This window comes from Gulosibacter macacae (assembly GCF_003865375.1).
Classification (GTDB): domain Bacteria; phylum Actinomycetota; class Actinomycetes; order Actinomycetales; family Microbacteriaceae; genus Gulosibacter; species Gulosibacter macacae.
In genome coordinates this window covers 1-57,671 of record NZ_RQVS01000011.1, presented here as the reverse complement: position 1 = coordinate 57,671, position 57,671 = coordinate 1, and the positions used below count along the sequence as shown (strand labels likewise).

Below are 57,671 nucleotides of genomic sequence, written 5' to 3'. Positions count from 1 at the left end.
GCCGATTGATCTCAGCGAGTACGAGGGCCAGGCGCATTCGCGCCGCGCGATCGAGGCCGCGACGAACAAGGTCATGGTCGAGATCACGAAGCTCCTCGAAGAGATTCGTGGCGAGCAGGCACCGGATGAGCTCTACGACCCGGTGAAGCACGGCCAAACCGAATTCGGCATGCCGATCGACCCGAAAGCCCAATCGCCTGAAGAGCCACGCGCATGAGCGAGTGGTATCCGACAACCGAACCGATCAGCCTGCCCGACCTTGCCCGCAGCGCCGGCGACGGCACCCGCGTCACCGTGATCGGCGCCGGTAACTGGGGCACCACCTTCGCGAAGATTGTCGCTGACGGCGGGCATCCGGTGACCCTCGGTGTGCGCCGCCAAGAACACGCGGATGAGATCAACGAGTCGCATCGCAACACCGCCTACCTGCCGGGCATCAACCTGCCCGAGAGCATTTCGGCGACCGCGAGCCTCGAAGAAGCCGTCACCGGCGCCGACCTCGTCTTCCTCTCGGTGCCCGCGCAATCGGCGCGCGAAAACATCGAAGAGTTCAAGCCGTTCCTCGGAGGCGATGCCTCGATCATCTCGCTCATGAAGGGCGTCGAACGCACCACCGGGATGCGGATGAGCGAGGTGATCTCGGAGGTCGCCGAGATTCCCTACGACCGGGTGGCGGTCGCTTCCGGTCCGAATATCGCCCTCGAGATCGCGCGCGAGCAGCCGACGGCGATTGTCGTCGCATCCTCATCGCAAGAACTCGCGGTGCGCGTGGCGCGACTCGCGCGCAATTCGTACCTGCGCACCTTCGTGAACCCAGACGTCATCGGCACGGAGTTCGGTGGCGTGCTCAAGAATCTCATCGCGCTCGCGATCGGTATCGCCGACGGCGTCGGCTTTGGCGAGAACACCAAGGCGTCGATCATGACGCGTGGCCTCGCCGAAATCACCGACTTCGCCGTCGCCATGGGCGCCGCCCGCGAAACGATGATGGGCCTCGCTGGCCTCGGCGACCTCATTGCGACCTGTATGTCGCCCCTCTCGCGTAACTTCACGGCGGGGCGCCTGCTTGGCCAGGGCTACAGCTATCAGGATGTGACCGGCCGCATGGCGCAGACCGCTGAGGGTCTGCGTTCGGTTGAGTCGATTCTCGTGATTGCTGGCGAACACCGCGTGCCGATGCCGATCGTGACGCAGATCGCCGCTGTGCTCGAGGGTCGGATGCATCCGGCTGAGCTTGCCCCACACCTTGCCACCGACAACGAGAGCGGAGACCGCGAATGACCCCGACCCCCGAACGCCGCACAGTGATGGTTGTGTTTGGAGGTCGCTCGAGCGAGCACCAAATCTCCTGCGCGACCGCGGCGGGCGTGCTCGGTGCCATCGACCGCTCGCGATTCGACGTTATTCCCGTTGGCATCACCCGCGAGGGTGCCTGGGTGCTCGAAGACGACAACCCCGAGAAGTTCCGGCTCAACCCCGAGAACCTGCCTGAGGTCGTCGACAATGGCACCCGCATCCTCATGCCCGACTCGACCGCGAACCGCATCGTGTCGGTCGTGCGCGAGGGCGTGCGCAGTGACCTCGGCTCGGTCGACGTGGTGCTGCCGCTCTTGCATGGCCCGTTTGGTGAAGACGGCACGGTGCAGGGGATGCTCGAACTCGTCGGGCTGCCCTTTGTCGGCTCGAAGGTGCTCGCCGCCTCGGTCGCGATGGACAAGCACTTCACGAAGCTCGTGCTGCAGGCCGCCGGGCTGCGGGTGGCGCCGGGCTTTACGGTGACTGACCTCGATTGGGCCGCGGATGCTGCCGGCGTCGCCACGCGCGTTGAGGATTCGCTGGGACTGCCGGTGTTTGTGAAGCCGGCGCGGGCTGGCTCGTCGGTGGGCGTGACCAAGGTGAAGTCGGTCGCCGACCTGGCGGCGGCGATGGACGTGGCGTTCGCCGAGGACGACCACGTGCTCATTGAACAGGGCATTGTTGGCCGCGAGATTGAGATCGCGGTGCTCGGTTCGCCGCGCGGTGAGCGGGCGCGGGCGTCGGTGGCTGGCGAGATCGTGATGACCGAGGCCGAGTTCTACGACTTCGCGGCGAAGTACCTCGACGATTCGGCCGTGCGGCTCGACTGCCCGGCAGATGTGTCGGATGCGCAACTCGCCGAGGCGCAGGAACTCGCGATTCGCGCGTTCGAAGCGCTGGGTGCTGAGGGTCTCGCACGGGTGGACTTCTTCCTCGATGACGAGGGCTTCCTCGTGAACGAGGTGAACACGATGCCGGGATTTACGCCGATCTCGATGTTCCCGCGCTGCTGGCAGGCCTCGGGCCTGGAGTATCCGGAACTCATCACCGAGCTGCTCGAGGTGGCGCTTTCGCGTGCCGGCGCGGCCGATGTGCGCTCCGCGTAGCGTAGGCTCGCCACAATCGACATCAGGATGGGGGTATCCCGCAATACTGCGGGATACGCCCATCCTGATGACATTTAGGGTCAGGCGCGAACGTTCGAAGTGAATACGTCGCGATCTGGATGACAGTTAGGGCGTCGCCGTTGTCGTCGGATCGAGGGCCGGCTCTTCCAGATCTTGCGGGCCAACGCATCCACCGGTCACCGGCAGATACCCAATGGCCTCTTCGAGCGCGATGAGCGCTGAGGTGCCCGACACCTTCGTCGCATCGATAACTACCTCCGCCGCGGGTGTGCGCCCATAGGTCGTGTAGACGTAGCGCGGCGCCTCGGTTGAATTCTCGACCCAGTCGACGCCATTGATGCTGATGCAGCGATCTGTCGTCGGGGGTGGCGTCGGCACACCGCAACGCAGCAGCACTGCCGCGGGGTTGCCCCAGGCGCCGGTCGCCTGCGCATTCGTGTCGCGTCGCTCAAGCCCATCCACCACATCGGGGAGCCGCACCGACACTTCCGCGCAGATGGGGTTTCCGGCATCGGCCGCGGGCTGCATCGGCACCGACGGCCCAGAACAACCGGAAAGCGCGATCCCGAGGAGCGCGACGAGCGGGAAGGTGAGGAGCGAGCGTTTCATGTCGCATCCAGCCTAGCCCTCGCCCCAGGCGCGATAGCGTGAAGACCATGACTCTGGCGCACCGACCCCTCACCGTCGAACAGGCAGGCGAACGCGCGGTGCTCGCCGAGGTGCTTGCCCGCATCCCGAATGGCGATGTGTTGCTCGGCCCGGGCGATGATAGCGCCGTGCTCGCGGCCCCCGATGGCCGCTACGTCGTCTCGACCGACACCATGATCGATGGACCCGACTTCCGGCTCGCCTGGTCAGCACCCGAGCAGCTCGGCCGCAAGGCCGTGGCGTCGAACCTGGCCGACGTCGTGGCGATGGGAGCACGTCCGACCGGGCTGGTCGTCGCGCTTGCGCTGCCGCGAGACACCACGGTTGATTTCGTAGCGCGGCTCGCCGAAGGCTTTGCGCAGGGGCTACGTGAACTCTGGCCCGGCTGCGGCATCGTCGGCGGCGACCTCGCAACCTCGAGCACGCTCACGATCGCAGTCACGGCGTTCGGCTCGCTCGATGGCAGGGACGCGGTGACTCGCGCCGGCGCACAGCCTGGAGACACGCTCGCGGTCGCTGGTGAGCTCGGACGGGCGGCGGGCGGCCTGCGGCTGCTCTTCCAGGATGCGGTTGATGCGTCGGGCGCGGCGGATGCGGCGGCGCTCGCTGAGCTTCTGGCGCAGGGCGCCGAGGTTGCCGAGTTGATTTCAGCGCAACTTGCTCCGGTGCCACCGCTCGGGGCAGGTGTTGCGGCCGGAGAGGCGGGCGCGAATTCGATGATGGACCTCTCGGACGGCCTCTTGCTTGATGCGCACCGGCTCGCACGCGCCTCGAAGGTGTCGCTTGAGATCGACTCGGATGCGCTGGCGTCAGACATCGCGGCGCTCGAGCCGATCTTCGGTGCTGACCTGGCACTACGCCTCGCGCTCGGTGGGGGAGAGGACCACTCGCTCCTCGCGAGCTTTCCGGCCGGGGCCGAGCTGCCAGAGCCATTTCGGGCGATTGGGCGAGTCACCAAGCGGCAGGATGCGCGGGTGCTGGTTGACGGTGCGGCGGCCGATCCGGCCGGGTGGGACCCGTTCGCGGCGTAGGGCGGCCCGCGATTTTCCTCTCAGCGGGTCATCCCGCTGGGAGAGCGGGATGACCCGCCAGGATGCAAATCGCGGGACCGAAACCCGGCGGCAAGCTTCCCGCGGGTGGGCTTTCGTGCTTCGAGAGCCTCAGCACGCGAAGTGGCCGAGCCTCAGCACGCGTGTTCACGAGCGCTGAGGTCCTCGAAGCGCCGCTACGGAACAGGTTCCAAGAAGTGCAGCGCGGTGTCGCCATAGTCACGGCGACGCCAAAGCACCAACCCCTCCGGCAGGGGCACCTCGCCCGACCGAGCCGCGCGCTCAACTACGACCAACGCATCCGGTGACAAGCGCGGTGCCAGCAAGGCCAAGTCGATCCCCAGATCAGCATTCGACAGCTCATACGGCGGATCCGCAAACACGAGGTCGAACTCATCCAGCGTTCCCTCGAGAAAGCGCCGCACGGCGCTCGTGACCACCTCGATGCGGGCGGTGGGCACCCGCGCGAGCACGGCATCCGAGTTCTTGCGTGCGAGCGCAGCGGCCGACGCCGCCTGCTCGACGAGCACCGCGCGCTCGGCCCCACGCGACACCGATTCGAGCGCCAACGATCCCGAGCCGGCATAGAGGTCGAGCACGCGCGCACCGTCAAACTCGAACGACGACTCGAGCGACGAGAAGAGCGCCTCACGCACCTTGTCACTCGTGGGGCGAGTACCGCGCCCCGGAACGTCGAGTCTGAGCGCGGCTGCAGCTCCCGCGATGATTCGGGTCATGCGTCGATCGTAGGATGAAGCCCATGACCACGCACACCGATCCCGCCGCTGCGCTCTTCGACCTCGTCACGAAATATCGCGAAGCCGTCGAGAGCGTCGTCGTCGGTAAGTCTGAACAGGTGCGGCTTGCCGTGACCGTACTCCTCGCGGGTGGCCACCTGCTCGTTGAGGATGTGCCGGGCGTCGGCAAGACGATGCTCGCGAAGACCCTCGCCCGCGCGATGGACTCGAAGGTGAACCGCATCCAATTCACCCCCGATATGTTGCCGAGTGATGTCACGGGTGTGGCGATCTTCGACCAGCGCTCCAACGAGTTCGAGTTTCAGCCCGGTCCGGTGTTCGCGAACATCGTCATTGGCGATGAGATCAACCGCGCCTCGCCGAAGACCCAGTCAGCGCTCCTCGAATGTATGGAAGAGCGCCAGGTGTCGGTTGACGGCACGACGCACCGCCTGCCTGATCCGTTCACCGTGTTTGCCACCCAGAACCCCTCTGAGATGGAGGGCACCTATCCGCTGCCCGAGGCGCAGCGTGACCGCTTTATGGCGCGTATGTCGATGGGGTATCCGGCTCGCGACGCCGAGCTGTCGATGCTTGACCACCGCGATAGCGTCGACCCGCTCACTGCCCTGAAGCCCGTGGTGAGCGCAGCCCAAGTGCGCGCGATGATCGCCCAGGTGCAGGAAGTGTTTGTGGCACCGAGCGTGAAGCAGTACATCGTTGACCTCGCGCGCGCGACCCGCGAGCACGAGGCGGTGCGCGTCGGCGTGAGCCCGCGCGCCTCGCTGCACCTGCTGCGCGCCGCGAAGTCGGCGGCGGCGATCGCCGGCCGCGGCTATGTCGTGCCGGATGACGTGCGTCGCCTGCTCGTGCCGGTGTTCGCGCACCGTCTCGTGATTGGATCGCGGGCCGGCCGTCAATCGAGTTCGACCGCCGAGGCGGCTCGCGTTCTCGGGCAGATCGCCGAACAGGTGCCCGCACCCACCGGCGCGTGAGCCTCAGCGTGAGCAAGCGAGCGAATACCGCACCGAACACTGCGGGTAGCACCGCGGCGATCGCTCCCGATGACGCCGCGGCACGATTGCGCCCCACCCCACGCGGTTGGGCGCTATTCGCGTTTGGTCTAGTGCTCATCGCTGCGGGTGAGTTCTTCGGGCTCGCAACCCTGCGCTATGTCGGGCTCGCCTTCGCAATACTGCCGCCGATTGTGTACCTCTTGCGACTGCTGTTCCCACCGAAGCTCGAACTCGAGCGCACCGTCTATCCAACGACCGTCGCAGCGGGCGACCGCCTGCGGGTTGTCGCCGAGTTGCGCAATCGCTCGGTCATCGGCGTCGAGGCGAGCGCCTACGCCGATGTCGTCACCGGGGCTGCCGCGCGCTCGGTCGGGGGCGTGCTCCCCGCCATCGCCTCGCGCCTGCATCCGCGTGAGGGTCGTCGCCGTCGCCGCATCGCTTACGGGCTCTCGGGCCTGCGCCGTGGGATCCAACACGTCGGCCCGCTCAACCTCGAGCACCTCGACGGCTTCGGCCTTACCCGCGCGGTACAACAAATTGGCGAGGCCGTCGAGATCGAAGTGTGGCCGCATCTGCACGATGTCGATCGCCTCGACGTTCCTGCCCTGCGCACCGGCGCCGAAGTCGATGTCGCCCAGGGCCGCTCGGGCGAGGCCGACGATGTGATCACCCGCGAGTACCGCCGTGGGGATGCGATGCGCCGTGTGCACTGGCGAGCTTCAGCACGCGCGGGCGAGTTGCGCGTGCGCCAAGAAGAACACCATTCCGAAGTCGTTGCGATGGTGGTGGTCGATAGCCGCGCCTTCCCGGATGCACAGGGCACCGCGCCGCTCGTTGATGACGGTTTCGAGCTGGCCGTGTCGGCTGCCGCCTCGGTACTCAAGCGACTGCACGAACTCGGCTATGACACTGAGGCGTTTGCGACGCATCCGACCCCAGATGCCGATGGCGCGCTGCTCGATGGCGTGCGCACGCCTGCCGACCAGGGGCTTGGCGCGATCATGCGTCGCTACATGCTCGTGCTCACCGGCGATGCCGAGGATGCGGGCGAGATCGGCGCGATTGTTGACCGGGCGATGCGCGTGGGTTCGGGCCCGCTTGTCTACGTTGGCCGCACGGACCAGCCCGCGGAAGCCATTGCCATTGACCTTGCGGTCGCTGGCTCGCCGCCGATTGCGGTGCTCGTCACCCCGGGCGGGCTCGACGCGGCCGCGACGAAGGAGGCCGAACGCTTCGCCGCCGCTGGCTGGCAGGTCGTCACCATGAATGCCGACGCCCGCGATCCGTGGGCGACCGCGGCTCGGGTGGGAGGTGCCGCATGACCGCCGCCATGATGCTGCGCCCCAACCGCAGCCCGCTTCTGCGCGATCGCGCCGCTGCCGCCGCCGCGCGCGGTTCCTGGCCGCTCATGATTGGCCTCGCCGCCTACGTTGCCGCCGCGGCCCTCCTCATGGCGCCGGTGGTCACCGCAACATCCTGGGTGCCCATCGCGGCAATCTCGTCGACGACGGTGCTCGCCGCCGCCCAGCTTGCCCGCCAACTCACCGGCTCGACCGCGGCAGCCGCGATTGCGAGCTACCTCACCGCATTCATCGCGGCCGTGCTCGTTGCGGCGCCCGAGAGCATCCTCGATATCTTCCCGGTCATCGGCCGCCGCATCGGCGAGTTCGCCGCCCAGGTGCCGAGCGATTTGCCGCCGTTGCGCGAAAGCCCCGGCGTCACGCTCGTCGCGGTGATCGTGGCACTGCTCATCGCCGTGATCACCGACCTTCTCGCCTTCGGCCTCCGGGCACCCGGCGCGGCGCTTCTGCCCGCCGTGGTCTTCCCTGCGATCACCATCGGTGTGGGGCAGCCGCCGGCACCGTGGCTTGAGTGGGTGCTCGTGGTTGGGCTCGCGATGCTCGTGCTCTTTATCGGCGCCCGCTGGCGACGTCGCAATGAGGATGAGGCACGCGCGGCGGTCGGGTACACGGCCGATGGTCGTGGGGCTGGTGGACTCACTGGCGCCGCGCTCGCGGGCATCGCCTCGATTGCGCTCGCGGGTCTCGTCGCCACCCTCCTCCCGGCACCGTCGGGCGCGCTCTGGCAGCAATTCGCACCGGTGTCGACGCTCTCAACGAGCCGCGTCAACCCGATCATCGACCTTGGTGATGACCTGCGTCGCAACGCCCCCACCGAGGTGCTCAAATACGCGACCTCCCAAGTTGAGGGGCAATTGCCCTACCTCTCGCTCATCTCACTGAGCGAACTCACCGCCGATTCGGAGTGGTCGCCAGCGCCGTTCAACGGCGATGGGCCGCTACCGGACAGTCCCGAACTGGGTCCGCCAACAAATCTCGGGCCGAGTGGCCAGGGCTACGAGTTTCGTGGCGGTCAAACCCAGCACGTCAACATCATCCTCAGCCCCGGTGTGACGGCCTATCTGCCGCATATCACCACTCTCGACTACTACGAAGGCGTTAACGGGGAGTACCGCCGGGACAATCGCACCGGCGATATCCGCCAACTCGAGGCTGAGCCGTTCGCGCAGAACTATCACGTCGAAACATCGCCAAACGAGCCGTCGACCGAGGAACTTGCCACGCTCACGCCGCCCGTCGGTGGCATGGATGAATTCCTTGCCCTGCCCGATGACCCGGCGCTCGACGCAATTCGCGCAGCAATGAACCAGATCATCGACCCGAACGCCTCGCCTTACCAGCAGGCGCTGCAATTGCAGCAGTGGTTCACCGGCGGCGCCTTCGACTACTCCGAGCAGGCTCCGGTTTCCGGCGGCTACGACGGCACGAGCCTCGGGGTCATCGTGAAGTTCCTCGAGATGCGCTCGGGCTATTGCGTGCATTTCGCGAGCGCCATGGCGGTCATGGGGCGCCTGCTCGACATTCCCACGCGCATCCAGGTGGGCTTCACGCCCGGCACATTCACGAGCGTGAACGACGCAGGTCAGCCCGTCTACTCGGTCTCAAGCGATGATCTGCACGCCTGGGCCGAGTTCTGGGTCGAGGGCTACGGTTGGGTGGCGTTCGAGACGACTCCGGCCGATGGCCTCGGTGAGATGACGGTGCCGCCGCTTGGCACCGAGGGCGATGGCCCGAACGCCACCGAAAGCGTGCCACCGACTGAGACCGATGCCGCCGGTGGCGAGACGCCCACGCCGACCGACGGCGGCGGCCAGGAATCGCCGACGCCGACCGAAGAAACCGACGATGCCAACAAGACTGACGGCTCAGCTCTCGGCGAGGGAACAAGCGGTCTCTCGAGCGGTGTGCTCATCGCTGTTGGTATCGCCATACTCGCGCTCGCAATCATTGGCCTCACGCTTGCCGCCCCCGGCTTTTTGCGCCGACGGCTCCGCAAGATTCGCCAAGAGCGTGTCGAGCAGGCCGACCTCGGCGCCGGTGCGTTCGCGGGCCCCGATCGCGAACTGCATCCGGCCGCCGCAGCCTGGCGCGAAGTCGAAGCGACGGCGGTCGACCACGGCCTCGCACTCACCCGCAGCACGGTCGGCGCGACGGTCGCCTCGTTCGCGTCAAAGCTCAAACTCGACGATGAGGATGCTGCGCTCACGGCCCTCGAACGACTCGCGTCCCAGCGTGATCACGCCGCCTTCGGCGATCCGGATGCGGCGCTGCCGGAGCGTCCGGATTGGGCCGATGTCGAGACGGTCACCGCGGCGATCGTCGCCAACGCCACCGCGCAGCAGCAGCGCCGAGCGCGCAATCGCCCGCCCTCGGTGCTCGCCCGCAAGCGTCGCCGCAGGAGACGGGGATGAACCAGCCCGCGCTTGATCGGCCACTGAGTAAGGTTGCGAAACCCGCCGAGGCCGCCGCCCTTGAGAAGGCGTTCGGCATACGTACGGTCGGCGACCTTATCGCCCATCTGCCGCGTCGGCACGTGCACCGGGGTGAACTCACCGCGATCGCTGGGCTCGAAGTCGGCGAGCATGTGACGCTCGTCGCCGAGGTGGTGTCCTCGGGATCGCGGTTCATGCAGCAGCGCCGCGGCAATATCGCCGAGGTGGTCATCACCGACGGCCGCGGGCAACTCAAGCTCACCTGGTTCAACCAAAAGTGGCGGGCCGATGAACTCAAGCCCGGTACACGGGGCCTGTTCAGCGGACAGGTGTCGATCTTCAACGGCAAGCTGCAGCTCACGCATCCCGATTACAAGGTGTTTGACGACCCGATCGAAGCCGAACTCACCGCGCTTGATTGGACGAAGCGACCGATTCCGATCTATCCCGCGACGGCGAAGGTCGCGAGCTGGCGGCTCGCCGAACTCGTTGAATCGGTGCTCGATGACGTGCCGCCTCTGCCTGACCCGGTGCCGGAGTACGTGCGGCGCTCGCGGAACGAACTCGATTTCGACACGGCCATTCGGCAATTGCACCGTCCCGACGGTCAGGCCGATCTCGAGCCCGCCCGCGAGGCACTGAAGTTCACCGAGGCTCTCGAATTGCAGACGGTGCTCGCGCAGCAGCGCGCACGCGCCCAGGAGCGTCCTGCGACGCCACTCCTTCGCCGAAACGGCGGCATGGTCGATGCGTTCGACGCGCAGCTCCCCTTCGCGCTCACCGCAGATCAGCGCTCGGTCGGCGACACGATTGCCGCCGACCTGGGCGCGCACTCACCGATGCACCGGATGTTGCAGGGCGAGGTCGGTTCGGGCAAGACGATCGTTGCCGTGCGGGCGATGCTGCAGGCAGCCGACTCCGGCGCGCAATCGGCGCTCCTCGCGCCGACCGAAGTGCTCGCGGCCCAGCACCTGCGCTCGATCACCGCATCCCTCGGCGAACAACTCGCGCAGGCACTGAAACCGACGCTCCTCACCGGTTCGCTGACGAAATCGCAGCGCCAGCAAGCGATGCTCGCGATCGTCACCGGCGAATCGAAGCTCGTCGTCGGCACGCACGCGCTCCTCGGCGACAAGGTCGAGTTCGACAACCTGGGCCTCGTCATCGTCGACGAGCAGCACCGCTTTGGCGTCGAGCAGCGCGAGCAATTGCGGCGCAAGGGCCGCACCACTCCGCACATGCTCGTGCTCACCGCGACGCCGATTCCGCGCACTGTCGCGATGACGGTGTTCGGCGATCTGGATGTGTCGAGCATCCGGCAACTGCCCTCGGGCCGCGCTGGGATCGAGTCGTTCGTGGTGCCGGTTGATGAGCATCCGATGTGGCTAGATCGCGTGTGGCGGCGCACCTCAGAAGAGCTCGCGAAGGGACGCCAGGCGTTCGTCGTCTGCCCGGCGATTGCGCCTGGTGAGGAAGAGGGCACGCAGCCCGCACCCGACGAGGCACCGGCGCGACCGCTGGCGAATGTGGTCGAGGTCGTCGAGCAGTTGCGCGTGCATCCTGATTTCGTTGGTCGTCGTATTGAGCCGCTGCACGGTGCAATGAGCGCCGATGACAAGGATGCGACGATGCTTGCGTTTGCGGCGGGGGAGATCGATGTCGTCGTGTCGACGACGGTGATCGAGGTCGGTGTCGATGTGCCAAACGCTTCAACCATGGTCGTGCTCGACGCCGACCGCTTTGGCATCTCGCAGTTGCATCAGCTGCGAGGTCGCGTGGGTCGCGGGCAGCACGCGGGGCTGGCGCTACTTGTCACGGCGGCACCGGCAGCGTCGCTCGCCCGCGAGCGGGTGGATGCGGTGGCGGCGACGACCGACGGGTTTGAGTTGGCAGAGCGCGACCTTGAGTTCCGGCGCGAGGGCGATGTGCTCGGCACAGCGCAATCGGGCGGCCGCTCCTCGTTGAAGCTCCTGCGTGTGACTGAAGACCTCGAAATCATCGAGGCCGCGCGCGATATTGCCGTCGAGATCGTCGCTCGCGACCCCGAGCTTCGGGATGCACCGGCGCTGCGGGATGCGGTGGCGCGGCTCGGTCGCGCCGAACGCGACCACCTCGCGATGGGATAGCACCACGCGAGCGCGGCGCGACAGCCCGCCGCATCCAGGCATCGCGCAGTCGCGTACCCTGGTAGGTATGACTTCGCGCGCCCTGACGACTCCCGCACGGGGTCGAGTGCGCGCAAAGGCCGTGCCCGAGCGGCCATCCGGCCGCACCATTCTTGGGCGCGTGTGGGGTATTGCCCTCGTCACCACGGTGCCGGCCGGTGTGCTCCACGGTGTGGCCCACGGGCACACTCCGCCGCTCATCGCCTATGCCGTTGCCTTTGCGATCGCGGCCGCAATCTCCGCGCCAATCGTGGCCTCGGGCGCGGGCACCGACCGTTCGCGCCGCCGCCGTACGGCCGCGGCCATCATCGCGAGCCAGGCGTTCTTCCACGTGTTCTTCGCCATCGCGACCACGCCACTCGGTGCCGCGCTCGGCGGTGGCCACGCGCACCATGGCGACCCCGCCGCCGCTCGCGCGGCGCTCACAAGTTTCGCACCGAGCGAGGCGGCGTCATTCGACGGCACCATGTTTGCCGCCCACGCCCTCGCTGCGGTCGTCACGATTGCCGCGGTTCGCTACGGCGAAGCGCTCCTCACCGGCATCGTTACCGCTGGCCGCCGCGGCGTCTCGCGCCTCGCAGGTCTGCGCACCGCCCTTGCCGGGATGCAGCTGCCGGCGGCCCCGAAGCTCCCCGTCGTTGCGCGGGTGGTCCGTCCACTTCAGGCGCATTGCGCCGGACTCCTGCAGGGGCGTGCGCCCCCAGCTTTCGCCTAACGGCAACAGGGCCGCATTACCGTAAGCGCAGTGAACCGCACTGCGACCTATTGATTTGTTACTTCTGCACTACCTGCACTAGGAGTTCGCGTGATTCGCTCCGCCAACCTCATCCGCATCCTCATCGCGGCCGTACTCGCGGCAATTGCCATCGCGGCACTGCCGGGCATGCCGAGCGCCCAGGCGCACGACCAGCTCATTGACTCGACGCCGGTCGAAGGCGCGAGCCTCGAGACGGCACCGACCGAGGCCGTGCTGCGGTTCTCGGGCAATGTGCTCGATCTCGGCACCGAGCTCGCGCTCGTGCGGGATGCGGATCAGCAGGTGCTCGACTGCCCGGACCCGTTCGCGGTGTCGCCGGCCACCGTCACGCAGCCGCTCCCCGCGCTCGAGCCCGGCGCCTACACGCTGAACTGGCGGGTGGTGTCAGAGGACGGGCATCCGATTACCGGGTCGATCCACTTCGGTGTCGGCCAGGCTGCCGGTGACGGCCAGGCAGCCGGTGACGGACAGGGTGCTGCTGGTGAATCGGCCAACGACGCTGGCACATCGACCGAGGGGCAGGTGCCCTGGACGACGATCCTCTTCGGCATCGGCGGCCTCGCGGTCGGTGTCGCGGCGGTGGCGCTCTTCATCGTGCGCATGCGCCGCGGGCCGGGCGCGCGCTGGGACCAGCAGTAACTCAATCACTAGGTGTGCGCGGCCTGAATTCATGCAACTTCAGGCAAGAAAGCAATCGCACATGAACAGCACATTCAACTTCACCTCAACCAAGCTCATTCGTCGCGCCTCGGCGCTGATCGGCGCGAGCTTGCTCGCCGTCGCCCTCGCGGGCTGCGCGAGCGGCGCGCCGGCTGACACCCCCGGTACCGCGAGTGCCGGTGCCACCGGTGCCAGCGAGCAGGTGCAACAGCTCACGATCACCGACCCCTGGGTGAAAGCCACCGAGGGTGAGATGACCGGTGCTTTCGGCACCATCACGAATACTGGCGATGCCGAAATCACCATCGTCGATGCATCCGCATCGGTCGGCTCAATGTTTGAGCTCCACGAGACGATCGTGCAGTCGGACGGCTCAAGCGTCATGCAAGAAAAGGACGGCGGCTACGTACTGCCGGCCGGTGGCGAGCTCAAACTTGAGCCGGGTCACGACCACATCATGCTCATGGGCCTGGATGCACCAATCATGCCCGGCGACGAAGTGACCGTGACGCTCACCCTCGGCGACGGCTCGACCTTCGAGTACGTTGCGGTCGCGAAGGAGTACACCGGCGGTATGGAAACCTACGCGCCGGACGGATCGCTCCACGGCGGCTCGGGTCACGGCGACCCGCACTCGGGCCACGGCGGTGCTGAGCCGACCGAGAGCGCGCACGAGTAGGCAAACGCGTTGACGAACAACACTGAGTCCCGAGTGGGCTCTGACACTGCAACACCCGAGGTCACCACCGCTCACCCGGTGGTGGCCTCGGGCCAGCGCGGTCCGCGACGTCGCGATGTGCTCGTGGGCGCCGCGGGCATTGGCCTTGGCGCTGCCGCCGCAATCGGTGTGGGTTCGGCGGTACGTGCGGCGGCCGGTGAACCGACCTTCGGCACGAGCCGGGTGGTCGACACTTCGCCCCACCAGCCCGGCATCGGTACCGCTGGCGCCCACGGCGTCTTCATCGCCGTTGACCTCGCCGAATCGGTCGACCGCGACCGACTCATTCGGCTTCTGCGCTTGCTCACTGACGATGCCCTGCGGCTCATGGCGGGGCAGGCGCCGATTGGCGATCAAGAGCCAGAGATGGCCGAGGTACCGGCGAACCTCGCGATCACCTTCGGCTTCGGGCCACGGGTCGTGGAACTTGCCGACCCGGCCGCGATGCCAGAGTGGCTTGGCCCGCTGCCGAGCTTTTCGATCGACCAGCTCGAGGACCGCTGGAGCGACGGCGACCTGCTCATGCTCGTCGCCGGCGATGATCCCCTCAGCGTCGCGCACGCCCAACGCATGCTCCTCAAAGATGTGCGCGCGTTCTCGACGATCCGCTGGCAACAGACCGGCTTCCGCAACGCTCGTGGCGCGCTCAAAGAGGGCACCACCCAACGCAACCTCTTCGGGCAAATTGATGGCACCGCCAACCCGCAACCCGGCACCGCAGAGTTCGATCGCGTCGTGTGGACTGGGGCAGCGCATCCGAGTACCGGCCGTGGCGGCGCCGTACCCGAGTGGCTCGTGGGTGGCACCTCGCTCGTGCTGCGACGCATCCACATGAATCTCGAGACCTGGGATGAAGTCGATCGGCCCGGGCGCGAAGCCTCGGTTGGCCGCCGACTCGACACCGGCGCCCCGCTCACCGGCTCGGCCGAGCACGACGAGCCCGATTTCGAGGCGCGCACACCGCAGGGATTCACGGTGATCAATCCGGTGAGCCATATGCGGCGCTCGCGGCCCGACGACCCCACCCAGCGCATCTTCCGCCAGACCTACAACTACGACCATCCGGTTGCGGGTGTCGGTGGGATGGGAGCCGAGGTGTCAGACTCGGGCCTGCTCTTTGCCTCGTATCAGGCGAATCCGGCGACGCAATTCGTGCCGATTCAGCAGCGGCTCGCCGACGGCGACTTGCTCAACACCTGGACGGTGCCGGTTGGGTCAGCGGTCTTCGCGATTCCACCTGCCGCACCGCCCGGAGGCTTCATTGGTGAGCAACTCTTCCAATAAGTGGGGCAAGATGTGCCAGGTTTTCAACAACTCGATAACTTCTTGCATCCGCGTGCACCTACGATGAACAGCATGAGCAGAGTCGCTGTCGTCCCCGGGTCGTTCGATCCGATCACCCTCGGACACCTCGATGTGATCACGCGAACCGCGGCAGTGTTCGGCGAGGTGCACGTCGTGGTCGTGCACAACCCGTCGAAGAACGCGATGATTCCGATCTCGCGCCGCGTTTCGCTCATCGAGCAGGCTATTGCCGACGCAGTGAGCAATCGCGCGAATATCGTCGTGCGCTCGTGGAGCATGGGCTTGCTCGTCGACTACTGCACCGATGTGGGCGCGAACGTTATCGTCAAGGGCATCCGTGGCTCGGCCGATGTCGACTATGAGACGCCGATGGCGATCGTGAACCGTCACCTCGGCAAGATCGAGACGATGTTCATGATGCCGAACCCCGAGCATGCCCACGTATCGAGTTCGCTCGTGCGCCAGGTCGCCTCGCTCGGTGGCGATGTGAGCCCCTATGTGCCGCCGGTCGTGCGCGAGTTCTTGCAGGGCGATATGGATACGACCATCGGCACCATCAACGCCTAGGGCCGCGTTCGGCCGCGGCAGTGTTCGCCGAGGGCACGGGACGTTCGTATGGCGAGCGCCGTAGAATCGGCGCCATGCCCACGAATCCGTATCTCGTCAATATCGCCACGATCAGCCGAAAGCCGGGCACGATGCGTGAGCTCGAACTCGACCTCACGGTGCCCGAACGCATCGGTGAAGGGCTCATCTACTTCGACAAGAGCGCGGAACTCGAAGTCGATCTGCGGCTCGAAAGCCTGCACGACGGCATCCTCGCGACGGGCGATGTGCACGGCAACCTCGGTGGCCAGTGCGGCCGCTGCCTGCAGGCACTCGACCAGGAATGGGACGGCCACTTCGCGGAACTGTTCGGCTACGAACCGGATGAATCGCTCGAGTACCACGTGCAGAACGACACGATCGATCTCGAGGGACCGATTCGCGATGCGGTCGTGCTCGACCTGCCGTTCCAGCCGCTGTGTGAACCCGGATGCTTGGGGCTCGACCCGGTGACGGGGGAGAAGCTCACCGAGCCCCTGCCCGAAGAGGCCGCGCCGGTTGACCCGCGCCTGGCTGTGCTCCAGCAACTCCTCGACGACGACGAGTAGGTCGGTGGCGTCTGGTTGGTCGAGTAGCGGCGTAGCCGTGTATCGAGACCACCCAAGCCCACCCGTCACCCAACTCGGGGTCGCGCCAAATCCCAATCTCGCGTAAGCTCGTCTGGTGGCTCTGGGGCCGAGACCATCGGTCCGCCGGAGAGTGCGTGCGCGAACCATCGCCGCATGCGCCCGCGAAACCCCATCCATGCAGTTGATCGCATCGCTCGCGATCACCCGTGCCGAGCCCGGCACGAGAACAAATGACGTAGCTCTAGAACAGGAAACCAATATGGCACTGCCCAAGCGCAAGATGAGCCGTTCGAACACCCGCTCGCGCCGCTCACAGTGGAAGGCTTCGGCCCCCACGCTCGTGAAGACCATCGAAAACGGCAAGGTTGTCTACAGCCTCCCGCACCGCGCCAAGCTCGTTGAGGACGCCGCGGGCAACCCCTCGCACTACGAGTACAAGGGCCGCAAGGTCGCCGACGCGTAGTCAGCTCGCGCTGATTTGACGCCGTAGCTTTGGCTCGTCGCAACTCGAAGCACGACCCCGAGGTCACCCCGCCAGCACAGCTGGCCGAGGCCCTCGGGGTCGACTTCGTTCCCGAACTGCTTGAGCAGGCGCTCACCCATTCGTCTTACGGCTTCGAGCAGGGATGCGCCGATTACGAGCGCCTCGAATTCCTCGGTGATTCGGTGCTCGGTCTCGCTGTTGCCGCGATGCTCTACCGCGCGCATCCTGACCTCTCTGAGGGTGACTTGTCGCGCCGGCACCACGCGCTCGTGTCGACGACCTCGCTCGCCGAGATCGCGCGCGGCATTGGCCTCGGGGCCTATTTGCGGCTCGGGCGCAGTGAGCAGCTCACCGGCGGTAACGACAAAGACTCGATTCTCGCGGATGCGGTCGAAGCGGTCATCGGGGCTGCATACCTTTCTGCGGGGGCGCTCATTGCTGACGATTTGGTGCAGCGGCTCGTTGAGCCCTATCGCGGGGATGTCGAACGCTTCGGTGCGGCGATGGACCCGAAGACGGCGCTGATCGAAGAACTCGCACTGCGCGGTGGGGGAGAGCCGAGCTATACCGTGACCGGCACCGGGCCCGATCATGATCGCGTGTTCACCGCCGAACTCGTCGTGCGTCGTGGCGATGCCGTCGTGCTGTCGGCAACTGGTGTTGCTGCATCCAAGAAGCAGGCCGAACTCGCCGCCGCGCTCGAGGCCTGGTACGACCTCACTGGTAACGCGCGCCCGGCGCCGCGAGCGTAGCTGTGCCCGAACTGCCCGAAGTCGAGGTGGTGCGGCGCGGGCTTGGCCCGGCCGTCACTGGCGCGCGCATCGTCGCCGTTGACGTGGTCGATGAGCGTGCGCTCAAGCGTCACGCTGGCACGGCGCTCGACTTCGTTGACAGGCTCGAAGGGCGGATGCTCGCGGAGCCGAGTCGGCGGGGCAAGTTTCTGTGGTTGCCGCTCTCGAATGCTGAGGCGCTCGCCCCTCCGTGTGCTGAGGTTCTCGAAGCACGCCCTTCGAGTGCCTCAGGGCGCCAGGTGGCACGCCCCTCGATCACCTCAGGGCACGAATTGGATCGCCCCACCGAGGCCCTCATCGGCCACCTCGGCATGAGCGGCCAGCTGCTCATCCAACCTGTCGGCAGGTCGGATGAACGTCAGCTCTGCATCCGCCTGCGGCTAGAAGGCCCCGGCGGCGAACACGAATTGCGTTTCGTCGACCAGCGCCGCTTCGGCTCACTCGCGGTCGATGCGCTCATCGCGCCCACCGATGCGCCCGACGAACGTATCCCTACCCAGGTGCTGCACATCGCCCGGGATCCGCTCGACTCGCGCTTCGACGATGCCGCCTTCCGCGAGCGCCTGCGCACGACGATGCGCGGCATCAAGGCGGTCATCCTCGACCAGCAGATCATTGCTGGCGTCGGCAATATCTACGCCGATGAAGCCCTCTGGCGTGCGCGCCTTCACGGTTCGCAGCCAGCCGCCACCATCTCGACGCGCAAGGCGCGAGAACTCCTCGCCCATATCCGTGAGGTGTTTGAGCAGGCACTGCGCGAAGGCGGCACCTCGTTTGACGATCTCTACGTCAACGTGAACGGCGAATCCGGCTACTTTGAGCGCAGCCTCAAGGCGTATGGCCGCGAGGGTGAGCCCTGCGAGCGCTGCGGCACGCGGATGCGGCGCGAGCGCTTCATGAACCGCTCGAGCTACTTCTGCCCCAAGTGTCAGCGGCTTCGAGAGCGGGCGAGATAGTTGGTGCGCCAAGCACGCCGGTCACGACGACAGCGCAGATTGCTCCGCTGAGCAGGATGCCCGCGAGCGCGATGAGTTGAAATAGTCCTGCCTGAAGCGGGCTTGCGACGGCGAACACCGCACCAGTGAAGGTACCAGGCACGGTCACTGGACCGGTTTTTTCACATGAGGGCACGAAGCGCTGAAACGACATTTCGCGCGGCGCAGTGTGCCTGGAAGGTCATTTGTGCCTGAGCGCGCTTCACTCGCTGACTCAGTTGTCGTCACTCGGTTACTCATGGGGCGAAAGCAGGTGACTGACCTACAAGTCGTGAACCTTGCCGCGGCGAATGGATTTCACCGGGCCAACTTCGATGCTGGACTACCTGTGGCTCTGCTTCCGGGTGACCAGCGCTGGATCGCGGTGCGGTCTGGCTGAGCAGGTCAGCCATTACTGAGCCGACACGTCAAACCTGAGCCGTGTTGTGAGCGATTGTTCCGAACCTGACCCATTGGCGGGTCGGGGATGGCGGGAACGATCAGGGTTGTTCGAGCTTCGAGGGCCTCAGCGAGCGAAAGTCGAGCCTGAGCGCGCGAGGGGCTGGGCCTACGCGCGTGAGGGTGCGCTATTCACCGGGCAGGCTGATGCGGGTGGTGACTCGCGGCGTCTCGCGGGTGTCTTCGGCGGGTGGGCCGAACACTGGCGCCGAGACGGTCGGGGTTGCGGTCTCGGTCGGCATTGAGGTCGCATCCGGCGCGATTTCGTTTGCCGGTGCCTGCTGTCGATCGACGGATGCACGATCATTATTCGCGGCGGGCGTGCCGTTCTCCATGATCGCCGACACGATCGGCGTGAACGCGCAACTCGTCAACCCGGCACCCGCGACAGTCGCAAGCACCGCGGCGGCAAGAAAGCGGCGCGCGTTTTTCGGCATCGATTGATGGTAGCCAGGCACTCCGATGTCGAGCGTCCGTCGGGATGGTGATTCGTCTCCATCGACAGGGTGGTATCACGTTGATACTATTGGGAGCATGGCTATGACACTTCGCACGACCCCCGACGACGATGCCATCATCACGCGCATCGCCGAGCGTCAAGGTGTAAGCAAGAATGAGGCCGTGCTGCGCGCAGTCCGCGTGATCGATGAGCAGCAGTCACACAGTGATCAGGTCGGCGAGTCAGCAAGCAAGATGCTTGATCGCTACTCCGGCCTATTCGAGCGGCTTCGCCACACATGACGGTATTCCTCTCGCTGGAAGACGCGCTCGAACTGATTTCGCGGCAGGGTGTCGGGCCGGTTCGCGACCTGGGTCTGCTCGATAGCGCTCTTCAGCGTCCGGCTTCATCACTCTTTGGGCAGGATGCGTACCCCCGGCTTGCCGAGAAAGCTGCCGCGCTCATCGAATCAATTGTGAGAAATCACGCTCTTTTCGACGGAAACAAGCGCTTTGGCTGGTTCGCAATGGCGGTCTTCCTCGACCTCAACGACGTCGACTTTGATGTAGCTGAAGACGATGCCTACGAATTCGTCCTCGCGGTCGCCGCGGGCAAGCTCTCGCTCGAAGAAATCACTTCCCAACTCGAGCGCTGGATCGAACCGGCCGCAAACTAGCCGCGCCGAAACGCCCTAGGCGAGGCGCGCATCCTGGTGCCAAAGCCCCCGGTAGGCTCGCAATATCGCGCAATTCAGCGCATCCGAGAGCCCGTCGAAAGAGTCGCCTATGCACCTCAAGAGCCTCACGCTCAAGGGGTTCAAGTCGTTCGCGAAACCGACGACGCTCGAGTTCGAACCCGGTGTCACCTGCGTGGTCGGGCCCAACGGTTCGGGCAAATCGAACGTCGTGGATGCACTGGCTTGGGTCATGGGCGAACAGGGCGCAAAGACATTGCGCGGCGGCAAGATGGAAGACGTCATCTTTGCCGGTACCGCCACCCGCGGCCCGCTCGGCCGTGCCGAAGTCACGCTCACGATCGACAACAGTGATGGCGCCCTGCCGATTGAGTACGCCGAGGTGACGATCCGTCGCACGATGTTTCGCGCTGGCGGCAGTGAATACGCCATCAACGGCGAGCAGGTACGCCTGCTCGATGTGCAAGAACTCCTCAGCGACTCCGGCCTTGGCCGCGAGATGCACGTCATCGTTGGCCAGGGCCGGCTCGACTCGGTGCTCCATGCCAGCCCCGAAGACCGGCGCGGATTCATTGAAGAAGCCGCGGGCATCCTCAAACACCGCCGCCGCAAAGAAAAGACGGTGCGGAAGCTCGAGGGCATGGAACAAAACCTGCAGCGCCTACGCGACCTCGTCGCTGAAGTGCGCCGCCAACTCAAACCCCTCGGGCGCCAGGCCGAAGTCGCCCGTCGCGCCCAGGGCATTGCCGCGATCGTGCGCGATGCGAAGGCGCGCATCATGGCCGACGACGCCGTAACCCTGCGCGAGCAACTGCGCGCCGCGAACTCCACTGAGCAGGAACGCTCAACCGAGCGACTCGTGCTCGGCGAAAAGCTTGACCAGGCGCTGGTGCGCATTGAGCGATTGCAGCAGGCACAGCGGGGGGATGCGGTTGATCGCGCCCGGCGCGTGAGTTTCGAACTCGAGAGCGTGCGCGAGCGTGTGCGTAACCTGCAGATGCTTGCGGCCCAGCGCGAGTCAATGCTGCGCACGCGCCTGGATGAACCCGTGCGCGCCGTGACCGTCTCACTTTCCGATGTGGCCGATGCGCGTGCCGAGGTGGACGACCTCGAGCTACGCGCGGCCGCTGCCGAGACCACGTGGCAGCAATCGCAGGCGGCGACCGCGACGGCTCGCGCCGAACTCGATGCGCTCGATCGCGAGATCGCGGCGCAATCGGCGCTGCTCTCGAAGCACGATCTCACGCGCACCGAGCTGCAGGGCCGGGTCGATGCGGCTGCCCAGCGCCTCGCCGCCGTGCGCGGTGAAGTGCTCCGCGGTGAACACGCCCGCAAGGCCGCCGCCGAACGACTCGAGACCGCCGAGCGCGAGCTCGAACAGGTCGAATCGACGACCGAGGCAGGCGAGGCTGACTCCTCCGGGCTCGACGATGCCTATGCCGCCGCGCAAGAGGCTGTTGTTGAGGCGCAGGCCGCCGTCGATGAATTGCGCGATGCCGTGCACGATCTCGAGCGTGAACGCGATGCGCTGGATGCCCGCGGCAAGGCCCTCGCGCTCGCGGCCGAAGTGCACGATGGTGCGGCCGAACTCCTCGCGGCAAAGCCCGAGGGTGTCGTTGGCCGGGTGAGCGACAAGTTGCGCGTCACCCGCGGCGACGAGACCGCGATCACGGCGGCGCTCGGGAGTTTCGCGGATGCGATTCTCGCGGCTTCGGCCGACGCCGCGTTCGCGCTCGCGGCAACGGCCGAAGGCATGGGCCGGGTACACCTGGTCGCCGAACTCGCGAGCGTGGATGTTGCTGACGGCCTTGATGCGAGCATCGACGCGCTCGAAACCGAGACCAGCCACAAGTTTGCTCGCGCGGCGAGTTCGGTGAGCGGCGTGCCCGTGATCGCGCAGGCATTGAGCCGCACGCTCATCGTGGATGCGCTGCCGACCGCCGCCGACGCCGCCAAGATTTTCGCTCGCCTCCCGCACGGCGCACGTCTCGTGACTCGCCGCGGAGACGTGCTCGATGCATCCTCACTCACGGCCGGGGGCAGCGGCGAGGGTGACGAAGCGGGTGCCAGCCGACTCGAACTCATTGCCGAGCGTGATCGTGCCGCCACCGATCTTGACCGGGTGCGCACCGAACTTGATGCGCGCGCGCTCGAGCTCGCCGAACGGCGCGGCGCTTTGCAAGCCGCGAAGGATGCTGCCGCACGAGCCCTTGCCGATCTGCGCGGCTTCGATGCCGAACTTGCGAAGCAGCGCGAAGCGCTCAACCGCGCCCGCGCCCGCGTCGAGTCGGCGCGCGGCGAGCTTGGTCGCGCCGAGAAGTCCCACGAGGTGGCCGGCCGCAACGTCGCCGATGTGGAAGAGCGGGCGGCGAAGGCGAAAACTGAACTCGAGATTCATGAGTCGAAGCCGCGGCCGATGCTCGATGCATCCAAGCGCGGTGAGTATGCGGCCGCGGTCGAATCAGCGCGCGATCACGAGGTCGAGTCGCGGCTTGCGCTCGAGACCCTGCGCGAGCGACTGCGCGCCGAGCAACTGCGCATCGGTGAACTCGAGCGGCAGCGCGATGCCGAACGCGAAGCGGCCGAGCAGGCCGCCCGCGAAACGGTGCTGCGCCGCGCAGAACTCGCGCGTACGGAGCGGGTGCTCGCGCGCATACCCGAGCTACTCGAGTCGATCGAGGCGAGTGTCGCGCAGGCGCGACGCGAACTCGAGGCCGCCGAGCGGGCACGTGAAGAGCAGGATCGCGAGCTTGCTGAACTGCGGGCGAGCGAGCAGCAGCTGCGCGGTCGCCTCACTGAAATCACCGAGGATGTACATTCGCTCGGCCTGCAGATCTACGAGCGGAAGTTGCAGCTGTCGAATCTGCTGGAACGTGCGGCAAGTGAGCTCTCGCTGTCGGAAGCGGTGCTCGTGGCGGAGTATGGGCCTGATCAGCCGGTGCCGATTGCCGGGGTCATTGCGCCTTCGCAGTCGATTGCGGGGGACTCAGCGGATGGTGAGCAGACCAAACCCAGCGACGAGATCGAAACCAACGCCGATGACGGCACCGCAGGCGAGGCCGATGACAACGCGGTAACTACCGACCTCGACGACATCGAAACCGAACCCTACGACCGCGCCAAACAGCAACGTCGCCTTGCCGCCGCCGAGCGCGATATGGCCCAACTCGGCCGCATCAACCCGCTCGCCCTCGAAGAGTTTGCCGCGCTCGAGCAGCGCCACACCTACCTCGGCGAGCAGCTTGACGACCTCACCCGCACCCGCGCTGACCTGCTCAAGATCGTCGCCGATATTGACGTGCGCATGCAGGAGGTCTTTGCCGCGGCCTTCGCCGACACCCGCGAGGCATTCCACGAGGTCTTCCCGGTGCTCTTCCCGGGCGGTACGGGTGACATTTCCCTCACGAATCCCGACGACCTCCTCACCACCGGCATCGAGGTTGCGGTGCGCCCGGCGGGCAAGAAAATTGACAAGCTTTCGCTGCTCTCGGGCGGTGAACGCTCGCTCGCAGCCGTGGCGCTGCTCGTCGCGATCTTCAAAGCGCGGCCGAGCCCGTTCTACATCATGGATGAGGTCGAAGCTGCGCTCGACGATGCGAACCTCGGGCGACTGCTGCAGGTGTTCGAAGACCTGCGCGAGTCGAGCCAGCTCATCGTGATTACGCACCAGAAGCGCACCATGGAGATCGCCGATGCGCTCTACGGTGTCTCGATGCATCGCGACGGAATTTCAACGGTCGTGGGCCAGCGCATCCGCGAACTCGCCGATGACTCAACATCTGCGCAAGGTGGCGGTCTATCGTGAGCGCAAGTCTGTCTGCACGGATGCGCGAGAAATACTGACCGATCGTTCACTTTTGTGGGTAGGCTGTCGTCTATCGAGCGCGCGGGCGCTTCGGTCCTGACCACCGACGAAGGAGTCGCAATGCCAGATCCCACCGTTCAGTCTCCGGCTTTTCTCACGCACAAGACCGTGCACTCGGCCGTCGTTCGCGGCATCGACGTGCCGGTTGAAGACATGATCCGCTTCCTTGACGCCGCCTTCAGCGCGCTGCGCGCGGCCTCCGACGCCGCGGCTATTGCGGTCGATGGCTCGGGCTTCACGGTCTACCACACCGAGCTCGAGGGCAATATTCGCGTCGATGCGGGCTACCCGCTCATCGCGCAGCTCGACGGCCCGATCGAATTCAACGGCGTGACGATTGAGCCCGGCGAGCTTGAGGGCGGCGACCTCGCGCGTGCCGTGTTTGTTGGCCCGTACAGCGAACTGCGCGGCGCCTGGCTCGAGTTCCTCGAGGGTCTTGAGGCGCAGGGCAAGACCCCGGCCATGCCGTATGTCGAGGTCTACCGCGCGCTGCCGTCGCCCGTCGCCGACCCCTCGGCGTTGCGCACCGACCTGTTCGCGTACGTCTAAACACGCAATTCTCGCAGCGGCGGATGCACGGGCTCACGGCCCCGCGCATCCGCCGCTTGCGTTTGGCCCGCCTTGCAAGGGTGGGCGTCGTGGCGGAGTACCCCACCCATGGGTGGGGTACTCCGCCACGAGAGGGGTAGTTGCGCGGCGAGCGACACCACTGGCGCGCTGAGACGCTCAAACCCTGAGCGCTCGCGTCAAACCTGGGTCATGTTGCGAGCCTTCCCGCCATACCTGGGCCGCCGATCACTCAGGAATGGCGTCTTCGCCCAGGGATGCGGGCTTCGAGAACCTCAGCACACCCAAATGCGCCCCACCTCGCTGAGAGGGCGACTTGCACGCAACGTCCGGCTCGTTTTCGGGCGGGGCGATTTAGCGTGGAGGCAGCGCGCCCACTGAAGTGCGCAATTGCGCCAGCCCCATCACTGCAAGGAGCTACATCATGGCGAACCTCAGCCCGCTCGAAATCATTGACTTTCCGGGATTTCCCACCGCAGTAGTACGCGACAGAGACGTCGCCACAGCCAACCTTCACGAGTTTATGGACTCGTCATTCGGTGCCCTCGGCGCTGCCATCGGCAACGACGCCTTCACTCCCACCGGCCCCGCCTTCTCGCGCTATGACTCACCGTTCGGCGAACACGTCGACCTCGAGGTCGGCTTCCCCGTCGACAACCCCGTCGACAACGCGAACGAGCCGGTCATTGCCTCCGAACTTCCCGCAGGCCAACTCGCCACGGCAAAGTACACCGGCCCATATGATGGCCTCGGTGAGGCTTGGAGCGAGTTTCTCGCCGCCATCAGAGAAGCTGGCTACGTCACAATGCTCCCGTATTGGGAGGCGTACGACACCGAGCCCACCCCCGAAACCGACCCAAACACGCTCATCACCGGCCTTGCCGTGCGTGTAATGAAGAACGAAGAGTAAGCATGACCGCATCTCGTCGCACTGGATACATGTGGCACGAGCGGTTTGGCTGGCATGACACCGGCCACACCGCTGCAATTTGGCCGCCGAATCCGATGGTGCAACCCATCCAGGCGTTCGAGAACGCCGAAACGAAGACCCGCATGGCGAGCCTCATTGAGGTGAGCGGACTCGGTGACGAACTCACTCGCATCCGCCCGCGCGTGGCGACCGACGCCGAACTCGAGCGCGTGCACGATCGCGACTACCTCGACCGGCTCGAACGCGAGAGCGGGCACATCGGTGGTGAGGGTGGCGACGGCGAGACGATCTTCGGCGCGGGTTCGTACGACATCGCGCGCATCGCCGCGGGTGGGCTCATCGAGTGTGTGGATGCGGTGCTCGACGGCACCGTCGACAACGCGTATGCGCTCGTGCGTCCGCCCGGGCACCACGCTGAACCCGATCGCGGCCGCGGCTATTGCCTGCTCGCGAATGTGCCAATCGCAATCGAGCACGCCCGTGCCGAACGCGGCATCACCCGCGTGGCGATCGTTGACTACGACGTGCACCACGGCAATGGCGCCCAGCGCATCTACTGGGATGACCCAGCGGTGCTGCATATCTCGCTGCACCAAGATCGCCTCTTCCCGGTTGAATCGGGCGATCGCGAAGAGAACGGCGGCGGCGCCGGCGAGGGTGCGAATATCAACATTCCGCTGCCCTCGGGCTCGGGTCACGGCGCCTACTTCGACGCCTTCGACCGCGTGGTGGCGCCGGCACTGCGCAAGTTCCAGCCCGAGCTCATCATGGTCTCGAGCGGCTTTGACCCGTCGATGCTCGATCCGCTCGGATGCATGTCGGTCACCTCCGAGGGCTTCCGTGGTTTCGCGAAGAAGCTCCTCGCGCTCGCTGATGAACTGACCGAGGGTCGCATCGTGTTCTCGCACGAGGGCGGCTATTCGGCGGTCTACGTGCCGTTCTGTGGGCTCGCGGTCATTGAGGAAATGTCGGGCCACCGCACGGCTGTTGACGACGCGTTCGAAGAGGGCTGGCGTGAGAACCCGGCGCACATCCTGCGCGATGAGCAACGGGATGCGGTTGATCTCGCGGCCGCGCTCGTCGAGCGAGTGCCGACGCCGTAACGCTAAGCCCTGCGGCGCGGATGTCGGTCGGGCATGACAAGATCAAACCGACATGGTTTCCTTCTTGCCCGACCTCATCCCCGCCCTTGCCGACGCCGACGCACCCAACGACCCCGACCAGGTGCTCGAGGCATTCCTGGAGTGGACCACCGATCGCGGGATCGAGCTCTACCCCGCGCAAGAAGAAGCGGTCATGCATCTCGCGGCCGGGGCCAATGTCGTGCTCGCGACGCCGACCGGCACCGGCAAGTCGCTCGTCGCCACGGCTGCCCACGCCTTCTGCATCGCCGAGGGCGGCCGCACCTATTACACGGCCCCCATCAAGGCGCTCGTGAGCGAGAAGTTCTTCGCGCTCGTCGAAATCTTCGGTGCTGAGCGGGTCGGTATGGTCACCGGCGACAGCTCGGTGAACCCGGATGCGCCGATCATCTGCTGCACGGCCGAGATTCTCGCGAACAAGGCCCTGCGCGAGGGCAAGGCGGCTGATGTCGATCAGGTGGTGATGGATGAGTTCCACTACTACGGTGACGATCAGCGCGGCTGGGCCTGGCAGGTGCCGCTACTCCTGCTGCCGCGCGCGCAGTTCTTGCTCATGTCGGCAACCCTCGGCGATACCGAGAAGCTCCGCACCGACCTCACGAAACGCACCGGCCGACCCACCGAGCTCGTCGCCGGCGCCACCCGCCCGGTGCCGCTGAGCTACGAGTACGTGCTCACACCCGTACATGAAACCGTCGAACGACTTCTCGACGACAACGAAGCGCCGATTTACATCGTGCACTTCGCGCAGGCCGCGGCCGTCGAGCGGGCGCAGGCGCTGTCAAGCATGAAGATCGCAAGCAAAGAGCAGCGCGATCGTATTGTCGAGGCGATTGGCGGGTTTCGATTTACGACCACCTTTGGCCGCTCGCTGTCGCGGTGGTTGCGCCAGGGCATCGGCGTGCATCACGCGGGCATGCTGCCGCGCTATCGAAGGCTTGTTGAGGTGCTCGCCCAGCGCGGACTCCTGCGGGTGATTTGCGGCACCGACACGCTTGGCGTCGGTATCAACGTGCCGATTCGCTCGGTGCTCGTCACTGCCCTCGCGAAATTCGATGGCAATAGGATGCGGCACCTCAGCGCCCGCGAATTCCACCAGATTGCCGGGCGCGCGGGCCGCGCGGGCTACGACGATCACGGCACGGTGGTTGTTGAAGCTCCCGAACACGTCGTTGAGTATGAGGCGGCGGTGACGAAGGCGGCGGGTGACCCGAAGAAGCAGCGCAAGATTACTCGCAAGCAGCCGCCCAAGGGCTTCGTCAATTGGACCGAAGCGACCTTTGAGCGCATCACGAACGCCGAGCCCGAAGCGCTCACGAGCCACATGCATATCACCTCGGCGATGCTCGTGAACGTCGTCGCGCGCGGGGGAGACGTGTTTGAGCATGTGCGCCAGCTCTGCTTCGACAACCACGAACCGCGCGCCCGACAATTCGAGCTAGCCCGACGCGCTCTCGAACTGGGCCGCACGCTCATCGAGGCCGGCATCATCGAAGTCGACCGCGAGCATCCGGTTGCCCCCGGCCGCCCGCGACTGAGCCTCACGGTCGATCTGCAAGCGAACTTCGCGCTCAATCAGCCGCTTTCGCCATTCGCGCTCGCGGTGCTTGAAGTGCTCGACCCGGAGCCGCAGCCCGATTCGATTGGCACGGGTAACTATGCGCTCGATGTCGTGAGCGTCATCGAATCGACACTCGATGACCCGCGGCCACTGCTCATGCAACAGCAGTTCAAGGCGCGCGGCGAGGCCGTCAATGCGATGAAGGCTGAGGGCATTGAGTACGAGGAGCGCATGGAACTGCTCGAAGAGGTCACCTGGCCGAAGCCGCTCGACGAGGTGCTCGAGCAGGCCTATGACGAGTTCGCCGAAACCCAGCCCTGGGTGCGCGACTTTGAGCTACGGCCGAAGTCGGTGGTGCGGGACATGTACGAGCGGGCGATGAGCTTTGCCGAATACATCGGCTTCTACGATCTCGCTCGCTCAGAAGGCCTCGTGTTGCGATATCTCTCGGATGCGTACCGCGCGCTCATGCACACGGTGCCCGAAGACGTGCGCAACGGCGAGCTCGATGACCTCATTGAGTGGCTCGGCGAGCTCGTGCGCCAGGTCGACTCCTCGCTCGTGGATGAATGGGCCGAGCTCGTTGCGCCCGTCGGTGATGATGGCCTGCCGGTGGTGCCGCCCGCACCACCGAGCATCGTCGCGAACGCGCGGGCGTTTACGGTGCTCGTGCGCAATGAACTCTGGCGACGCGTGCAACTCGCGGCGTTGGAGCGCGACGACGAACTCAACGCACTCGACCCGGCGGTCGACTGGCCCGAAGTGCTCGACGAGTACTACGAGGAGTACGACTTCATTGCCGTCGATGCGGCCGCGCGGTCGCCGCAGTTCTGCCGCATCGACACCGAGCGGCAGGGGTCGGGGTTCTGGGATGTGGAGCAAACGCTCGTCGACCCCGACGGCGACCACGCTTGGCGCATTCGTGCCGAGGTTGACCTGGGTGCATCGGTCGAAGAAGGCACTGCCATCGTGCGCGTCACCGAGGTCGTGCGGCTCTAAGCCACCAGCCCAGTCAATCCCGAGGATGACCCCTCGGCCATTCATGGGCCTCATCAAACCTGCGGATGAAGCTGGTTTGGCGACGCCAAACTGGCTGTGTTTCGTCGTTACAGTGAATCATCCGTGCATTCCGTGCAAGAGGGGACGAGATGGCTGACTTAGATCTCACTGCGGGCGAGTTTACTGAACTGGCCGGCCACCTCGACGATATTTCGGCAGATGCGTCCGGCGCGAATGGCACTGAAGTTGCACTGAACTCCGTCGCGACGGCCATACCCGGCGCGACTGCAGTGGCGAGTCTGTCGACGGCCGGTAGCGGTCTCGACGAGCGAGTCCACGGACTCGTGACGCGTCTCGCAGAGTTCTCGCTCGATGTCATCCTCGCCGAGCAAGCCTTGCACGCAGCCGATTCGGCCGGGGAACAGCGCTTCCGCATTGGTCCCACCGGCCAGTGGGCGGTGTAGGTCGATGCCCGCACGATCATCAATTTCTCGCGCTCGGCTCGGTATCGCCGCAACACTACTCTCTGCCTTTCTACTCACCGGATGCACCTCGACAGGAGACAGCGACATGAACGGATTTCCAAATGTCGATGGTGAGGCACCAGTCTCACAACGTGAATCACTCAACGACTATGCCGATCGGGTGCTACCGGTTGTCGATGATTTCCAGCATGCGGTCTCGGCAGCCGGGGCGGGTGAATTGCGGGTTGGTGAGGCGGGTATCCCGCGCTTCCCGGTGCGTCCGTGTGGTGACGATACGTGGAGCATTACGGCGCTTGCCGCTGTCGGTTCACTTGTACCTCTTGAGACCCTAATGACCCTCGGCAATGAGCATTTCCTCAAGCTCGGGTTCTCTGAGCCGCAGCAATTCGACAACGGCACGGGTGTCGTCACGGTTCGGTGGTTTGATCCGGTCAACGGTGGTTATGTGTCTGCAACTTGGGCGGAGGGTAGCCACACCGGAATGCTGAGTATGTCGGGTTGCCGTCTCGTGACTGAACCGAAGGCGCTTGAAGCCGACCTCGCAGCAAAGTTCCCTTATGAAGCTGGCTTCGCGACACCTGAGCCCGCGAAATAGTCGACATGGTTACCTGGGCTGAAGTTCAGACTTGGCAGCGCGGCCCCCTTGATGATGCGGTTCAGGCGGCACATGATCGGCGGAGCACGCTCGAGCGCGTTGCCGACGATCTCACCACTCGACGCGGTGCGCTCGATGCGCAGGGCCAGACGGCAGATGCCGTCAGGGCGGCGCTCGATCGCGAATCCGATGTTGCTGACGACCTCGTCGCGCAATTCTCGGAGCTCGTGCTCGCATCGGCCGAAGCCTCGGACGGGGTTTGGGAGATTGAAACGGCCGTGCACGAATGCATCACCTACGCCGAGATCCAAGGGTTAGTGATCTCGAGTACGGGTGCCGTCTCGATTGCGGCTTGGAAACAGGCAGACATCGACCTAGACAACGCTGGCGGTGGGTATGGCCGTGTTCAATCAATCGCACAATCGGCGTTGCTTGAACTCGAGAGCGCCATAAGCAATGTGCTCACCTCTGCCGACACGGTCGACAGCAACTACAAGACGCGACTTGACGCGCTATCGACGGTGGATTCCACTGAGGGATCAGGTTCATTCTCACAAGGGTTGCCCGACCGTCCCAACCCAGACTGGTCCGCAACTGAAGTCGCGGCCTGGTGGAATGCCCTCACCGACGAGGAGCGCGCGCTCATCATCGCCAACGACCCTGACGCCATCGGCAATCTCAACGGTATTGACGCCCACTCACGCGATCTCGCCAATCGGAATCGGCTGGCAGGCCTGATCGAAGCAGCCGAAGCGGAAGTGGCTGCTGAATTGGCCGAACTCATTGAGAGTGAAGGCGCGAATTCGAGTAGCTATCGGGATGCGGTGAACAGGCTAAATGACCTGCGGCAAACACAAGAGTCGCTCGAAAACTGGCCAGGCACATCCTTGCTCCTGCTTGATGCGACCAGCGGCGACCAAGTCCGCGCGGCCGTGGCCATCGGCGACGTTGATAACGCGGCCCACGTCGGCACCTACGTGCCGGGGATGACCACGAACGTGCGCGACAGTCTCGACGGGTCAATCAACGACGTGAACAACCTGCGCCAGAACGCAATTGACCGCTCCGGTCTGCCGCCGAGCGACGTCGCCATGATCGCTTGGCTCGGCTACGACGCGCCTCCGGGAGCAATTGAAGCTGCTGGTACAAGTCGTGCCGAAGAAGGGGCTGGACTCCTGTCGGGATTCCTCGAAGGCATCCAGGCCTCGCACACGGCGAGTGGCTCGGGCGACTCACACATGTCGGTGTTTGGCCACTCCTACGGGTCTACGACTTCCGGCATGATGACCACCGAAGTGAACGTTGGAGTCGTTGACGACCTCGTGATGTTTGGGTCTCCCGGATCGGGCGCGCAAGATATTCGCGACTACAACATCGATTCCGGTGGTGCCTATGTGTCGGCGGTCGACTCGTACGATGCCGTACAAGGCATCGGCCCGGATGGCTCATTCGGTGTGAACCCGACAAAGCTCGATGGCGTAGAGCATCTCTCGAATGACACCCCACCCTGGTCGGGCCAATGGTGGAACCCGTTCGCGCGCCACTCCGATTACCTCAAGCTCAACCCCGATGGCACCCCGACGGGCACACTCGACGACTTCGCCGATGTGCTCACCGACCGCAAGTAGTGGCGGAGGGATCCGTCCACTGGCCGACGAGCCAGTTTGGAGCATCCGGGTAAAGTGCTGGGGGCACACGTAACAACCACGGGGGAGCAATGGCAACGCGGTCTGGCGAGGGCATCCTGGCAATGATTCCGGTGACCTTCACGACCGGTGACAGCAGCTACGACATTGCCCTGCCGGCAACGCTGCCCCTGGCTGAAGTCGTGCCGATGGTCGTCGACGAGATGGGCCTACTCACGGCGAATGCCGCATCGATCGGCTTCCGGGTGCGCGATGAACTCGGCGAGGTGATCCCACTTGACCGCACGCCGGAACAAGCCGAACTGGCCGCCGGTGACGTGCTGCGCCTCGAACTCGGCGACAAGCGCGAGGACGAACGCCGCTACGACGACCTGGTCGAGGCGCTTGGCGACGCCGTCGAAGCGCGCGGCACCGGGTGGAACGGCGACGACTCCCTCCGCGTTGCCGTTGCCTCAGCAGTCGCACTCCTCCTCATCGTCGCGATCATGCTCTTCCAACTCGGTGGCATGGTTGCCCTCGCCGCCGGCGCAGGCGCCGCCATCATCGCTATCGCCGCCGCGATCGTCATTGCGCGAGTCGGGCAACCGGTAAGCGCACTCATCGTGCATGCCACCGCGGCGGTCTTGTCTGGCGCCGCAGCCACAGCACTCTTCGACGACCTTGGCACACAACTCATCGCTGCCGGCTCCGCACTCGTCGTTGTCGGCGGTCTCGGTTTCGTGACCTTGCGAGGCCAGCGAGGGCAAGCATCCCCGCCGATCGCTGGACTCGTCGGCGTGCTCTACGCCGGCGTCATGCTGCTGTGGGCCGGGCTCGCACGCGCCGTGATCGGCCTCGACGCCGAATTCGTGGCGATCACCACCGCCACTGTGACCGGTCTCATGCTCATCGTCGCGCCCTGGATTGCCCTCGCGCAGACGCCGATGGGCGTGTTCATCCCGCGCAATGACGAGGAACGCGCGCGCGACACGCACGTCTACACCGACCACCAGGTGCGCGGCCACGAAGCCATCGGTCGAGCCGTGAATCTCAGCCTCAAGATTGCCGGCGGCGTGGTGCTCCTCGTGTGCGTGCCCTGGATCGTGAGTGGCGGCGTTGCTGCGCTCGTGCTGCTCGGAGCGATTGGCGCATCCCTATTGCTGAATACCCGGCAGGTCTACGACCGCACCGAGGTGCTTGTCGGCGTGATCACCGGCGCAGGTGCACTCGTTGGCGGTGCCATCTTCACCGCCCTACAACAACCCCACTTGGCGCAATGGGTTGTCTTTGCGGTCATCCTCGTTGCCGCGCTCGTGCTCGCCATCGGTGCACTCAACCGCGTCGTGTCGGCAAACCTCGATCGCCTCGCCGATCTACTCTCGGTGCTGGCCCTGCTTACGATCATCCCGGCCGCCGTCATCGCCCTCGGATTCGTGTAGGCGCACCGTGGCATCCAGCAAAGACATCCTCGACGCTCAGCGGTTCAACCGTCGCCGACTCGTCGCAGCCTTCAACTCGGGCACTCCGGGCGGCCGTGAAGTCGAACTGCAATCACCCATCGGCCCGCTGGCCATCGGCATCGCGCTCACCATCATCATCCTCGTCGGCGCGTGGATTTTTGGGCGCTTCTCGCCCGCCCTTCCCGGCAACTGGGCAAACGGCATCGTGATCACTGACAGTGATACCGGCGCGCAATACTTCACGATCGACGGCACCCTGCACCCGGTGCGCAATCAGATCAGTGCGCAATTGCTCGCCGCGGGCCCAGGCCTCGACCGCACCACGGTCGACTCGAGCACGCTCAATGACATTCCGCGCGGCCCAGAGATCGGCATCGTCGACGGACCCGCCGCGGTGCCCGCCCCCGAACTCCTCGCAAACTCGGGATGGATTGCCTGCCCGGCCGATGACGCCGCTCACGTGACCATTGGCGGCGAAGTGCCCGCGGGCGCCGCGATTGGCGGTGCGCTCGTGGAGCATCAAGGCACCACCTTCCTCGTCGCCGAAGGGCGCCGCTACGAAATTGCCGAGGCTGATCTCGCGACGGTGCGCATCGCGCTTGGTTGGGAAGCGAACGAGATCACGAGCGTCGGTTCGGCCTGGCTCGATCTGTTCGACCTCGGCTCGCCGGTGGCCCCCTGGAGTTTCGACGGTGCCGGCGGTGCGGCGGAGATGCGCGGTGCGCTCACGACCGCTCAGCTCGGCACCGTCGTTGAAGTGCCGGATGGGCAGAATCTGCGCCGCTACCTCGTGGTGGCACCTGGCACGCTCGCGCAGATTACCGATTTTGATTACCAGCTCTATGTCGTCGGCGGTGGAGCGCAGATGGGCAACGCGTTGCGCGCCTCGCTCGCCGATATCGCGGAACTCACGGTGTCGACCGACCGTTTTGCCCCCGCCGATTGGCCGAGCACGATCCCGGGTCTCGAAGCAGCCGGCACCGTGCCTTGCGCGGTGCTCACCGAATCGCAGGGGCAGACTCACTCGACGCTCATCCAGGCCGTGCCGCCGACGCAGCGCGAAGTCGTTGTCGCGGGCGGTACCGGTGCCCTCGTACGCGCGACCTCGGGCGGTGCCCTCGGTGCCATCTACGTGGTGACCGATGCGGGCATCGCCTACGGCCTCGCCGGCAACGAGGGTGATGTCGTGCAGCGGCTCGGCTACCAGCTCACCGATGTGACGAATGTGCCGGCACCGTGGGTACGGCTTCTGCCAGTTGGGCCAACCCTTTCGGTCGAGGCAGCCTGGGCGACGGTGCCGCTGACATGATTTGTGACCGGAAGCATCGACCAGTCACCTGCCGGGCGCTGGCACTGCTGCTCGCCGGTGGTGTGTGGATCGGCGCACTGAATTCCAGCCCGGCCGAAGCACGCGCGTCACTGGCCCCGGATGCGGTGGTCACGGGCATCCTCTCGGCACCGGCCCCGCAACAGGGCGACGTCGGCACCTGCGAACGCGGCAATCCGCAGTATCTGCCCGATACGCCGCTCGCGTTCCCGCTGCTCGGAATCGAACGCGCCAACCAGGTTTCTACAGGTGAGGGCATCAAAGTCGCCATCGTTGACTCCGGTGTCGACGCGGCGAACGCGCACCTCACCACCGTGACGGCATCCGGCACCGACTTTGTGAGTGCTGGCGGCAATGGCAAGACCGACGCTGAGGGACACGGTACGGCGATCGCCGGCATCATCGCCGCGCAACCGGTTGAGGGGTCTGGCCTCGTCGGCGTCGCGCCCGGCGCCGAGATCCTGCCCGTTCGCGTGTACGAAGCGACTTCCTCGCTCGGCCCCGGCACCAACCCCATCCCGCCCACGCCCGAGACGACTGCCGCGGGCATCCGTTGGGCGTCGTCGCAGGGTGCGCAGATCATTGTGGTCGCGTTGTCGACCCCGGTTGACTCGCCCGAACTTGCCGGAGCTGTGGCCGACGCGCTCGCGGCAGGCTCGCTCGTCGTGGCGAGCGCAGGAAACCGGGCGACCGCGAACGAGGGCGAAGCAGGCGACGGGGTGCGGTACCCCGCGGGCTATGACGGCGTGCTCGCGGTGACTGCCGTAGACAACGCAGGTGCACCGACCGAGGCCTCGATTCACGGGCCACATGTCTCGGTGGCCGCACCGGGTCAGCATGTGCTTGTCTCGTGGTTCGCCGATGGCGATTGCTTCGTGTCGCAGGATGCTCCTTCGTCAAGTTTCGCGACGGCGTACGCTGGCGGCATTGCTGCGCTCGTCGCGGCAAGCCATCCCGACGAGGGCCCGGAAATGTGGCGCTGGCGTATCGAATCGACAGCGCTGCGTTCATCGGCAAGTGACCGCGACGACCTCGTGGGCTGGGGCATTGTCGCCCCCTATGACGCGGTGACGGTCATCCCGTCGGCGCAGTTGCCTGGGCCGCTGATGCCAGGCGGGGTAAGGGAGCCGGCCCCCGGGCACGCCGGTCAGGTACCGCCAGAGGCCGCCGCGAACCCGCTCGCGGTGCGTGCTGAAACCGCGCTCATTGTGACCGGAGCCGGTGTGCTTGTGGTGAGCGTGCTTTGGCTTGTGCGCCGGGCGCGAGAACTTCGAGGCCGTCGCTAAGCGAGCCAGAGGGCGGCGCCATCACCGAGGTCGATGATGTCACCCCGGTCAAGCACGACGGGAACCTGCGGGGTGAGCGGCTCGGGGAAGCGGCCGTTTCGCAACAGCTGGGTGCCATTGGCTGAGTTGAGATCCCAAACGAGCACATTGCCGGCGTCGTAGGTGACGATGCAATGGGACCGCGAAATCTCTTCACGCGGCGAAATCATCGTGAGGGTCTGTGCGCCATGTGGGTTCGGGGCGCGCTCGGCCGAGGGGTGGCGGCCGATGACAACGGATGCGGTGAGCGTTACCAGGTGCCCCTGGTTCGAGACGAGCTGTGGCACGAACGGTGCCGGAGGCTCGGTGGCTGCGGCCGGTGGCGCGGCGGGAGCTGGGGCCGCTGCTGTTGCGGCTGGGGCGGGTGGCGTCGGTGATCCGCTTGATGTCGGTACCGCCGGGGGCATTGCCGCTGGTGGCGCTTGGATCGGTGCTGATGGTGCCACCGGTACTTGCGGATGCGCAGTCGGTGCAGTGAAGCGTTGAGCTTGGAAAACCGGGGGAGCGGTGGGCGCGGGTGCGTCCATCTGCGGCGGCGTCATCGCGGTCTGCGAGATCACCGGAATCGGGGCAGGTGCGGAAGGTGGCTGCGCCGCAGGGGGATTCGTCGAAAACCCCATGCGCATCGGCACATCGTGAACGGTGTAGTCGTCAACTTCGCTCACCGGCTGGGGCGCCGACGGTTGCGGCGCGGGCGATTGTGGCGCCGCTGACGGCGGCGCGGAAGACGGCGGTGCGGAAGGTGGCACATCGTGAATCGTCGCGTCGAGATCTTCGACGGGGGCGGCAGGCGGCCGTGGTGATTCGCGAACAGCTGGCTCAGTGTCGCTGTCGTCCCGTACACCGCCGTTCGACTCCGCGGAATCTGCGTGGCCGGGGTCAACAACGGTGACCGCGGGAGGCGCCTGCACCGGGTCAATCACGTCGATCGCCGGTGCGGCTTCCGGCTCCGTCACCGGGAGTTCGCCCCAGGTAACCTCAGCGGCTGCCGCAATACCAGAACCCAGGGGCCATGCTCGTGCATCCTCGTTCGCCGCGGCGACGTCACCGATGCGTATCTGCCAGCCCAGCGCCTCAGCAACCGCGCCGCCGCGCCAGCCCGCGCGAAACTCGGCAAGCTCGGCAACTTCGCGACTCGGGGTGATGATTCGCCAGTGCACGTCGTCGCCGCGAACGACGAAGGTGGTCGCCTTAGGCGCGACGGCGATGACTGCAATATCACCGTCACGGTCGGCAATGCTTGACATGGGATCGCGCTCCGCGAGCAGTGCCTCGTACACGGCCTCGGCACGATCGGCGAGCGAAGTAGCGAGCAGGATTGTCGTAGAGCCATGACGCACGACGACCCCGGTGCCCGCGCGATAGCGGACACCGGGACCGGCGGGAGAATCACTCATCGCGATCTATTATGCGTACTCCCAAGGCGCCATTACGCCACGGGTGGCCAATTGCCGCCAGGGAAGTGCGCAGTCGCAGCCTCGAGGTTCGACGTCATGGTCTCGAACGCCGCCGCCTGCTGTTGCACGAGCAGGACGCTCTCTTCGATCAGGATGACCACGTCGATGGTGAGTGGGACCACTTCGAGCAGCACCGTCATGATGGCTGCCGGAATGGTGACGATCGCCGCGGCTTCGGCGGCGACGCTGAGAATCGTGAGGATGATGCTCACAATGAGGCCGAGGAGTGCCGTGTAGAAGGCCTGGCCGCGCTCGGCAGCGTCGTCGAGCAGATCGGCCTGCTGGTTGGCGATCGTGCTGCCAAAGAATGCCGCGTCGGTCGACTTGGCCGCGAACTCGCGGTATTTCTGCGCTGCTTCACCCTGCCAGGTGCTGTTGGGAGAGCGTAGTCCGTTCGGCGCGGTGAGCTCAGAGACATCAAACATGAGGTCGGAGATTTCTCGCCACTTGTCGGCGTAGCTCGGCAAAATCCAGGGCATGAAGACGCCCTTGATGAATTCAAAGATCTGTTGCGCGATCTCTTTGAGACTCGAGACAAATTCATTGAATTCGTTCAGCGCATCGCTCAACGCACTGAAAATGCCACCGATGTCGGAGTCGCCAAACACGCTTGAGATCCACTCGAAGCCGTCTGCAATCCAGCCGCCGACGGTGCCGAGTGTGCTCTCGATCCACCCGAGTACATCTTCGGCGGTGGGCAGGAGCTCGTCGGCGCGCACGCAGACCTGATTGGGGGTATCGCTGGTAAAAGCACTCATTTTCCGTAGTCCTTAGTACAGATTCATCGAAGTCGGGTTGATCCGGGCTAGGGGAGGCGGATGCGGGGACGTCGGGGACGATTGCCGCGATCTGATCCCGAACTCGGCGAATCCGTGGGTCGGGTTCGGTCGGAATTTCCGTGGTTATTTTGCGTGTTGTTCTGGGTGTTGTTTTGCGTGTTGTTCTGCGTGTTATTCGACGTGGAACTCTGGTCATTCGTCGTCGTGGTGGTGGTCGACGGGGAGTAGGTGATGGGCGGGCTTACCGTGACGTTGGTGTTGCTCGTCGAGTTATCGACATCGCCGTTGTAGATGGTGTTGCCATCACCGTTGACGACGGTGTTGCCATCGCCGTAGCTCGACGGGTAGGAGTACTGCGGATTGGTGTCCACCGTTTGGAAGCTGCCTTCGCCCTGGGCGTCGGTTTGCGCGAACGACAGCGCAATGTCGACCAGTGCGTCATCGGCATTCTCGCTTTCGGCCTGACCCGATTGCGCGAGCTGCTGAAAGAGCTGCGCGATGCGGTTGTTTGGGCCCTGAATGGCAAAGTAAATGCCGGCTTCGAGGCCGTGCCACTCGCATTCGCGGGCGATGCCATCGACGTCGCTCAGTAGATCGGCAACCTCGTCCCAGACCTTCGTTTCATTGCGAACCTCTTCGGGGTTCACCCGAATGTTCTCGCCGGTGGGTGGGCTGGGTGGCGCGCAATTGGTGGCCTGACCATCGTCGTCGGCCCCGGAGTCGCTGCTCCCGCTGTCGCTACTGCCGGAGTCGCTGTTTCCCGTGTTGCCGTTGTTGCCGCCAGGGCCATTAGGGCTGCTCCCGCCGGGGCTGCTGGGGCCGCCGCCGGGGCTCGTAGGACCGCCACCAGGGCTGTGTGGTGTCGGCTGCGGACCAGGCTCGGGCTGGGGCGCCGGTTCGGGTTCGGGTGTCTCAACTTCCGGCTCCGGCTTGCCGGGAGTGCCGGGCGGAGTGGGGAGCTCAGGATCCGCACCGTCATCGCCGGTTTCTTCCGAGTCGTCCTGTTCGGGGTCGTCCTGTTCGTCGTCGCCCGACTCGTCGTCAGCTTCGTCGGAATCCTCGGCTTCGCCAGCTTCGCCAGCTTCGCCAGCTTCGCCAGCTTCGTCAGCTTCGTCAGACTCGTCGCCCTCGCCGCTGTCGGCATCGTCATCGGTTACTTCGTCGGCCGCATCCTCCTCGGCCGCTTCCTCGTCGGCCGCATCCTCGTCATCGCCGACGCCTGGCTCATCGTCAAGATTGGGGAGCCCACCAGTGGCATCGTCACCGCGGATGCTCGCCAAGAACTCCGCGAGGGCGGGCGGCACAGTGTCATCGGGATCGATGATGATCACCGTGTTGTCGTTGTCGTCGACGAATACCTGCGGCACGGTGTCGCCGTCGCCGGCGACAGTTCCCTCGGTGCCCGGTGCGGGCGCCGAGGTCGTTGCTGGTGCATCCGTCACTGCCGCTTCCGGCCGCGTCGCCGGTGCCACGGGGGCAGCCCCGCCGGCACCCGGTGCACCACTACCGGCACCTGCAGCACTACCCGCATCCGCGCCGCCGCCAGCATCCGCACCGCCGCCAGCCTGCTGCGATGCCGCCCCGGGCACAGACCCGTCAACGCTCATCGCCCCGGCTTCGCGCGGCACATCGGTGGTAGCAGGCACGCCCGTGGTTGGCGCAGCACCGGCAGTTACCGCATCATCAAGCCCTGCGAACGCTAGGGTCTCCTGGTCGCCGCTGCCGGGCAACGAGCCCGACATCGGCGCACCGCTGGTAGCCGGGCCCGCGGGCGCGGCGCTCGCCGGGCGGCGCTGTTCAAAGCTCTGGTTGGTCATGCGGAGGTCTCCTTCGCTTGCAACTGCATTGCGCGCAGCGCAGTGATGATGGCCGTGGCCGCGGCGTGCGCCTGCGTACTCGCATCGCGCATTGCTTGAGCGTTCGACCGCTCGGCCGGGTTCACGGCGGAAGATTCAGCGTCGAGGGCATCGGCGAGTGCCGTCGCCAGGGCGGCATTGATGCGTGTCGTCGAGGCGTCGTAGACGAATTGCGGTTCGAGGACGACCGCGACGAGCACGCCAGCGAGCAGCACCACCCGCGCGGGCTTGCGCTGCTGCAGCTCATCGGTCACACCAGCCATCGTCCGTTGCGCGATTTCACGCGCCTCGGGCACGAAGTCATTGGCGGCACCAATCACTTCAGCCGGTGAGTCACCCAGGGCCGGACCTGCTGCATTCGCGCGGGCAAATGCCTGCTCAATGTCTTGGTCAGAAATGTCACTCAGCGCCTCGGGATGCTGGTCGAGATAATCCTGCGCACGCTTGCTTCGGTCGAGCTCGACCTTGCGCGCAACCCCGGCCACGGCAGCACTGAGTTCTTCAGGACTGTAGTGATGCTCCCAACCCGGCTCGACATGAATATCGACGGGCGCACCATCACGATCAATCTCAATGGAGATCACCTCGTGCGGGTCACTCGCAGTGATCGCACCGCCATGTCTACGAATGGCGAGCACGCGACGCATCGAGTCGTAGGAACGACGACGAGCCACTTCCAGGCGCTGACGGGTCGCTTGCAATCCGCGAGCTTGCGCTGCTCGTTCGAAGGCATTCGGCACTTGGCGGTCTCCTTGCTGACTGAGGACATCGTCATCGTATGTACGGGCGGGGCCTGGTGGCGTCGGCCCTGCGGTCGATCCCATTTTGGAACGCCCGCCCAGCGTGCAACTTGAGGATGACGAATCCGAAGCCTCGTTGCTGCGACTCTGGGCGGATGCTCCGAGTTAGACGTACCTGATAGTTTGCAGGGTCGAAGAGTACTGTTCGCCGACCGTCGGATCGAGTGCTGTGGGGAAGCTGTCGCTGCCGTGGTTGTCACGGCCCGCCACTTCCGTCGGCGTGCGTAAGAATCGGAGCCGTCGACTTCCGGTCGTCGTCGCCGTCGCGGCCTCACTCGTGGTGTCAGGTTTTGCCCTCGCAAATCCGGGGATGCCCGAAGCCCGCATCGACCTCAACGAGGGCGGTGTCTGGGTTACGAATGGTGACCGCGGGCTCATCGGGCATCTCAATTACCCCGCGCACACCCTGGAGTCGGGTCTGCAGGTCGACTCCGAGCGATTCGACATCAGCCAAGCGGCACGCGATGTGGTGTACCACGATGCGAGCGCCAACTCGCTCGCGCCGATTGATCTCGCGAATTCTGCACTCGGTTCAGTCACGACACCAGAGTTTGAAGTGCAGGCTGCGCAGGGCGGTGCGCAGGTCGGTGTGCTCGACCCAGAAAGCGGCAACCTCTGGGTCATGCCAGCGGTCGATGTGGGCAATGTCGCGCTCACCGCTGACACCGCGATGACGGTGTCGTTGCCTGACGGCGTGATTGCCGCATCCAAAGATGGCGTGGTGTTTGGCGCTTCCTCGCACACACAAGAGCTCATCACCATCACGCCCGAAGGCAACGGTTATCAGGCCGAACAATCGCAACTCACAAGTCTGACCCCGGGGGCCGAAATCGAGCTCACGGTCGTGGGCAACACCCCGGTCGTTATTGATCGCAGCGCCGGCGCTGTCATCGTTTCGGGCAAGTCACCTGTGCCACTGCCGAACGCCGGGGCCATGCTGCAACAGCCCGGCGACAAGAGCGACGCCGTCTACTTCTCGGATGCGAGCACCCTCTATCGCATGCAACTCAGCGACGGTGCGGTGACCACGATGACCGTCGCTGGCGGTGCCACCGGCATCCCGGCAGCGCCAGTGCGCTTCGGTGCCTGCACTTATGCCGCCTGGGGCGGGAGCGGTAACTATCTGCGCTGGTGTGATGACGAGGCGCACACCGAGACAATGACCGTCGATACGCTCACGACCTCAACCGAACCGGTGTTCCGCACGAACCGTGACGTGATCGTGCTCAATGACGCGGCCGATGGCTCCATCTGGTTGCCCGACGACAATATGGTGCTCGTCGACAATTGGGACGACATCGAAACCGAGCTTCGCTCTGACATCAACGAAGAAGACTCACCGCAGCTCGATGACGAAGTCGCCGACCCCGACCGCACGGCCGAGAACCGGCCGCCAATCGCGACCGATGACGAGTTTGGTGTGCGCCCGGGCTCGACGACGCTCTTGCCGGTGCTCATGAACGACTCTGACCCCGACGGCGATCTGCTCACCGCTTCGATCACTGAGCCCATTGCCGACCTCGCGGTCACCCAGGCGCGCGGTGGTGCGGCCCTGCAGGTGACAATTCCTGCGGATGCGAACGGTACGCGCACCTTCGTCTACCAGGCCGCAGACGGTCGCGGCGGCACCGACACCGCGACCGTGACGCTCGCCATTCGGCAGCCCGGTGAGAACGGGGCGCCTGAGCAGCGGCGCATCCCGAATGTCGTGATCGCCTCGGGCGCGACGGTGACCTACAACGTCATGCCCGATTGGATCGACCCCGACGGTGACCTCTTCTATCTGAAGTCGGTGGCGGCACCCGAGGGCGTGCAGGTGCAGTTCCGACAGGAAGGCATCCTGTCGATCACCGACCTTGGCTCACGCCCGGGCATCGTCGATCTCATCATTGAAATGTCGGATGGTGAGGAGTCACGCACCGGCATAGTACGACTCGATATTCGGGCCAATGGCAATATTCCGCCGGTCGCTAATGGCGACTTCGTGGTGGTGCGTGAGGGCGAGTCGGTGACCCTCGCGCCGCTCGAAAACGATGTCGACCCAAACGGTGATCGACTCACGCTCGTCTCGGTCTCGCCCCCGCCCCCGGGCGTCTCGATCACGCCGTCGCTCAACACCGGCACCTTTGATGTTGTGGCGAGCGCCAAGGGCAGCTACTACCTCAGCTATGTGGTGACCGACGGCCCGAGTTCGACCACCGGCGTGATTCGCATCGATGTGCTGCCACGCGACCTCGATGCGCCACCGGTCGCACAAGACGATTTGGCGCTCCTCCCGAGCGGAGGAGCGGTGCTCGCTGCCGTGCTCGGCAATGACACCGACCCCACCGGCGGCGTGCTCGTGGTGCAGTCGATCGAACTACCTGCTGATGCCCCAATCCAGGTCGCACTCGTTGACCACCACCTGCTGCGCATCACCTCACCACGCCCGCTCACCGAACCCGTGATCTTCGCCTACACGGTCTCCAACGGCGCGCGCACGGCGACGGCGAACGTGCGCGTCGTGCCGGTCGCTGAAAACGACACCACCGTGCCACCCGAACCACAACCCGATCGCCTCAAGGTGCGCGCCGGCGATGTTGGCTCGGTGTCGGTGCTCGCCAACGACCGCTCCGTCAACGGTCTCGCGCTGTCGCTGCGACCTGACCTCGTGCACGAGATTCCGGCATCCGCAGGTCTTGCCTTCGTGACGGGCAATGAAGTGCGCTTCCGGGCCGCCAACGAACCCGGCAGCTATCGGGTTACCTACACGGTCGAGGATGCAGCGGGCAATTTCGCCTCGACAACGGTGCACATCGAGGTCATCGCAGCCGACGCCGTCACGAACGCTGCCCCGCAACCTCAAGACCTCACGGCTTGGGCCGTGGCGGGAGTTTCTGTGCGCATCCCGGTGACCTTGAGCGGCATTGACCCCGATGGTGACTCGGTCGCACTCGTGGGCGTGCGCCAGCCGCCGAGCCTTGGCAGCGTCGAGGCTGGTTCGGCGTGGCTTGAGTACACACCATCACCAGACGCGGCCGGCACCGACACCTTCACCTACCTCGTCGAAGACCGCTTCGGAGCGCAGGCCGAGGCCCGGGTGCGCGTCGGTGTCGCGGCTCCGGCCGCGCTCAACCAGCCGCCGACCGCAATTGCCGATGATGTGCTGGTGCGCCCCGACCGCACGGTCGCCGTCGAAGTGCTCGCGAACGACTCCGATCCCGATGGCGACCCGCTCGCGCTCGTGCCCGACGGCATCGAAGTCTCGGATGCATCCGGCGCCATCGTCGAACAGCGTGACAATCGCATCGTCGTGAGCACCCCGTCAACCGCCGACACGATCACTGTGGCCTACCGCGTCGAAGATGGCCGCGGCGGCGAGAGCACGGGCCTGTTGACCGTGCACGTCGACCCGAACGCACCCTTGCGTGCGCCTGAACCGCGCGATGACATCGTTAGCCAGGCAGAGGTTGATGAACAGGGCGTCGCCGTGCGCGTACCTGTGTTGAGCAATGATGTCGATCCTGACGGTGATCGCGACTTGCTCGAGCTGTTTACCGACGAGGGCGATGTCGAAGTTGAAGGCTCGAATCTGGTGATTCCGGTGCTCGAGCACCGCCGCCTCGTCGTGTATGGCGTGCGCGACGACACTGGGCTCACCGGGTACGCCGTCGTATCGGTACCTGGTAGTGCGGTCGAACGGCCCCGCCTCAACACGGCGGCGGTGCCGCTCGCTATTCGCGGCGGGCAGAGCCTCGAGATTGACCTTTCGCGCGTGGTTGTCGTGCGACCAGGTCGCACCGCCATCATCACCGACGGCTCGACTGTGAGCACGGCCAACGGACTGGCCGCAGCGCCCGTCGAGGCTGGCGCGACGACACTCACCGTCACCGCTCCCGCCGACTTCAACGGGCGAACCTCGGTCACCTTTGAAGTGGCCGATGGTGATATCGCGAGCGACTCAAGTTCACTCTCGGCCCGCATTACTGTCCCGGTCAATGTGACATCCGAGATGAACCAGCCGCCGAAGGTCACACCTTCGCCGATCACTGTCTCGGTGGCCGAAGGACCGGTGACCGTCAACGTGTGCGCCATGGTCGTCGATCCCGACGGCACCGACTCGACGGCGCTGAGCTACCGCATCGGCCGCACGCCGCAGGCCCTGTCGGCCACCCTCAATGGCTGCACGCTCTCAGTGTCGCTCGGCAGTCCGCAACCCTACGGCGCCCTCGGCACGATCGAACTCGGCGTCGACGACGGTCACGGCGAAGTGATCGGTGCCATTCCCGTGTCGGTAGTTCCCTCGACTCGACCGCTCGCGCAGGTGTCGGAGGCGACAATCACGACGGCGCGGCCAGGTGTGACCGAAACGATCGACATCAACCGACACGCCATCAACCCCTTCCCTGACCAGCCACTCACCGTGATCGGTTCGCCGATCATCGTGCGTGGTGAGGGCACCGTCGACGTGCAAGGGATGCAGGTGCTTGTGACCCCGAGCGCCACCATGCTCGGCACCATGATCGTGAGCTACACCCTCGGTGACGCGACCGGGGATGCCGCGCGCCAAGTCGTCGGCACGATTCGACTCACCGTGCGCGACAAGCCCGAGCCGCCGGCAAATGTCGCTGTCGAAGTGATTGGCCCGGGCACGGTCGTCGTGCGCTTCACGGCGGGCGCCAACAACGGCGCGCCGATTTCCGGCTTCCAGGTGGTGTCGGAATCGGGCGCGGTGACCAATTGCCCGGTGACCGAGTGCTCCGTGACGGGTCTCCCCAACGGCCAGGAACACCGATTCCAGGTGATCGCCACCAACGAGGTCGGCAACTCCGAACCCTCGGGCTGGTCGGCCCCCGTGCTCGTTGACGTGCAACCGAACCAGCCGAGCCCACCCGTGCTCACCGCACGCGACGGCGCCGTCGACGTGCAGATTATTCCGGCGGTGTCGCTCGGCTCGCCCGTTGCTGAATACATCGTCACCCTGCATCCGGGTGGCCAACAGCAGACCGTACCCGCCAGCGCGAACCCGGTAACCACATTCACGGGCCTCACGAATGGGCAGTCGTATCGCGTGTCGGTGCAGGCCTTCAACCGAGCCGACAAACCCTCGGCCTCGTCCGACCTCAGCGTCGAAGCCATTCCGTTCGGTCGCCCGAGCGCGCCGACCTCCGCAGCGATCACCGCGCAAGCCACCTCGAATACGAACGGCCGGGTTGACGTCACCTGGCAGCTCGGTGACGGCAATGGTCGACCGGTGACGAGCGTCATCGTGACGCTGAATAACGGCTCGACGCAAACAGTTGGTGCCGGGGTGACCTCAGCCTCGTTCGACGTGCCGCTTGGCGCTGACGTCAATGCGACCGTGGTGCAGGTCACCGAAGGCGGACAGTCGGCCGCGGCGACCACGAACACAGTGCGTCCGCTTGATCGGCCCGCCGCACCGACCGCGCCGACGGTGACCGTGTCGAAACATGATGAGGTCACCGTGCGCGGTGCCCAGGCGCAGGCCGGTGGCGGTTACCGCACGAACGAACTCTCGCTACAGGTGCTTGATCCCGCCACCGGCGGCTGGATCAGCTATTCGAACAATATGAAGCTCGGCGGCTTCACTGTGGGCGAGTTCGCCACAGTCGAGGTGCGTTCGGTCGCAGCCGATGGCACCGCATCCCCAACCGTGTCGGCTACCTCAGCCGAAGTGTTCTACCGCGTACCCACTTCTGCAGCCCTCTCGGTCAGTGTCACCGGTGCCGATGCTGTGTTCACGATCGATGACGCACCGGCCGCCCAGGGGCGCCCCATCGTGAGTTACCAGGTGCGCGAAAACGGCAAGACCACCACCGTCACCGACACCACGCTCGTGCGCACCGGAGCCCCCGGGCAAGCATTCACGCTGGCCGTCAAAGCCTGTGACGATCTCGGCGTCTGCTCGCCCAATTGGGTTGAGCAGAGCGCGAGCATCGCGCCGCTCTACACCTACACGCTCGAAGAATGTGCCCCGGCAGCACCCGATTGCCGCGAAGTCACGGTGACCTACACCGATGCCTCGGCAGCCGGTCAGCAGATCATCTGCACCTTCCCCGGCCAGCCAACGCCCGAGGCATCCGGTCGCGAAGGCCGACCCATCAAGACGAGCTGGCGCACCACCCTCACCGACCCCCTCGCGTTTGAGCAAGCCTCGGGCGCCCAGATCAGCTGCCGGCCCTAGCCGTCACACGAGTAGAAAGCACACGGTTCATGGCACTCAGTGAACAGGATGCACGCGAATTCGCGTCGATCTTCGCCAACCTTGTCGACACGGTTGGCTTTGCGCTGCTGGGTAAGGCGCATGTGGTGCGACTCGCGTTGACGTGCCTGTTTTCAGAGGGGCATCTGCTGCTCGAGGATGCACCGGGGACCGGCAAGACCGCCCTCGCGCGCGCAATTGCCGCGGCCGTCAACGCCCCTCATTCGCGCCTGCAGTTCACGCCCGACATGCTGCCTTCGGATATCACCGGCGTGACGATCTTCGATCAGTCAAAGAACAGCTGGGACTTTCACCACGGCCCGATCTTCGCTTCGATTGTGCTTGCCGATGAGATCAACCGCGCCTCGCCGAAGACGCAATCGGCGCTGCTTGAGGTCATGGAAGAGGCTCAGGTGACCGTCGACGGCCACACCTATGCGACGCCGAAGCCGTTCATGGTGGTCGCAACCCAGAACCCGATCGAGCAGGCTGGTACCTATCGCCTGCCCGAAGCTCAGCTTGACCGCTTCCTCATGAAAACGTCGATCGGCTACCCGCCGCATGAGCAGTTCATTGAGGTGCTCGATGGCGCGGCTGCACCTGATCGCTCGAAGCAATTGCGTCCGGTGATTGACGGCCCGACCGTGCTGCAACTCGCGGCGGCGGCGGCCACCGTTTACACCGACCGTGCCGTCACCGGCTATATCGCGAGTCTCGCCGAAGCCACCCGCGACTCGGAACACACGCGCCTCGGTGTTTCGATTCGTGGCGCCATCGGCATGGTGCGTTGCGCCCGCGTATGGGCTGCGGCGCAGGGCCGGGCTTATGTGTTGCCCGATGACGTCAAGGCACTCGCCGAACCCGTGTGGGCCCACCGAATTGTCATGGACCCCGACGCGCAATTCGCTGGCGTCACGGCCACGAAGGTACTCACCGACGCACTCGCCTCAGTGGTACCACCCGCGCAAGGCCAGGCATGAGTCGTTCCCTTCCAGGGGTGCTCGATACCCGCATCGTCGTGCATCCGGCCGGCGTCATCGCGATTCTCGCGGTGCTTGCGGCCGGCGCATTAGCGCTGGCGTGGGGTTGGCCGGGGGCGCTCGTGTTCGCCATTGTGATTGGCGTGGCGCTCCTGGTGGCCGTGGCGACCATTCTGCGCCCGGTGCACTTTGAAGTGGAGGTGACCACCGACCAACCTCGAGTCGTCGTCGGCACCGTGAGTGTCGCTCGCGTTGAAGTGACCGCGGGCACGCGGGGGAGTCCTCCCGCGGTGATTGACGTGCCGGTGGGTTCGGCGACGGCGTCATTTCTGGTGCCGCGGCTCGGCCCACGCGAACAGTTCTCCGAGCCTTTCCTCATCCCCACCACTCGACGCCAGGTACTTGAGCTTGGCCCGGCGACGGCGGTGCGCTCCGATGCCCTCGGCCTGTTGAGCCGCGACACGGTGCTTTCGGGCAGCGAACGCATCTATGTGCATCCGCGCACCGTGCTACCTGCCTACGATGCCACCGGGCTCTTGCACGATGTCGAGGGTGTGCGCAGTTCGGCGCTCTCACCGGCAGACATCTCCTTTCACGCACTGCGCGATTACGCGCCGGGCGACGACCGCCGACACGTGCACTGGCCGTCGTCGGCGAAGGCCGGCAAGCTCGTGGTGCGACAGTTCGAGCAGACTCGGCGTAGTGCGCACCTCGTCGTGATCGATTTGCGACGCGACGCTTATGAAGACGAGGCGGCGGCCGAGCTCGCACTCGGCATGGGCGCCTCATACGGGGTCGAAGCGGTGCTTAACGACCGCGACATCATGCTGCGCTGTGGCGATGAAGTGATGCCCTCGGCAACACCGATGCGCTTGCTCGATGCGGTGACCACGCGCGAATTTGTCGACGCGGGCGAGTCACTGCCCGAACTCGTGCATGCGGCGGTGCAGGCAATGCCGCATGCCTCGGCCTGCACCATCATCACTGGCACCCGGCTCGACGACGAAGAGGTGCTTCGCGCTACCCGCGCGCTGCCCCTGTCGGCCACCGGGCTGGTGCTGAGGGCGACGACCGATGGTCGCATTGTGCGCAAGCGCCTCGGCGGCGCGGTGCAATTCACCTGTTCGTCGCTCGAGCAATTGCGGCGCGTATCGGCGGCGGTGCTCGCATGAGTAGTTCGGTAACGCGGGCTAGCTTGCGGCGCAATCGTCGGCAGGCGGCTCGCTCGGGGAATCGTCTGGCGATCGTGCTCGGATTCGTTGTGCTCCTCTTCGCCTTTGGTGTGGTCGCACACGAACCAGTATTCGGGAACGGCTTCGGTCTGCAAACTGCCGGCGCCGGCGCGGTCATTGGCATCGTGATCGCGACACTCGCGAGTCTGTTCGGCTGGCGTTGGTACGTCACCGCGGCCGCGGCAGTGCTGAGCTATTTCGCACTTGGTGGGCTCATCGCGCTGCCGAGCACGACGATCGCGGGCATCGTGCCGAGCTTGCAGACGCTGCAATTGCTCATTGTGCAGCTCGCGAACTCGTGGAAGGACCTGCTCACGCTGGTGCCGCCCGCGCATCCCTTCATCGGCCCATCCGTCTTGCCGTTTGCGAGCGGCATCGTTGCCGCAATCGCGACGACGCTGCTCGCTCTCGGCGGCCGGTGGCTACTCGCGCTCTTGCCTGCGGCACTGTTCGCATTCATTGGCGCGGCCTGGTCGGTGCCGTATGCGCCGAACGAACTGTGGTGGGCGCTCGGGTTTGCCGTCGTCACTGGTATTTGGTGCGCCGTGAACACCGCGTGGGATCGCGCCGATCGCGGCGAAGACGTAGTGATCGGCGCGGAGGCCAGCGCCGCAGCGCGAGCCGCGGGTGGAGCCGCCTCCCGCACCGAAACCGGTACCGGTCGCCTGCGCCAGCGTCAGCGCGTCGCCAATGCCTGGTGGCGTCGCGCCCTCGGCGTGGCGGGGGCGCTCGGCATCGGCGTGCTTATTGCGGCGGTGCTCGTGCCAATGTGGGCCGATGGCCGCGCCCGCACCGTGTTGCGCGAATACGTCGCGCCGCCGTTGCAGGTGCACGACCTGCCCACGCCGCTCGAACAATTCCGGCACCTGAGTACCGACCTCATTGACGAAGAACTGTTCTCGGTCACCGACCTGCCCGAAGGCGCACGCGTGCGCATCGCGACGATGGATGAATACGACGGCGTGCGCTGGGGCATCGCGCCACCGGTGGGCGAAGCGCCGGGATTCGTGCAGATCGGCGAAGTGGTCGCGAGCGCATCCGAGGCCGTGCGGCCCAATGGTTCACTCGACTACGAAACCTCACTCATTGCGCGGCAGCCGGTCGATCGCTGGGTGCCGACCATCGGCCACATCGAGCACATCAACGTTGGCGATGAAGCCGTCGCGAATGCGCTGTTCTATGACGTCAACGGTCAGACCGCGCTCACGACGGTCACCCCACCGGCCGACCTCGCCATCGATGTCGCAGGTTGGGTCGAACCCGTCTGGAGCGAATCCCAACTCGCTGGTCTGCCGCTCGGTAGCGCGCCGGTTGGCACCCCGCAGCTCGTACCTGAAGCGGTCACCGCCTTGGCGCTCACGGTCACCCAGACCGCCGCCTCGCCGCTTGATCGTGCCCGCGCGCTTGAGCGCTACTTCCGCGACACCGGCTACTACGCGAACGGCATCGAATACCCCTCGCGGCCCGGGCACAGCGCGGCCCGCATTGCGCAATTGCTTGAAGGTGAGCAGCTCATCGGTGACGATGAGCAGTACGCCACGGCGATGGCTCTCACGGCCACCTCGCTCGGTATGCCGGCGCGCGTGGTGATCGGGGCCTATCCCGAGCACTACGCCGAGGGCACGATTTCACTGCGCGGTAGCGATATGCACGTGTGGGTTGAGATTCAATTTGACGGCGTCGGCTGGGTGCCGTTTGACCCCACCCCGCCGAAAGATCAAGTCCCGCAGACCGAGGTGCCCGAGCCTCGCTCGGTGCCACAACCGCAAGTGTTGCAGCCGCCCGAGCCGCCGCAGGAACCCCCGCAGCTGCCGACCGATGCTGATGATCGCGATGCCGATGATCCGCTCGAGGCGCCCGTGCCTTTCCCGTGGCTCATCGTGGGAAGCGGGTCGGCGCTCGTGCTGCTCTTGCTCATCCCCCTCATTGGCGTACCGCTCGTGAAGATCTTGCGTCGGCGCCGTCGTCGCAAGAGTGAGGGCCGCGACGGGGTGCGGGGTGCCTGGCACGAGGTTACGGATGCGGCCGTTGACTCGGGCCTGAAACTCGGCACTGCAAGCACCGCGCTCGAAGACGCCGAGCTCCTGGAGCTGCAACAGCCACTCGACGGTGCCGCAGTCACACTCGCACGGCAGCTTGGTGCCGCCGAATTCTCTGGTGCGCACGTCTCGCCCGAGTCGGTGCGCGAGGCGTGGGATGCTGAAGCGCAGGTGCGCCGAGCACTGTTCACCGATGGACGCTGGGCGCGAATGCGAGCACGATGGTCGTGGCGCACACTGCGTAGGCGCCAACGCAGCACAAGAAAGGGATAGGCATGGATCAGTTCTCCGCAATCGGTCCGCTCATCCCCGGATATCGCTGGCAGGGCTTGCTCGGTACCGGCGGGAGTGCCGATGTGCATCTCTACCGGCAAGAAATGCCCGAGCGTGAAGTTGCGATCAAGGTCTTGCGGCTGCAATCGGGAGCTGCCGGCGAAGCGATGATGCGACGCGAGGCGAATGTGCTCGCGCAGGTGTCGGCGCATCCGGGCATCGTGTCGCTCTATGCCACCGGTCGCACGACTGATGGTGCCTCGTGGATGGCGCTCGAACCCTGTCAACCGCCGCGCTGGCATCGCGGGGGCGCAGCGCTCTCGGTCGCTGAAGTACTTCGCACCGGGGTACTGCTCGCCGGTGCCCTCGCGAGTGTGCACGCGCTCGGTCTCGTGCACCGCGACGTGAAGCCGGCGAATGTGCTCATCACCGGCTTCGGTGCCCCGGTACTCACCGACTTTGGCATCTCGGGCGCGATTGGGTTGCCGTTGCGGCAGGGCGAGGGTGGGCTTTCGGTGCCGTGGTCGGCGCCCGAAGTGCACCTACCGAATGTGACCGTCGATGCTGCGCAAGACGTCTATTCGCTTGCGGCCACGATGTGGACCTGGCTTGTCGGTGCCTCGCCCTTTGAACTGCTCGGCGGCGATAATTCGCGTGAGGCGATGGTCGCGCGGGTGCTTTCGGCACCCGTACCCCGCACCGGTCGCCGCGACGTGCCCGAATCGCTCGAAGCAACGCTCGCCGCGGGGATGCATCGCACCCCGGCCGAGCGCCCCGCGGCGGCCACGTTCGGTCGCCTCTTGCAGCAGCATCAGCGTGAGCTCGGGCTACCCGAGACCGCCCTCGAAGTGCTCGCGCCGACGACTGGCCAGCACGCAGCCAACAGCTCAGCGCTCGCCGAAGACGACCCCGATGCGACGAGGATGCGGACAGTGACCGTCGTCGACGGCGCCACCGCACAGCGTTCATTCGAGTTTTCGGAACAGACCCAGGCTCGCCGCGCGGCCACTGATCCGGGTGCGAATGACTCGAATGAAGTCACTGCGGCGCAAACCCTTGCGCCTCGTCGGGGCACGATCGGCCTCGTTATCGCGCTTCTCGCGGTGCTCGTGATCGCAGGCGCGATCGCCCTCACGGCTATGCGAGGTGGCGGCTGGACAATAGCGCCGGTCGCGGAAACAACTGGCGGTATCGCCGAACCGGTGAGCACGGCGATTCCCTCGGTCACTGATCTCACTGTTGAAATCGTTGATGGCCAGTTGGTGGCATCGTGGCAGGCTCCTGATCCGTTACCAGACACGGCCACGTCGCCGTTCGGGTACTCGATTCAGCGAGCCGGTGAGCGCGAGATCTTTGACGTGACCTCGACGACCTCGGTGCAGGCCCCCGCGGTTGCCGGGTCGAATTGCATTGAGGTGTGGGTGCGTGGCGCGCAAGGGCAAACCTCGGCGATTCAACGTGCGTGTGTCACGGCCTAGGCTCGCCGAGCCCGAGAATCAACTTCTGATGTATTGGGCCGGAAAGGTCCAATTGGTAGCATGACGACGGTCGTCGACTTGGTCGAGACTCGGATGAATGTACTTGTGTGAGAGGGATTCGGCACGTGACCGGCAATGCGACCCATGTGAGTGAAGCCGGCATTGCGTCGGCCCAAACGCGGCTTGATGATGTTGGGCTTCTGAGCGAGCGCGGTGCCACCTATGTGGGCTACTTCAGTGATCGGCAGGACACGTCGAAGTGGACAACTCTGACCGAAGCATCCGATTCGCGAACAGCGTCGTCTGATACTTCGGCAGAGCTCGTGGAGGCAATCAACGCCGCGGCCTCTGCTGCGAACGACTTCTGCCGGCTTGTCATTGAGACCCGTGACGCATTTAGCAACGCGGATGAGGCCGGTCAGGCAGCGCTGGCGTCCCAGTATTCGGCGCTTGAAGACGCCTTTTCCGAATTTGATCGATCCGCTGCCATTCCACCTTTCATGGCCCCGCTATTGCAGAAACTCGGCCTCATGCCGGTCTAACGATTACGAATAGCGACTTCGACGACGAATGGAAGATCGGACACCGTGGGTTACTACGTAGATCAACTGCAGCAAGCGACCACAGCCAGTTTGGGCACATTTGATGTGGACTCGACTGACTTGCAAACTGCCATCGATCAGCTCGACGACAGCAAGGCAGAGCTCAACTCGCTTCAATTCATTGACACGATGTTTGGCGGCGAAGTCGATGGTGCCATTCGTGACGCCGCAGGTCGATTCGTAACCTACCTTGATGACCTACGCGACGCCGCGGACCGGCTACGTAGCGAAGACGGTGCCGCTCGCGGTGCGTTTGAGGCCGCCACAGTTGCCTATGACTCACTCCCTTCGGGGCAACCAAACTTCATCGAATCCGCATTGGGTTCATTGCCTCAGGTCGAGATTCCGTTCCTCAATGTCGTCGTGACGGGCCAGGAGTACCTCAATGGCGTGATTGCTCGTCGTGAGCAGGAGCGCGAAGAGCAAGCGCGTGAAGCGATGCGCACGCTCAGGGAGGCGCTGACGACGCACGCGTCAACGATCGAAAAGCTCTCGGTTACGGCCATAGTCCCCTTCGGTGCGGAGAACCCGGTCGACCCGCCGATCACGCCGCCGGGCGAGAAAGATGGGAACTCGACCTCCAAACAGGGACCCACTCCGCCCGGTTCACGCAGTCCGATACCTGGTCACGGATCGGACAACACCGTCGCATCAGTGCCGTCTGGCTCCACGGGTACCGCGACTCCGGTGCGTTCGCCTGACACTTCCGCCGGCCCCTATCCGACCAACCCCGGTCCGATTGGCGGCATTGATCCGACAGTTCTAGGTCATCATGCGGGTACGCAGCCTGTCCCGGGCGGCTTTCCCCCCGTTGAGTATCCGCCTGTAGAGGTGCCCGACACGGTGATTCCGCCGGTGTCTGAATGGCCGCTCAAGGTATATCGCCCGGGTGATCTCAGCGTCGACGGCCCCCTCGATGGCGGATATTCGACGCCGCGCGACCCTTCGCACGGTTCGATGCCGCGTGACCCGTACTTGCGTCAATTTATTGAGGAGCGTCAGGGTCTAGCCCAGGGCGGCTTCGGCGTATTGGGGGCCGCCAGCCTCGCGGGCGCAGCTCTTGCGGCTCGCGGTGGCATTGGCGGTGGTGCAGCAATGGCATCAGGCATGGGCGGCGGTGCAGGTGTGAGTGGCGCTGCTCTCCCCGGTGCCGCGGGCGCGGGTAACGCTGGAGCATTTGGTAGCTCTACCGGTGGCGCCGCCGGTGCCAGTCCGGGCGGTGTCGGTGCCGGAGCTGGTGGTGCTGGCGGCGCAGCTCAGGGCGCGGGCGCTCGCGGTGGCGGTGCTGGCGCCGGCATGATGGGCGGAGCCGGCGGCGGCGCTGTCCAGCAAGAAGACGCGAAGTCGAAGCGCCGACGCAAGTATGGTCGCTCTGGTGTCGAGTTCTTCGATCAAGCCGGCGTCGTTGATCCGGGTGTTGCGGGGGCCGCTGGTAGCGCGACCGACGCTGTGATTGATGTCAACTTTGACGGAGGCGAGCGTTGGTGAGCTTGCCGAAAGCCGTTCGTTCGGCGGTTTCAATCGTTGGGTTGTCGTTGTTGGTGGCTGGTGGTCTGGTTGCTGGTCACGGTCCGGTAGCCCCGGGTGCGGCCCATGCGCAGGAGTATGCGCCTGGGCCGCAGCCGCCGGGCCTGGTGGCGGGTGATCCGGTTGGTTGGTATATCGGTGAGTATGGTTATGACCAGTTGCATGCGCAGGGCATTGATGGTGCCGGTGTGACGATCGCAATTGCGGAGCAGGCGTTTGATCCGAACTCGCCTGATCTTGTGGGTGCGGATGTGACGTATATTCCGTTGCCGGAGGAGTGTTCGTATCTCAATGAGTTTGTGAGTGACGAGACGATTAGCCATGGCAATAATGTCGCCGCGACCATCGTTGGGCAGGGTGGGCCGGGGCAGATACTCGGTGTTGCTCCGAAGGCGAAGTTGCTTGTCTACCAACTCCAGACGATTAATCTAGGCGATCACCGTTGGCAGGATGGCCCGTGCGACGATGTCTTGCCAACGTCGAGTCAACGATTTGTCGAGGCGCAGGTGGCCGGAGCTGACATCATGTCGCTTTCGGTGTTGTCTTCTGGTGAGCCTGATGCGTGGAACATGGCGCTCATGATGATGCGCGAGAAGGCGTATTTTCGTGGTGGCGGTAACTGGGGTGAAGTGTTCGGCGCCGAAGCTGTTCCTATGGGTGCTGGTGTGGTGACGGCGGTGGGGTATGACGGGGCTGTGCTCGACTGGGCAGCAAAGGGCCCGGAGGTTTCGCTGGCCGCGCCGGGGAGTTGGATCCCTTTTCGTGATGTGACGACCGGTGAAATTTCTTATACGGTTGGCACAAGTTTGGCGACGCCGATTGCGGCGGGCACGTTGGCGTTGGGGATGCAGAAATGGCCCGATGCCACGACCCATCAGCTCACTCAGTCGATGGTGCACAATACGCGTGGCGGTAATCCGAATCTGACCCATAATGAGGTGACGGGTCTGGGCATTATTGATCCGGTGGCGTTCGTTGCTGCTGATCCGTCGCAGTATCCCGATACGCCGGCGTTTACGCAGAACCGTGGGGTTGATGATTGGGCGGTGGTCCCGGAGCTCCTCGACGGGTACCCCTCGAACATGTCGATGCACAATCCACCCTGGTATCAGCAGGACGCGGGTGTTGATCCGGCGGAGATTCAGTGGTTGCCGCCAGGGATGGAAGATCTGGTTGGCACGGCGCCGAATGCGGATTATTGGGAGACGGCGGGTGCGTCGCCTGGCCCGAGTGCGGGTGCGTCGCCGTTGCCGTCGACTGGTGCTACTGCCGCGGATGTGCCGGCTGGCTTGATTTTGGCGGGGCTGGTTGGTGTGCCGGTGGTGTTGGTTGGTGTGGTGGTTGCGCTGGTGGTGGTGGCGCGTCGTCGTGGCCGGTCGAAGGAAGCTGCGACTGGTGGGCCGCCGGTTCCGCATGGGTATGCGCATCCTGGTGGGGTTCCCCCGCAGCCGGGTGGGTTCCAGCAGTATCCGTACCCGCAACAAGCGACGCCTCAGCAGCAGGCTCCGCCGAATTCTGGTGCGCCACCGGTGCCGCCGGGTTCGGGGCCGTGGCCCCTGCAGCATCCTGGTCCGGGGCCGCAGTCTGGTCCGCCTCAAGACCCGCAGGATTAGGCATGATGCGTCGAATGGTGTGGTCAACCGTAGCGGTAACGTTGGCGATGGGCCTCGCGGGGGTTTCGCCGGTTGCAGCAGCCACGGTTGCGTCATCGTTGCCCGCGCAGGGTTCAACTGTTGACGGGGTCGGCTGGCACATCAGCGAATATGGCTATGACCAATTGCATGCGCAGGGCATTGATGGTTCCGGCGTCACCATCGCGATCGCCGAGCAGGCATTTGATCCAAACTCTCCAGATTTCGTTGGTGCCGATGTCACGTATGTACCGTTGCCGGATGAGTGTGCCTATATGAATGAGTTCGTCACCCCGCGACAGTTGTCGCACGGCAATAGCGTTGCGGCGGCGATTGTTGGTCAGGGTGGCCCGGGGCAGATTCAGGGGGTCGCGCCGGGGGCGAAGCTTATTGTGTACCAGCTGCGCACGTTGAACAGCACCAGCCCGCATTGGCGGAAGGAGGGGCCCTGTGTGGACGCGCTACCAAGTTCTGCGGATCGGTTCCTCGAGGCGGAAGCAGCTGGCGTGGACATCATGTCGCTTTCGGCGTTGTCTTCTGGCGAACCAAATTACGTCCAAACGGCCTTCTTGATGATGCGTGAGAAAGCGTACTTCCGTGGCGGCGGCAATGAAGGGCCTTGACCCTTGATCGTGGACACGGTTTC

At 65.3% G+C, this 57,671-nt stretch carries 47 protein-coding genes (1 of these 47 running past the window's edge); 39 read left to right on the top strand and 8 right to left on the bottom strand.

Going from position 1 to position 57,671, the window contains the following annotated elements:
• The 3 genes in view from EG850_RS09770 to EG850_RS09760 are tightly spaced (each overlapping or abutting the next) and all read left to right on the top strand, a layout consistent with a single transcriptional unit that may run on beyond the window.
• Positions 1–217 carry the final stretch of a lysophospholipid acyltransferase family protein gene (locus tag EG850_RS09770; RefSeq protein ID WP_235829279.1) on the top strand. 572 nt of this gene lie to the left of the window's left edge, so the window shows 217 of its 789 coding nt (coding positions 573–789); the start codon falls outside the window, past its left edge; it ends in the stop codon at positions 215–217.
• Entirely contained in the window at positions 214–1,281 is a 1,068-nt protein-coding gene (locus tag EG850_RS09765; RefSeq protein WP_124972976.1) for an NAD(P)H-dependent glycerol-3-phosphate dehydrogenase, read from the top strand. The genes EG850_RS09770 and EG850_RS09765 overlap by 4 nt, the downstream gene beginning before the upstream one ends.
• Positions 1,278–2,402: a D-alanine--D-alanine ligase family protein gene (locus EG850_RS09760; RefSeq protein ID WP_124972974.1), complete on the top strand. Its 1,125-nt coding sequence runs from the start codon at positions 1,278–1,280 to the stop codon at positions 2,400–2,402. Before EG850_RS09765 ends, EG850_RS09760 begins: the two co-directional genes overlap by 4 nt.
• Positions 2,403–2,528: 126 nt before the next feature.
• On the opposite strand, the gene EG850_RS09755 is transcribed toward EG850_RS09760, so the two are convergent.
• Positions 2,529–3,032, bottom strand: coding sequence for a DUF3515 domain-containing protein (locus tag EG850_RS09755; RefSeq protein WP_124972972.1), 504 nt, complete (start codon positions 3,030–3,032; stop codon positions 2,529–2,531).
• A 47-nt stretch (positions 3,033–3,079) separates the two neighbouring features.
• Between EG850_RS09755 and thiL the strand changes: the two genes are divergently transcribed.
• Positions 3,080–4,102 (top strand): thiamine-phosphate kinase, encoded by a 1,023-nt coding sequence (gene thiL, locus EG850_RS09750; protein WP_124972970.1) that lies wholly within the window; start codon positions 3,080–3,082, stop codon positions 4,100–4,102.
• A 194-nt stretch (positions 4,103–4,296) separates the two neighbouring features.
• Here thiL and rsmD read toward each other — a convergent pair whose 3' ends face one another.
• Positions 4,297–4,857 (bottom strand): 16S rRNA (guanine(966)-N(2))-methyltransferase RsmD, encoded by a 561-nt coding sequence (gene rsmD / locus EG850_RS09745; RefSeq protein ID WP_124972968.1) that lies wholly within the window; start codon positions 4,855–4,857, stop codon positions 4,297–4,299.
• A 23-nt stretch (positions 4,858–4,880) separates the two neighbouring features.
• On the opposite strand from rsmD, the gene EG850_RS09740 reads away from it, so the two are divergent.
• The 13 genes from EG850_RS09740 (at position 4,881) to mutM (ending at position 18,677) form a co-directional block, all read left to right on the top strand.
• Positions 4,881–5,852, top strand: a complete 972-nt coding sequence (locus EG850_RS09740; protein ID WP_124972966.1) for an AAA family ATPase — start codon at positions 4,881–4,883, stop codon at positions 5,850–5,852.
• 8 nt (positions 5,853–5,860) lie between these two features.
• Positions 5,861–7,195 (top strand): DUF58 domain-containing protein, encoded by a 1,335-nt coding sequence (locus EG850_RS09735; RefSeq protein ID WP_124972964.1) that lies wholly within the window; start codon positions 5,861–5,863, stop codon positions 7,193–7,195.
• Positions 7,192–9,645 carry a DUF3488 and transglutaminase-like domain-containing protein gene (locus tag EG850_RS09730; RefSeq protein WP_124972962.1) on the top strand — a complete coding sequence of 818 codons (2,454 nt, stop codon included), beginning with the start codon at positions 7,192–7,194 and terminating at the stop codon, positions 9,643–9,645. Before EG850_RS09735 ends, EG850_RS09730 begins: the two co-directional genes overlap by 4 nt.
• Positions 9,642–11,792 (top strand): ATP-dependent DNA helicase RecG, encoded by a 2,151-nt coding sequence (locus EG850_RS09725; RefSeq protein WP_124972960.1) that lies wholly within the window; start codon positions 9,642–9,644, stop codon positions 11,790–11,792. Before EG850_RS09730 ends, EG850_RS09725 begins: the two co-directional genes overlap by 4 nt.
• A gap of 67 nt (positions 11,793–11,859) precedes the next feature.
• On the top strand, positions 11,860–12,546 hold the full coding sequence (locus EG850_RS09720; RefSeq protein WP_124972958.1) for a hypothetical protein: 687 nt from the start codon (positions 11,860–11,862) through the stop codon (positions 12,544–12,546).
• Between the two features lie 90 nt (positions 12,547–12,636).
• Positions 12,637–13,227 (top strand): copper resistance CopC family protein, encoded by a 591-nt coding sequence (locus EG850_RS09715; RefSeq protein ID WP_124972956.1) that lies wholly within the window; start codon positions 12,637–12,639, stop codon positions 13,225–13,227.
• A gap of 61 nt (positions 13,228–13,288) precedes the next feature.
• A complete protein-coding gene (locus EG850_RS09710) occupies positions 13,289–13,927 on the top strand; it encodes a copper chaperone PCu(A)C (protein WP_185715023.1) in 639 nt (212 codons plus the stop codon).
• A 9-nt stretch (positions 13,928–13,936) separates the two neighbouring features.
• Entirely contained in the window at positions 13,937–15,250 is a 1,314-nt protein-coding gene (locus EG850_RS09705; protein ID WP_407920587.1) for a Dyp-type peroxidase, read from the top strand.
• Between the two features lie 72 nt (positions 15,251–15,322).
• Complete coding sequence (gene coaD, locus EG850_RS09700; RefSeq protein WP_124972952.1) at positions 15,323–15,838, top strand: pantetheine-phosphate adenylyltransferase; 516 nt, start codon at positions 15,323–15,325, stop codon at positions 15,836–15,838.
• A 74-nt stretch (positions 15,839–15,912) separates the two neighbouring features.
• Positions 15,913–16,425, top strand: coding sequence for a YceD family protein (locus EG850_RS09695; RefSeq protein ID WP_124972950.1), 513 nt, complete (start codon positions 15,913–15,915; stop codon positions 16,423–16,425).
• 280 nt (positions 16,426–16,705) lie between these two features.
• Positions 16,706–16,909: a 50S ribosomal protein L32 gene (gene rpmF, locus EG850_RS09690; RefSeq protein ID WP_124972948.1), complete on the top strand. Its 204-nt coding sequence runs from the start codon at positions 16,706–16,708 to the stop codon at positions 16,907–16,909.
• 29 nt (positions 16,910–16,938) lie between these two features.
• A complete protein-coding gene (gene rnc, locus EG850_RS09685) occupies positions 16,939–17,682 on the top strand; it encodes a ribonuclease III (RefSeq protein ID WP_124972946.1) in 744 nt (247 codons plus the stop codon).
• A gap of 2 nt (positions 17,683–17,684) precedes the next feature.
• Entirely contained in the window at positions 17,685–18,677 is a 993-nt protein-coding gene (gene mutM / locus EG850_RS09680) for a bifunctional DNA-formamidopyrimidine glycosylase/DNA-(apurinic or apyrimidinic site) lyase (protein ID WP_124972944.1), read from the top strand.
• Here the strand turns inward: mutM and EG850_RS13765 are convergent.
• On the bottom strand, positions 18,616–18,870 hold the full coding sequence (locus tag EG850_RS13765) for an ABC transporter permease (RefSeq protein ID WP_124972942.1): 255 nt from the start codon (positions 18,868–18,870) through the stop codon (positions 18,616–18,618). The two genes, mutM and EG850_RS13765, sit on opposite strands and share 62 nt — an antisense overlap.
• A 412-nt stretch (positions 18,871–19,282) precedes the next feature.
• Positions 19,283–19,591 (bottom strand): hypothetical protein, encoded by a 309-nt coding sequence (locus tag EG850_RS09670; RefSeq protein ID WP_124972940.1) that lies wholly within the window; start codon positions 19,589–19,591, stop codon positions 19,283–19,285.
• A 97-nt stretch (positions 19,592–19,688) separates the two neighbouring features.
• Between EG850_RS09670 and EG850_RS09665 the strand changes: the two genes are divergently transcribed.
• The 13 genes from EG850_RS09665 to EG850_RS09605 all read left to right on the top strand — a co-directional run bounded on the left by EG850_RS09665 (position 19,689) and on the right by EG850_RS09605 (position 36,130).
• Positions 19,689–19,895: a CopG family transcriptional regulator gene (locus EG850_RS09665; RefSeq protein ID WP_124972938.1), complete on the top strand. Its 207-nt coding sequence runs from the start codon at positions 19,689–19,691 to the stop codon at positions 19,893–19,895.
• Positions 19,892–20,269: a type II toxin-antitoxin system death-on-curing family toxin gene (locus EG850_RS09660; RefSeq protein WP_124972936.1), complete on the top strand. Its 378-nt coding sequence runs from the start codon at positions 19,892–19,894 to the stop codon at positions 20,267–20,269. The genes EG850_RS09665 and EG850_RS09660 overlap by 4 nt, the downstream gene beginning before the upstream one ends.
• Positions 20,270–20,378: 109 nt before the next feature.
• Positions 20,379–24,092, top strand: coding sequence for a chromosome segregation protein SMC (gene smc, locus EG850_RS09655; protein ID WP_124972934.1), 3,714 nt, complete (start codon positions 20,379–20,381; stop codon positions 24,090–24,092).
• A 120-nt stretch (positions 24,093–24,212) separates the two neighbouring features.
• On the top strand, positions 24,213–24,701 hold the full coding sequence (locus EG850_RS09650; RefSeq protein ID WP_124972932.1) for a hypothetical protein: 489 nt from the start codon (positions 24,213–24,215) through the stop codon (positions 24,699–24,701).
• Between the two features lie 442 nt (positions 24,702–25,143).
• The gene (locus EG850_RS09645) at positions 25,144–25,629 is read left to right on the top strand and encodes a GyrI-like domain-containing protein (protein ID WP_124972930.1); all 486 of its coding nucleotides are present in this window, start codon (positions 25,144–25,146) and stop codon (positions 25,627–25,629) included.
• 2 nt (positions 25,630–25,631) lie between these two features.
• A complete protein-coding gene (locus tag EG850_RS09640; protein ID WP_124972929.1) occupies positions 25,632–26,753 on the top strand; it encodes a class II histone deacetylase in 1,122 nt (373 codons plus the stop codon).
• A 52-nt stretch (positions 26,754–26,805) separates the two neighbouring features.
• Positions 26,806–29,352, top strand: a complete 2,547-nt coding sequence (locus EG850_RS09635; protein ID WP_124972927.1) for a DEAD/DEAH box helicase — start codon at positions 26,806–26,808, stop codon at positions 29,350–29,352.
• Between the two features lie 149 nt (positions 29,353–29,501).
• Positions 29,502–29,816 (top strand): hypothetical protein, encoded by a 315-nt coding sequence (locus EG850_RS09630; RefSeq protein ID WP_124972925.1) that lies wholly within the window; start codon positions 29,502–29,504, stop codon positions 29,814–29,816.
• Positions 29,817–29,922: 106 nt separating this feature from the next.
• Complete coding sequence (locus EG850_RS09625) at positions 29,923–30,432, top strand: DUF4853 domain-containing protein (RefSeq protein ID WP_185715021.1); 510 nt, start codon at positions 29,923–29,925, stop codon at positions 30,430–30,432.
• 5 nt (positions 30,433–30,437) lie between these two features.
• Positions 30,438–32,060, top strand: a complete 1,623-nt coding sequence (locus EG850_RS09620) for an alpha/beta hydrolase (protein ID WP_124972922.1) — start codon at positions 30,438–30,440, stop codon at positions 32,058–32,060.
• 89 nt (positions 32,061–32,149) lie between these two features.
• Positions 32,150–33,496 carry an EsaB/YukD family protein gene (locus tag EG850_RS09615; protein ID WP_124972920.1) on the top strand — a complete coding sequence of 449 codons (1,347 nt, stop codon included), beginning with the start codon at positions 32,150–32,152 and terminating at the stop codon, positions 33,494–33,496.
• Between the two features lie 7 nt (positions 33,497–33,503).
• Complete coding sequence (gene eccB, locus EG850_RS09610; protein WP_185715020.1) at positions 33,504–34,826, top strand: type VII secretion protein EccB; 1,323 nt, start codon at positions 33,504–33,506, stop codon at positions 34,824–34,826.
• The gene (locus EG850_RS09605; protein WP_124972916.1) at positions 34,823–36,130 is read left to right on the top strand and encodes a S8 family serine peptidase; all 1,308 of its coding nucleotides are present in this window, start codon (positions 34,823–34,825) and stop codon (positions 36,128–36,130) included. Before eccB ends, EG850_RS09605 begins: the two co-directional genes overlap by 4 nt.
• On the opposite strand, the gene EG850_RS09600 is transcribed toward EG850_RS09605, so the two are convergent.
• Genes EG850_RS09600 through EG850_RS09585 form a run of 4 tightly spaced genes read right to left on the bottom strand, consistent with a single transcriptional unit; the run spans position 36,127 to position 41,001 of the window.
• Positions 36,127–37,566 (bottom strand): FHA domain-containing protein, encoded by a 1,440-nt coding sequence (locus EG850_RS09600; RefSeq protein ID WP_124972914.1) that lies wholly within the window; start codon positions 37,564–37,566, stop codon positions 36,127–36,129. The two genes, EG850_RS09605 and EG850_RS09600, sit on opposite strands and share 4 nt — an antisense overlap.
• A gap of 32 nt (positions 37,567–37,598) precedes the next feature.
• Positions 37,599–38,384 carry a hypothetical protein gene (locus EG850_RS09595; RefSeq protein ID WP_124972912.1) on the bottom strand — a complete coding sequence of 262 codons (786 nt, stop codon included), beginning with the start codon at positions 38,382–38,384 and terminating at the stop codon, positions 37,599–37,601.
• A 47-nt stretch (positions 38,385–38,431) separates the two neighbouring features.
• Complete coding sequence (locus EG850_RS09590; protein ID WP_124972910.1) at positions 38,432–40,222, bottom strand: hypothetical protein; 1,791 nt, start codon at positions 40,220–40,222, stop codon at positions 38,432–38,434.
• A complete protein-coding gene (locus EG850_RS09585) occupies positions 40,219–41,001 on the bottom strand; it encodes a hypothetical protein (RefSeq protein ID WP_124972908.1) in 783 nt (260 codons plus the stop codon). Before EG850_RS09585 ends, EG850_RS09590 begins: the two co-directional genes overlap by 4 nt.
• A 280-nt stretch (positions 41,002–41,281) precedes the next feature.
• Between EG850_RS09585 and EG850_RS09580 the strand changes: the two genes are divergently transcribed.
• From EG850_RS09580 to EG850_RS09540, 9 genes are all read left to right on the top strand, one after another.
• On the top strand, positions 41,282–47,245 hold the full coding sequence (locus tag EG850_RS09580) for an Ig-like domain-containing protein (RefSeq protein WP_124972906.1): 5,964 nt from the start codon (positions 41,282–41,284) through the stop codon (positions 47,243–47,245).
• A 29-nt stretch (positions 47,246–47,274) separates the two neighbouring features.
• Entirely contained in the window at positions 47,275–48,243 is a 969-nt protein-coding gene (locus EG850_RS09575) for an AAA family ATPase (protein WP_124972904.1), read from the top strand.
• The gene (locus EG850_RS09570; RefSeq protein WP_124972902.1) at positions 48,240–49,415 is read left to right on the top strand and encodes a DUF58 domain-containing protein; all 1,176 of its coding nucleotides are present in this window, start codon (positions 48,240–48,242) and stop codon (positions 49,413–49,415) included. The genes EG850_RS09575 and EG850_RS09570 overlap by 4 nt, the downstream gene beginning before the upstream one ends.
• A gap of 74 nt (positions 49,416–49,489) precedes the next feature.
• Positions 49,490–51,787: a transglutaminase-like domain-containing protein gene (locus tag EG850_RS09565; protein ID WP_185715019.1), complete on the top strand. Its 2,298-nt coding sequence runs from the start codon at positions 49,490–49,492 to the stop codon at positions 51,785–51,787.
• 2 nt (positions 51,788–51,789) lie between these two features.
• A complete protein-coding gene (locus EG850_RS09560) occupies positions 51,790–53,265 on the top strand; it encodes a serine/threonine-protein kinase (protein ID WP_124972898.1) in 1,476 nt (491 codons plus the stop codon).
• A 125-nt stretch (positions 53,266–53,390) separates the two neighbouring features.
• Positions 53,391–53,807 (top strand): hypothetical protein, encoded by a 417-nt coding sequence (locus EG850_RS09555; protein ID WP_124972896.1) that lies wholly within the window; start codon positions 53,391–53,393, stop codon positions 53,805–53,807.
• A 105-nt stretch (positions 53,808–53,912) separates the two neighbouring features.
• A complete protein-coding gene (locus tag EG850_RS09550) occupies positions 53,913–55,355 on the top strand; it encodes a hypothetical protein (RefSeq protein ID WP_124972894.1) in 1,443 nt (480 codons plus the stop codon).
• 41 nt (positions 55,356–55,396) lie between these two features.
• On the top strand, positions 55,397–57,007 hold the full coding sequence (locus EG850_RS09545) for a S8 family peptidase (protein WP_214609546.1): 1,611 nt from the start codon (positions 55,397–55,399) through the stop codon (positions 57,005–57,007).
• A 2-nt stretch (positions 57,008–57,009) separates the two neighbouring features.
• Positions 57,010–57,648, top strand: a complete 639-nt coding sequence (locus tag EG850_RS09540) for a S8 family serine peptidase (RefSeq protein ID WP_124972890.1) — start codon at positions 57,010–57,012, stop codon at positions 57,646–57,648.
• Positions 57,649–57,671 lie beyond the last annotated feature (23 nt).

Excerpts from the sequence above, each read along its gene's own strand:
- thiL (WP_124972970.1), top strand. The coding sequence starts at position 3,080 with ATGACTCTGGCGCACCGACCCCTCACCGTCGAACAGGCAGGCGAACGC.
- EG850_RS09620 (WP_124972922.1), top strand. The coding sequence starts at position 30,438 with ATGGTTACCTGGGCTGAAGTTCAGACTTGGCAGCGCGGCCCCCTTGAT.
- EG850_RS09605 (WP_124972916.1), top strand. The coding sequence starts at position 34,823 with ATGATTTGTGACCGGAAGCATCGACCAGTCACCTGCCGGGCGCTGGCA.
- smc (WP_124972934.1), top strand. The coding sequence starts at position 20,379 with ATGCACCTCAAGAGCCTCACGCTCAAGGGGTTCAAGTCGTTCGCGAAA.
- EG850_RS09720 (WP_124972958.1), top strand. The coding sequence starts at position 11,860 with ATGACTTCGCGCGCCCTGACGACTCCCGCACGGGGTCGAGTGCGCGCA.
- EG850_RS09615 (WP_124972920.1), top strand. The coding sequence starts at position 32,150 with ATGGCAACGCGGTCTGGCGAGGGCATCCTGGCAATGATTCCGGTGACC.
- EG850_RS09625 (WP_185715021.1), top strand. The coding sequence starts at position 29,923 with ATGAACGGATTTCCAAATGTCGATGGTGAGGCACCAGTCTCACAACGT.
- EG850_RS09640 (WP_124972929.1), top strand. The coding sequence starts at position 25,632 with ATGACCGCATCTCGTCGCACTGGATACATGTGGCACGAGCGGTTTGGC.
- EG850_RS09670 (WP_124972940.1), bottom strand. The coding sequence starts at position 19,591 with ATGCCGAAAAACGCGCGCCGCTTTCTTGCCGCCGCGGTGCTTGCGACT.
- EG850_RS09660 (WP_124972936.1), top strand. The coding sequence starts at position 19,892 with ATGACGGTATTCCTCTCGCTGGAAGACGCGCTCGAACTGATTTCGCGG.
- rsmD (WP_124972968.1), bottom strand. The coding sequence starts at position 4,857 with ATGACCCGAATCATCGCGGGAGCTGCAGCCGCGCTCAGACTCGACGTT.
- EG850_RS09765 (WP_124972976.1), top strand. The coding sequence starts at position 214 with ATGAGCGAGTGGTATCCGACAACCGAACCGATCAGCCTGCCCGACCTT.
- EG850_RS09600 (WP_124972914.1), bottom strand. The coding sequence starts at position 37,566 with ATGAGTGATTCTCCCGCCGGTCCCGGTGTCCGCTATCGCGCGGGCACC.
- EG850_RS09575 (WP_124972904.1), top strand. The coding sequence starts at position 47,275 with ATGGCACTCAGTGAACAGGATGCACGCGAATTCGCGTCGATCTTCGCC.
- rpmF (WP_124972948.1), top strand. The coding sequence starts at position 16,706 with ATGGCACTGCCCAAGCGCAAGATGAGCCGTTCGAACACCCGCTCGCGC.
- EG850_RS09560 (WP_124972898.1), top strand. The coding sequence starts at position 51,790 with ATGGATCAGTTCTCCGCAATCGGTCCGCTCATCCCCGGATATCGCTGG.
- EG850_RS09755 (WP_124972972.1), bottom strand. The coding sequence starts at position 3,032 with ATGAAACGCTCGCTCCTCACCTTCCCGCTCGTCGCGCTCCTCGGGATC.
- EG850_RS09760 (WP_124972974.1), top strand. The coding sequence starts at position 1,278 with ATGACCCCGACCCCCGAACGCCGCACAGTGATGGTTGTGTTTGGAGGT.
- EG850_RS09595 (WP_124972912.1), bottom strand. The coding sequence starts at position 38,384 with ATGAGTGCTTTTACCAGCGATACCCCCAATCAGGTCTGCGTGCGCGCC.
- EG850_RS09570 (WP_124972902.1), top strand. The coding sequence starts at position 48,240 with ATGAGTCGTTCCCTTCCAGGGGTGCTCGATACCCGCATCGTCGTGCAT.
- EG850_RS09590 (WP_124972910.1), bottom strand. The coding sequence starts at position 40,222 with ATGACCAACCAGAGCTTTGAACAGCGCCGCCCGGCGAGCGCCGCGCCC.
- EG850_RS09650 (WP_124972932.1), top strand. The coding sequence starts at position 24,213 with ATGCCAGATCCCACCGTTCAGTCTCCGGCTTTTCTCACGCACAAGACC.
- EG850_RS09725 (WP_124972960.1), top strand. The coding sequence starts at position 9,642 with ATGAACCAGCCCGCGCTTGATCGGCCACTGAGTAAGGTTGCGAAACCC.
- EG850_RS13765 (WP_124972942.1), bottom strand. The coding sequence starts at position 18,870 with ATGTCGTTTCAGCGCTTCGTGCCCTCATGTGAAAAAACCGGTCCAGTG.
- EG850_RS09665 (WP_124972938.1), top strand. The coding sequence starts at position 19,689 with ATGGCTATGACACTTCGCACGACCCCCGACGACGATGCCATCATCACG.
- EG850_RS09540 (WP_124972890.1), top strand. The coding sequence starts at position 57,010 with ATGATGCGTCGAATGGTGTGGTCAACCGTAGCGGTAACGTTGGCGATG.
- EG850_RS09635 (WP_124972927.1), top strand. The coding sequence starts at position 26,806 with ATGGTTTCCTTCTTGCCCGACCTCATCCCCGCCCTTGCCGACGCCGAC.
- EG850_RS09645 (WP_124972930.1), top strand. The coding sequence starts at position 25,144 with ATGGCGAACCTCAGCCCGCTCGAAATCATTGACTTTCCGGGATTTCCC.
- EG850_RS09630 (WP_124972925.1), top strand. The coding sequence starts at position 29,502 with ATGGCTGACTTAGATCTCACTGCGGGCGAGTTTACTGAACTGGCCGGC.
- EG850_RS09740 (WP_124972966.1), top strand. The coding sequence starts at position 4,881 with ATGACCACGCACACCGATCCCGCCGCTGCGCTCTTCGACCTCGTCACG.
- coaD (WP_124972952.1), top strand. The coding sequence starts at position 15,323 with ATGAGCAGAGTCGCTGTCGTCCCCGGGTCGTTCGATCCGATCACCCTC.
- EG850_RS09710 (WP_185715023.1), top strand. The coding sequence starts at position 13,289 with ATGAACAGCACATTCAACTTCACCTCAACCAAGCTCATTCGTCGCGCC.
- EG850_RS09730 (WP_124972962.1), top strand. The coding sequence starts at position 7,192 with ATGACCGCCGCCATGATGCTGCGCCCCAACCGCAGCCCGCTTCTGCGC.
- EG850_RS09695 (WP_124972950.1), top strand. The coding sequence starts at position 15,913 with ATGCCCACGAATCCGTATCTCGTCAATATCGCCACGATCAGCCGAAAG.